The organism is Streptomyces antibioticus (assembly GCF_002019855.1).
GTDB lineage: Bacteria > Actinomycetota > Actinomycetes > Streptomycetales > Streptomycetaceae > Streptomyces > Streptomyces antibioticus_B.
This window is the reverse complement of sequence record NZ_CM007717.1, coordinates 1,350,579-1,408,249: the sequence shown is the minus strand read 5'-3', so window position 1 is coordinate 1,408,249 and position 57,671 is coordinate 1,350,579. Positions and strand designations below refer to the sequence as shown.

Annotated in this window: 26 protein-coding genes and 2 pseudogenes (2 of these 28 cut by a window edge); 25 read left to right on the top strand and 3 right to left on the bottom strand. The window is 74.1% G+C overall.

Features of this window, described 5'->3' with window-relative positions; translation table 11 throughout:
- The 14 genes and pseudogenes from AFM16_RS06140 to AFM16_RS06080 all read left to right on the top strand — a co-directional run.
- Nucleotides 1-15 carry the final stretch of a helix-turn-helix transcriptional regulator gene (locus AFM16_RS06140; protein WP_030786391.1) on the top strand. It extends 429 nt beyond the left edge of the window, so the window shows 15 of its 444 coding nt (coding positions 430-444); the start codon falls outside the window, past its left edge; the stop codon is at nucleotides 13-15.
- 10 nt (nucleotides 16-25) lie between these two features.
- Nucleotides 26-433, top strand: a complete 408-nt coding sequence (locus AFM16_RS06135; protein ID WP_030786396.1) for a VOC family protein — start codon at nucleotides 26-28, stop codon at nucleotides 431-433.
- A gap of 71 nt (nucleotides 434-504) precedes the next feature.
- Nucleotides 505-2,865 carry an ATP-binding cassette domain-containing protein gene (locus tag AFM16_RS06130; protein WP_078632696.1) on the top strand — a complete coding sequence of 787 codons (2,361 nt, stop codon included), beginning with the start codon at nucleotides 505-507 and terminating at the stop codon, nucleotides 2,863-2,865.
- 466 nt (nucleotides 2,866-3,331) lie between these two features.
- Complete coding sequence (locus tag AFM16_RS06125) at nucleotides 3,332-6,019, top strand: helix-turn-helix transcriptional regulator (RefSeq protein WP_030786402.1); 2,688 nt, start codon at nucleotides 3,332-3,334, stop codon at nucleotides 6,017-6,019.
- An 85-nt stretch (nucleotides 6,020-6,104) separates the two neighbouring features.
- On the top strand, nucleotides 6,105-15,455 hold the full coding sequence (locus AFM16_RS06120) for a type I polyketide synthase (RefSeq protein ID WP_078632694.1): 9,351 nt from the start codon (nucleotides 6,105-6,107) through the stop codon (nucleotides 15,453-15,455).
- 51 nt (nucleotides 15,456-15,506) lie between these two features.
- Nucleotides 15,507-28,262 (top strand): annotated as a pseudogene (locus AFM16_RS06115) (type I polyketide synthase); the annotation flags it as partial.
- Between the two features lie 383 nt (nucleotides 28,263-28,645).
- Nucleotides 28,646-34,708: pseudogene (locus tag AFM16_RS06110) on the top strand (SDR family NAD(P)-dependent oxidoreductase); the annotation flags it as partial.
- A 2-nt stretch (nucleotides 34,709-34,710) separates the two neighbouring features.
- Nucleotides 34,711-35,499, top strand: coding sequence for an SDR family NAD(P)-dependent oxidoreductase (locus AFM16_RS06105; protein ID WP_030786408.1), 789 nt, complete (start codon nucleotides 34,711-34,713; stop codon nucleotides 35,497-35,499).
- A 100-nt stretch (nucleotides 35,500-35,599) separates the two neighbouring features.
- A complete protein-coding gene (locus AFM16_RS06100; protein ID WP_030786410.1) occupies nucleotides 35,600-36,034 on the top strand; it encodes an ester cyclase in 435 nt (144 codons plus the stop codon).
- Between the two features lie 21 nt (nucleotides 36,035-36,055).
- On the top strand, nucleotides 36,056-36,472 hold the full coding sequence (locus tag AFM16_RS06095; RefSeq protein WP_078632691.1) for a nuclear transport factor 2 family protein: 417 nt from the start codon (nucleotides 36,056-36,058) through the stop codon (nucleotides 36,470-36,472).
- A gap of 117 nt (nucleotides 36,473-36,589) precedes the next feature.
- Nucleotides 36,590-38,236, top strand: a complete 1,647-nt coding sequence (locus AFM16_RS39680; RefSeq protein WP_030786416.1) for an ABC transporter substrate-binding protein — start codon at nucleotides 36,590-36,592, stop codon at nucleotides 38,234-38,236.
- The gene (locus tag AFM16_RS06090) at nucleotides 38,233-39,171 is read left to right on the top strand and encodes an ABC transporter permease (RefSeq protein WP_245177654.1); all 939 of its coding nucleotides are present in this window, start codon (nucleotides 38,233-38,235) and stop codon (nucleotides 39,169-39,171) included. Before AFM16_RS39680 ends, AFM16_RS06090 begins: the two co-directional genes overlap by 4 nt.
- 35 nt (nucleotides 39,172-39,206) lie before the next feature.
- Nucleotides 39,207-40,079, top strand: a complete 873-nt coding sequence (locus AFM16_RS06085; protein WP_030786423.1) for an ABC transporter permease — start codon at nucleotides 39,207-39,209, stop codon at nucleotides 40,077-40,079.
- Nucleotides 40,076-41,890 (top strand): dipeptide ABC transporter ATP-binding protein, encoded by a 1,815-nt coding sequence (locus AFM16_RS06080; protein WP_078632690.1) that lies wholly within the window; start codon nucleotides 40,076-40,078, stop codon nucleotides 41,888-41,890. Before AFM16_RS06085 ends, AFM16_RS06080 begins: the two co-directional genes overlap by 4 nt.
- 187 nt (nucleotides 41,891-42,077) lie before the next feature.
- Here AFM16_RS06080 and AFM16_RS06075 read toward each other — a convergent pair whose 3' ends face one another.
- Together AFM16_RS06075 and AFM16_RS06070 are read right to left on the bottom strand one after the other, a co-directional pair.
- The gene (locus tag AFM16_RS06075; RefSeq protein ID WP_078632689.1) at nucleotides 42,078-43,340 is read right to left on the bottom strand and encodes an MFS transporter; all 1,263 of its coding nucleotides are present in this window, start codon (nucleotides 43,338-43,340) and stop codon (nucleotides 42,078-42,080) included.
- 42 nt (nucleotides 43,341-43,382) lie between these two features.
- Nucleotides 43,383-44,333 carry a TIGR01777 family oxidoreductase gene (locus AFM16_RS06070; protein ID WP_078632688.1) on the bottom strand — a complete coding sequence of 317 codons (951 nt, stop codon included), beginning with the start codon at nucleotides 44,331-44,333 and terminating at the stop codon, nucleotides 43,383-43,385.
- Between the two features lie 220 nt (nucleotides 44,334-44,553).
- On the opposite strand from AFM16_RS06070, the gene AFM16_RS06065 reads away from it, so the two are divergent.
- The 9 genes from AFM16_RS06065 to AFM16_RS06025 all read left to right on the top strand — a co-directional run bounded on the left by AFM16_RS06065 (nucleotide 44,554) and on the right by AFM16_RS06025 (nucleotide 56,082).
- Nucleotides 44,554-46,620, top strand: coding sequence for a galactose-binding domain-containing protein (locus AFM16_RS06065; RefSeq protein WP_078632687.1), 2,067 nt, complete (start codon nucleotides 44,554-44,556; stop codon nucleotides 46,618-46,620).
- 28 nt (nucleotides 46,621-46,648) lie between these two features.
- Nucleotides 46,649-47,263, top strand: a complete 615-nt coding sequence (locus tag AFM16_RS06060; RefSeq protein WP_078632686.1) for a TetR/AcrR family transcriptional regulator — start codon at nucleotides 46,649-46,651, stop codon at nucleotides 47,261-47,263.
- 612 nt (nucleotides 47,264-47,875) lie between these two features.
- Nucleotides 47,876-48,580: a response regulator transcription factor gene (locus tag AFM16_RS06055; RefSeq protein WP_078632685.1), complete on the top strand. Its 705-nt coding sequence runs from the start codon at nucleotides 47,876-47,878 to the stop codon at nucleotides 48,578-48,580.
- Between the two features lie 298 nt (nucleotides 48,581-48,878).
- A complete protein-coding gene (locus AFM16_RS06050) occupies nucleotides 48,879-51,626 on the top strand; it encodes a non-ribosomal peptide synthetase (protein WP_078636855.1) in 2,748 nt (915 codons plus the stop codon).
- Between the two features lie 49 nt (nucleotides 51,627-51,675).
- Entirely contained in the window at nucleotides 51,676-52,596 is a 921-nt protein-coding gene (locus AFM16_RS06045) for an NAD-dependent epimerase/dehydratase family protein (RefSeq protein ID WP_037875138.1), read from the top strand.
- A 33-nt stretch (nucleotides 52,597-52,629) separates the two neighbouring features.
- Nucleotides 52,630-53,034 (top strand): nuclear transport factor 2 family protein, encoded by a 405-nt coding sequence (locus tag AFM16_RS06040; RefSeq protein ID WP_078632684.1) that lies wholly within the window; start codon nucleotides 52,630-52,632, stop codon nucleotides 53,032-53,034.
- Nucleotides 53,035-53,043: 9 nt separating this feature from the next.
- A complete protein-coding gene (pheA, locus tag AFM16_RS06035) occupies nucleotides 53,044-53,889 on the top strand; it encodes a prephenate dehydratase (protein ID WP_051780428.1) in 846 nt (281 codons plus the stop codon).
- Between the two features lie 50 nt (nucleotides 53,890-53,939).
- Nucleotides 53,940-54,620 (top strand): FMN-dependent NADH-azoreductase, encoded by a 681-nt coding sequence (locus tag AFM16_RS06030; RefSeq protein WP_030786453.1) that lies wholly within the window; start codon nucleotides 53,940-53,942, stop codon nucleotides 54,618-54,620.
- 49 nt (nucleotides 54,621-54,669) lie between these two features.
- A complete protein-coding gene (locus AFM16_RS06025; protein WP_078632683.1) occupies nucleotides 54,670-56,082 on the top strand; it encodes a class II 3-deoxy-7-phosphoheptulonate synthase in 1,413 nt (470 codons plus the stop codon).
- Nucleotides 56,083-56,160: 78 nt separating this feature from the next.
- Here the strand turns inward: AFM16_RS06025 and AFM16_RS06020 are convergent, their stop codons facing one another.
- Complete coding sequence (locus tag AFM16_RS06020; RefSeq protein WP_037875142.1) at nucleotides 56,161-56,526, bottom strand: winged helix-turn-helix transcriptional regulator; 366 nt, start codon at nucleotides 56,524-56,526, stop codon at nucleotides 56,161-56,163.
- A gap of 112 nt (nucleotides 56,527-56,638) precedes the next feature.
- Here AFM16_RS06020 and AFM16_RS06015 point away from each other — a divergent pair, with 112 nt between their 5' ends.
- Together AFM16_RS06015 and AFM16_RS06010 are read left to right on the top strand one after the other, a co-directional pair.
- Nucleotides 56,639-57,115, top strand: coding sequence for a luciferase domain-containing protein (locus tag AFM16_RS06015; RefSeq protein WP_030786459.1), 477 nt, complete (start codon nucleotides 56,639-56,641; stop codon nucleotides 57,113-57,115).
- 66 nt (nucleotides 57,116-57,181) lie between these two features.
- On the top strand, nucleotides 57,182-57,671 hold the 5' portion of the coding sequence (locus AFM16_RS06010; protein WP_078632682.1) for an NADP-dependent oxidoreductase. 440 nt of this gene lie beyond the right edge of the window; 490 of the gene's 930 nt are visible here — the first part of the coding sequence; the start codon lies at nucleotides 57,182-57,184; its stop codon lies off the right edge, out of view.

Sequence of the window (57,671 nt, the reverse complement as noted above, 5' to 3'; positions counted from 1 at the left end):
CCGGGCGGCCCCTAGCCTCACTCCCATGGACATCACGATTCACGCGAGCTTCCTCCCGCACGACGACCCGGACGCCTCCCTGGCCTTCTACCGCGACCTGCTCGGTTTCGAGGTCCGCAACGACGTCGGATTCGGCGGGAAGCGCTGGATCACCGTCGGCCCCGTCGGGCAGCCCGCCACCTCGATCGTCCTGACGCCGCCGGCCGCCGACCCCGGTGTCACCGAGGACGAGCGGCGCGTCATCGCCGAGATGATGGCCAAGGGCACGTACGGCGCCCTCCTGCTCGCCACCCCCGATCTCGACGACACCTTCGCCCGCCTGGAGGCCACCGCCGAGGTCGTCCAGGAGCCGACCGAGCAGCCGTACGGCATCCGTGACTGCGCCGTCCGCGACCCCTCCGGCAACCTGATCCGGATCCAGGAGCGGCGCTGAGCCATGCGGCACCACGACGGGACGCCCACGACGGACACGACGGACATGATGGACATGATGGAGACGACACGATGAGCACGGACCCGCACGTCGCCGACAGCCACGACCTGATCCGCGTGCACGGCGCGCGTGTGAACAACCTCAAGGACGTCAGCGTCGAACTGCCCAAACGCCGGCTGACGGTGTTCACCGGGGTCTCCGGCTCGGGCAAGAGCTCGCTGGTGTTCGGCACCATCGCGGCCGAGTCGCAGCGGCTGATCAACGAGACCTACAGCGCCTTCGTCCAGGGCTTCATGCCGACCACCGCCCGCCCCGAGGTCGACGTGCTCGAAGGGCTGACCACCGCGATCACCGTCGACCAGCAGCGGATGGGCGGCGACCCGCGCTCCACCGTCGGCACCGCCACCGACGCCAACGCCCTGCTGCGGATCCTCTTCAGCCGGCTCGGCACCCCCCACATCGGCCCGCCCAGCGCCTACGCCTTCAACGTGGCCTCGGTGAGCGCGAGCGGCGCGATCACCGTGGAGCGCGGCGCCAAGAAGGCCGTGAAGGCCACCTTCAACCGCACCGGCGGCATGTGCCCGCGCTGCGAGGGCCGCGGCTCGGTCACCGACCTCGACCTCACCCAGCTCTACGACGACTCCAAGTCCCTCAACGAGGGCGCGCTCACCATCCCCGGCTACAAGGCCGGCGGCTGGGGCTACCGCCTCTACAGCGAGTCCGGCTTCTACGACCCCGACAAGCCGATCCGCGACTACACCAAGCGCGAACTCCACGACTTCCTGCACCGCGAGCCCACCCGCATGAAGATCGCCGGGATCAACATGACCTACGAAGGTCTGGTCCCGCGCATCCAGAAGTCCATGCTCGCCAAGGACAAGGAGTCGATGCAGCCGCACATCCGCGAGTTCGTGGAGCGCGCGGTCACCTTCAGCACCTGTCCGGAGTGCGACGGCACCCGCCTCAGCGAGGGCGCCCGCGCCTCGAAGATCGACGGCGTCAGCATCGCCGACGCCTGCGCGATGCAGATCACCGACCTCGCCGCCTGGATCCGCGGCCTGGACGAGCCCTCGGTGCTGCCGCTGCTCACCACCCTCGGCCAGACCCTCGACTCGTTCGTGGAGATCGGCCTCGGCTATCTCTCCCTGGACCGCCCGGCCGGCACCCTGTCCGGCGGCGAGGCCCAGCGCACCAAGATGATCCGCCACCTCGGCTCCTCGCTCACCGACACCACCTACGTCTTCGACGAACCCACCACCGGGCTGCACCCGCACGACATCCAGCGCATGAACGACCTGCTGCTGCGGCTGCGCGACAAGGGCAACACGGTGCTCGTCGTGGAGCACAAGCCCGAGGTCATCGCCATCGCCGACCATGTCGTCGACCTCGGCCCGGGCGCCGGCGGCGCGGGCGGCACCGTCTGCTTCGAGGGCACCGTCGAGGAACTGCGCGCCGGGGACACCGTCACCGGACGCCACTTCGACGACCGCGCCACGCTCAAGGACACCGTCCGCGAGCCGTCCGGGGCGCTGGAGATCCGCGGCGCGAGCACCAACAACCTCCAGGACGTGGACGTCGACATCCCGCTCGGCGTCCTCACGGTCGTCACCGGCGTCGCGGGCTCGGGCAAGAGTTCGCTGCTGCACGGCTCGATCCCCGCCGACGCCGGGGTGGTGTCGGTCGACCAGAGCCCGATCCGGGGCTCGCGGCGCAGCAACCCGGCCACGTACACGGGGCTGCTCGACCCGATCCGCAAGGCGTTCGCCAAGGCCAACGACGTCAAGCCGGCGCTCTTCAGCGCCAACTCCGAGGGCGCCTGCCCCGCCTGCAACGGCGCCGGCGTGATCTACACCGACCTGGGGATGATGGCCGGCGTCGCCACCACCTGCGAGGACTGCGAGGGCAAGCGGTTCGACGCGTCGGTCCTCGAGTACCGGCTCGGCGGCCGGGACATCAGCGAGGTGCTGGCGATGTCGGTGACCGAGGCCGAGGAGTTCTTCGGCTCGGGCGAGGCCCACACCCCGGCCGCGCACCGCGTCCTTCAGCGCCTCGCGGACGTCGGCCTCGGCTATCTCACCATCGGCCAGCCGCTCACCACGCTGTCCGGCGGCGAGCGGCAGCGGCTGAAGCTCGCCACGCACATGGGCGACAAGGGCGGCGTCTACGTCCTGGACGAGCCGACCACCGGTCTGCACCTGGCCGACGTCGAGCAGTTGCTCGGCCTGCTCGACCGGCTGGTGGACTCGGGGAAGTCGGTCATCGTGGTCGAACACCACCAGGCGGTCATGGCCCACGCCGACTGGATCATCGACCTCGGCCCCGGCGCCGGCCACGACGGCGGCCGGATCGTCTTCGAGGGCACCCCGGCCGACCTGGTCGCCGACCGCTCCACCCTCACCGGCGAGCACCTCGCGGCGTACGTCGGCGCCTGAGCAGCCGCGGGAACGGCTCGGCCTGGACGTCCCGGCCGAGCCGTCGGACTCGAACGTCCGTATGGCGGGCGCTCGTTGACGGGTAAAACGGCCTGTTCCTACACTTTGACGTACGACACGTGTCGACCGAACGCCGGGTCGGCCGTGCGTTCCTCCCTGCCGGAGGAGTGCGTCCGGGTAGCTGGGCCTACGGAGGAGACGGTCATGCAGCGCGTGCACAGCGGTGCCGCACCGCTTCGACTTGTGGCCAGACTGGACGTCGACCTGCGTCGCCTCGCCAGCTCTCTCTGTCGCTGACACCCGGGATGTGACCCTGCCGGACCGACGCCGGCCGGTCGCCCACCCGTTCACGCGCCCCGGCCCGTGCCGGAGGCGCGTTTTCGCACCCGGCCCGCACCTTCACACGATGGGGACAGCCCGCGGCGCATCGCGATCATGTGCCCTCGCCCCAGGAGAGCGCTTGTCCATGTACTTGGCGCAGCAGCACCGCACCGCTTCATCCTTCACCGTCCGCGGACGTCCCTACGAGACCGGCCGGCTCCAGGCGGCCTGGGAACGCTGCCGCGACGGCCGGGGCTCGGTCCTGACCCTGCACGGTCCCGTCGGCAGCGGACGGACCGAACTCCTCGACGCCCTGGGCGAGTTCGTCGCCTCCCAGGGCGCCCACGTCCTGACCGCCGCCGGCTCGCCGCTGGAACGCGACTTCCCGCTCGGCGTGGTGCGCCAGCTCTTCCAGAGCCCGCTCCTGCCGGACGGCATCGCCGCGGAGGCCGCCCGCCTCATCGAGAACGGCCTCGCCCCCGCCCTGGCGCCGGCCTGGCCCGAACCGGACGGGACCGACGCCGACGTCCCGATGCGGCCCACCCCGCATCTGCTGCACCGGCTGAGCAGTCTGCTGCTGGAGTACGCCCGGCAGGCCCCGGTGCTGCTCGCCGTCGACGACCGGCAGGACGCCGACGTGCAGTCACTGGAGTTCCTGCTCTATCTGACCCGGCGCACCCGCGGCGCGCGCATCCTGACCGTGCTCTGCTCGCGCGAGAACATGACGCCCCGGGACCCGTTCTTCGAGGTGGAGCTGGCCAGCCGGCCCGACCACGAGCGCGTCAGACTACGGCTGTTCGGCCACGAGGCCATCGCGGACCTGCTGCGTGAACGGCTCGGCCCCGACGCCGCGCAGCGGTACGCGGGGGAGGTCCTCGACCTCACCGGGGGCAACCCGCTGCTCGTGCGCGCCGTCGTCGAGGACCAGCAGCCCGGCGATCCCGGCGGACGGCTCGTGATCGGCGAGAACTACCGGCGGGGCGTGATGAACTGCCTGCACCGCATCGACCCGCTCGCCCTGCGCCTGGCCCGGGGCGTGGCCGCCCTGGGCCGTCCGGCCGGCACCGCGCTCCTCGCCGAACTCCTGCTGCTCGCCAAGGACTCGCCGCCCCGCGCCCTGTATCTGCTGCACTCCGCGGGCCTGTTCAGGGACGGCGACTTCCGGCACCGCAGCGGCGGCGGAGACCTGCTGGCGGCGATGCGGCCCGCCGAACTCGCCGCACTCCACCGCCGGGCCGCCGAACTGCTGCGCGCCACCGGGGCGTCCGCCGAGCACGTCGCCGAGCAGTACCGCGCCGCCGAGGGCCAGATACGCGCCCCCTGGTCGGCCGAGACGGCACCCGTGGCCGCGCCGGTGGACCCGGCGACCGGACCGCGGGAGGCCCCGCGTCCGGCGCCCGCGCGGGAAGCGGGCAGGGACGACGTCGTCATCGAGTGCGTCCCCGTGCTGCCCGGCACCGAGCCCGACGAGCCGCCCACCCCCGGGCGGCAACGCTCCGCCGTACGCCATCTGTTCTGGGAGGGGCGCACGGAGGACGGCGTCGAGGCCCTGGCCCGGTACGAGGCCGACCACCCGCGCGACCAGGACGCCGCCGCCGGGCTGCGCACCTGGATCGGCTACTGGTACCCGACGCTCCTGCCCGGCACCGGACAGGGCCCCCGCCGGGGCGGCGCCGACGCGGGCGGGCCCTTCCTCGACGGCATGCGCGTCCTCACCGCCCTGCTGGCGGGACTGCCGCACCGGGAAGCGGTGTCGCGCGCCGAGCACATCCTGCGCGAGGGCCGCGTCGCCCACCTGCCCATCCGCTCCCTGACCGCGGCCCTGACCGTGCTCCTCTACGCCGACCAGCCCGGCCGGGCGGCGCGCTGGTGCGCCACCGTCGGCGACCGGACCGGCCGCGGGCCCGACAGCACGGAGGGCGCGCTGCTCGCCGCGCTGACGGCGGAGGCCGCACTGCGCCAGGGCGACATCCGGACCGCCGACGCGTACGCCCGCGCCGCGTTCCAGGAGATCACCCCCCGCCGGTGGGGCGTCGGCGCCGGATTCCCGCTGGCCACCATGGTGGGCGCGCGGACCGCCCTCGGCCGGCACGAGGACGCCGAACGCTATCTGGCCATGCCGGTGCCGGAGGCGATGTTCCGCACCCCGGCGGGACTGCACTACCTCGCCGCCCGCGCCGGACACCACCTGGCGACCGGGGACGCCACGGCCGCCCTCGCCGACTACCGCAGGTGCGGGGAGACGATGGCCCGCTGGGGCCTGGACCATCTGCCCGCCCTCGTCCCGTGGCGCATCGGCGCCGCCCGCGCCCAGCTCGCCCTCGGCCGCACCAGCGCCGCCCGCTCCCTGATCGAGCGGCAACTCGACGGCCTGGGCGGCGGACAGACACGCACCCGGGGGATGGCCCTGCGCACCGGCGCGGCGGCGACGGACCCCGCCGAGCGGACAGCCGTACTGGAAGAGGCCGTCCAGGCCCTGGAGGACTCCGGCGACCAGCTCGAACTGTCCGCCGCGCTCGCCGAACTCAGCGCCGCCCACGGCGCGTCGGGCGACCCCGAGCAGGCGCGCAGCGCGGACCGCAGGGCCCGTCATCTCTCCCGGGTCTCGGGCGCCGCCCCGGCACCGGACCGCGACGACGAACTCAGCGAGGCGGAACGGCGGGTGGCCGAACTCGCCGCGTCCGGCCTGACCAACCGCGAGATCGGAAAGAAGCTCTTCATCACCGTGAGCACGGTGGAACAGCACTTGACGAAGGTCTACCGCAAACTCGGGGTCCGCCGCAGAATGGATCTCGCCCGGCTGCTGGAGTACCGCCCAGGACTCGCAGGTTGACGGCACGTCAGGTAGAGGGGGCTAGGGGGGTGGCAGGGGGACAGTAGGGGTAGGCGGTGGCACTCGGTGCCCCAGGCTGAGACACATGCCTGCACCGGTGAACGAAGCCACAGCCGTCGTCGGGATCGCCTGCCGGCTCCCCGGCGCTCCCGACGCCGACGCCTTCTGGAAACTCCTCGACGACGGCAGGACCGCCGTCGGAGACGTGCCCCCCGGTCGTTTTCGGCACGCACCGGAGCACGCGGACGTCCGGCACGGCGGATTCCTCGACCACGTCGATCTCTTCGACCCGGAATTCTTCGGGATGTCCCCGGCCGAGGCCGCCGCGGCCGACCCGCAGCAGCGCCTCGTCCTCGAACTCGCCTGGGAGGCACTGGAGAACGCCGGCATCCTGCCGAGCGCGCTGAGCGCCACCCGCGCCGGGGTCTTCGTCGGGGCGATGGCGGCCGACTACAGCGCCCTGGTGCACCGGCACGGCGCCGACGCGGTCACCCGCCACACCCTGACCGGCCTCGCCCGCGGCGTCATCGCCAACCGGGTGTCGTACGCGCTCGATCTGCGCGGCCCCAGTCTCACCGTCGACGCGGCGCAGTCGTCCTCCCTGGTCGCCGTGCACGTGGCGCTGGAGTCCCTGCGCACCGGCGAGTCGGACGTCGCCCTGGCCGCCGGGGTGAACCTCAACCTCGCCCCCGACAGCACCCTCGTCGTGGACCGCTTCGGCGCGCTCTCGCCGGACCACGCCTGCTACACCTTCGACGCGCGCGCCAACGGCTACGCCCGCGGTGAGGGCGCCGTCGTCCTCGTCCTCAAGCCCCTCTCCCGCGCGCTCGCCGACGGCGACCCGGTGCACGCCCTGCTGCTGGGCAGCGCCGTCGGCAACGACGGGGCCACCGACGGGCTGACCGTGCCCGGCGCCGCCTCCCAGGCCGACGTGATCCGCCGGGCCCTCGACCGGTCCGCGGTACGCGCCGGAGACGTGCAGTACGTCGAACTGCACGGCACCGGCACCCGGGTCGGCGACCCGGTCGAGGCGGCCGCCCTCGGCGACGTCTTCGCCGCGGGCCGCACCGACGACACCCCGCTGCTCGTCGGCTCGGCGAAGACCAACGTCGGCCATCTGGAAGGCGCCTCCGGCATCGTCGGACTGCTCAAGACCGTGCTCGGCGTCCGCCACGGGCGGATCCCCGCCGGCCTCAACTTCGCCGAGCCGAACCCCGACATCCCCTTCGGCCGACTGCGCCTCGACGTCCCCACCCGGACCGGCGCCTGGCCGCGTCCCGACCGGCCGCTCACCGCCGGGGTCAGCTCCTTCGGCGTCGGCGGCACCAACGCCCATGTCCTGGTCGGCGAGGCACCGCACGCGAGGACCGCCGACCGGGCCGACGCGTCCGACCAGGCCGCCCCCGTGCCGGGCCCGCTCCTGTGGCCCCTGTCCGCACGCACCCCCCAGGCCCTGCGCGAGCAGGCCGCCAAGCTCCGCGCGCATCTCACCGAGCACCCCGAACTCGCCCCGCGCGACGTCGGGTTCGCCCTGGCCACCACCCGCACCGCCTTCCCGCACCGGGCCGTGGTCACCGGCGACGGCCGCGACGCGCTCCTCGCCGGACTCCACGCCCTGGAGACCGGCGCCCCGGCACCCGGGCTCAGCACCGGCCGCGCCGGCGACAGCGGCGGCACCGTGTTCGTCTTCCCCGGGCAGGGCTCCCAATGGCCCGCCATGGCCCGTGAACTCATCGCCGCCGACACCGACTTCGCCGCGAGCGTCGACGCCGTCGCCGCCGCCCTCGCCCCCCACGTCGACTGGTCCCTGCACGACCTGCTGCACGGCACCCGGAACGCCCCGCCGCTGGAACGCGCCGACGTCGTCCAGCCCGCCCTGTTCGCCGTGATGGTGTCCCTCGCCGCCGTCTGGCAGGCCCACGGGGTGACCCCCGACGCGGTGATCGGGCACTCCCAGGGCGAGATCGCCGCCGCGCACGTCGCCGGCGCGCTCAGCCTCGACGACGCCGCCGCACTGGTCGCCCTGCGCTCCCGCGCCATCACCGGCCTGGCCGCGACGGCACCCGGCGGCGGCATGGCCTCCGTGCCGCTCCCGGAGGACGAGGTGCGGGCCCGCCTCGACGCCTTCGGGGGCGCCCTGAACGTGGCCGCCGTCAACGGACCCGCCGCCACCGTCGTCTCCGGAGACCGCGACGCCGTCCAGGCCCTCGTCGCCGCCTACGACGCGGACGGCGTGCGCGCCAAGGCCATCCCGGTCGACTACGCCTCCCACTCCGCGCAGGTGGAACCCCTGCGCGACACCCTGCCCGCGCTGCTCGCGGCCGTCCGCCCGCGGGCCACCCGCGCCGACCTCTACTCCACCGTCACCGGCGGCCTCCTCGACGGCACCGCCCTCGGCCCCGCGTACTGGTACCGCAACCTGCGCTCGACCGTCCGCTTCCGGCAGGCCGTCGAGGCCGCCCACGCCGCGGGGCACCGCGCCTTCGTCGAGGTCAGCCCGCACCCCGTCCTCACCCCCGGCCTCGCCGACCTGCCCGGCGCCGCCGTCACCGGCACCCTGCGCCGCTCCGACGGCGGTCCGCGCCGCTTCCTCACCTCCCTCGCCGACCTGCACGCACGCGGCGGCCGCGTGGACTGGACGCGGCTGTACGGGGAGGGCGCGCGCCGGGTGCCGCTGCCGACGTACGCCTTCCAGCGCCGCCGGGTGTGGCCCGACGCCCTGCCCGGCCCCGAGGCGCCCCTGCGGACGGCGGCCGCAGCCCCGCCGCCGGTGAACGTCCCCGTGGCCGAGCAGGACACCGCTGTCGTGTCCGGCCTCCCGTCCGGTACCGATCCGCTGGGCCTGGTGCTCTCCAGCGCGGCCCTGGTCCTGGGGCAGTCGGCCCCGGACGCGGTCGACCCCGATCTGCCGTTCAGGGAACTCGGCTTCGACTCCGTGTCCGCCGTCGAGTTCCGCGACCGGCTCGCCGCCGCCACCGGCCTCGACCTGCCGTCCACCCTGACCTTCGACCGGCCCACCGCCCGCGCGGTCGCCGACCACGTCCGCGCCCGCCTCACCGGCGCCGAGACCCCGGCCGCCGTCGCGGTGTCCACCGGCGAAGGCCCCGGCCGGACGGACGACGACCCGATCGCGATCGTCTCGCTCGCCGGCCGCTGGCCCGGGGACACCCGCACTCCCGAACAGCTCTGGGAGCTGCTGCGCGAGGGCCGGGACGCCGTCGGGGACTTCCCCGACAACCGCGGCTGGGACCTCGACGCCCTCCACGACCCCGAGGGAACCCGCCCCGGCACGTCGTACACCCGTCACGGCGGCTTCCTCCACGACGCGGACCGCTTCGACGGGGCGTTCTTCGGACTGGCTCCCCGCGAGGCCGCCGCCATGGATCCGCAGCAGCGTCTGCTCCTGGAGTCCTCCTGGGAACTGCTGGAACGGGCCGGGATCGTGCCCGCCTCGCTGCGGGCCACCCGGACCGGCGTGTTCGTCGGCGTCATGCCGCAGGACTACGGCCCCCGGCTGCACGAGACCCCCGAGGGACATCAGGGGCACGCCCTCACGGGCACGCTCACCAGCGTCGCGTCCGGGCGGATCGCCTACACCCTGGGCCTGGAGGGCCCCGCCGTCACCGTCGACACCGCCTGCTCCTCCTCGCTGGTCGCCCTGCACCTGGCCGTCCAGTCGCTGCGGTCGGGCGAGTCCGACCTCGTCCTCGCCGGGGGCGCCACCGTCATGGCGGGGCCCGGCATGTTCACCGAGTTCAGCCGGCAGCGCGGACTGGCCCCCGACGGCCGGTGCAAGCCGTTCGCGGCGGCCGCCGACGGCACGGCCTGGTCCGAGGGCGTCGGACTGGTCCTGCTGGAGCGCCTGTCCGACGCCCGCCGCAACGGCCACCGCGTGCTCGCCCTGATCCGCGGCTCCGCCGTCAACCAGGACGGCGCCTCCAACGGCCTCACCGCGCCCAACGGCCCCGCCCAGGAACGGGTCATCCGCCAGGCCCTCGCCTCCGCCGGACTGCGCCCCGCCGACATCGACGCGGTCGAGGCGCACGGCACCGGCACCACCCTGGGCGACCCCATCGAGGCCCAGGCGCTGATCGCCGTCTACGGCGACGGCCGGGAGCCGGGACGCCCGCTGCTCGTCGGCTCGGCCAAGTCCAACCTGGGCCACACCCAGGCCGCGGCCGGTGTCACCGGCGTGATCAAACTCGTCCAGGCCCTGGCCCACGGGGAACTCCCCGGCACCCTGCACGTGGACGAACCCACGCCGCACGTCGACTGGTCGGCCGGGACGGTCGCGCTCCTCACCGGCACCACCGCCTGGCCGGAACCGGACGGGCGGCGCCCCCGCCGGGCCGCCGTGTCCTCCTTCGGCATCAGCGGCACCAACGCCCATCTGATCCTGGAGGCCGCCCCGGCCGCCGAGGACCCCGTCACGGACACACCGGCCCGGCCCTCCGGTGCGGTCCTGCCGTGGATCCTGTCCGCCCGCGACGACGAGGCGCTGCACGCCCAGGCCCGGCGCCTGCTCGACCGTACCGAGTCCGCGTTCGGCCCGGAGTACGACGCCTCCGTCGGCTGGTCGCTGGCCACCACCAGGGCCCTGCACGACCACCGGGCCGTGATCGCCGGTGACTCGCCCGCCGCCCGCCGTGCCGCCCTGCGCGCCCTCGCCGACGGCACCTCGGCCCCCGGTCTGACGCGCGGCACGGTCCCGGGCGGCCGTGCCCCGCGCGTCGCCGTCCAGTTCCCCGGACAGGGCAGCCAGCGCCCCGGCGCCGGACGCGCGCTGTACGCGGCCCACCCCGTCTTCGCGGCGGCGCTGGACGAGGTCACCGGCCTCTTCGGCACCGAACTCGGCACGCCCCTGCGCGAGGTGCTGTTCGCCGAGCCCGGCACCCCGGCCGCGGCCCTGCTCGACACCACCGCCTACACCCAGCCCGCCCTGTTCGCGCTGGGGGTCGCCCTGTACCGGCTCGCCGAGTCGTTCGGCCTCCGGGCCGACGCCCACCTCGGGCACTCGATCGGCGAACTGACCGCCGCCCACCTGTCGGGCGTGCTGTCCCTGCCCGACGCGGTACGGCTGGTCGCCGCCCGGGGTCGGGTGATGCAGGCCCTGCCCCCGGGCGGCGCCATGGCGGCACTCCAGGCCACCGAGGACGAGGCCGCCCCGCTGATCGCCTCGGCCGACGGCCGGGTGAGCGTCGCCGCCGTCAACGGGCCGGCCTCCGTGGTCGTCTCCGGGGACGCCGACGACGTCCGCCGTATCGCCGACGCCTGGCGGGAAACCGGCCGCAGGACCAAGTTCCTGACGGTCAGTCATGCCTTCCACTCCCCGCACATGGACGCCGCCCTGGCGGACTTCCGGGCGGTGGCCGAGACGGTCGCCTTCTCCGCGCCGCGCGTACCGGTGGTCTCCAACCTGACCGGACGGCTCGCCGCGCCGGGCGAGTTGACCGACCCCGAGTACTGGGTGCGCCACATCCGGGAGGCCGTGCGCTACCACGACGGGGTGCGCGCGCTGCGCGACCTGGGCGTGTCGGCCTTCCTGGGACTCGGCCCCGACGCCGTGCTCAGCGCGCTGACCACGACGAGCCTCGACACCGGCCCCGGGACCGAGGCGGAGGCCGTGCCGCGGACCGTCGTCTCCGTCCTGCGGCCCGGCCGCGACGAGCCGCACACCGTCGTCGAGGCCCTGGCCCGGCTGCACGTCCACGGCGTCCCCGTCGACTGGCGGGCCGCCTTCGACGGGCATCCGGTCCGCCGACTCGACCTGCCCACCTACCCCTTCCAGCGGCGCAGGCACTGGCTCGACGCCCCCGACGGCGGCGCCCCCGCCCGGTCCGGCCTCGACGCGGCAGGACACCCCCTGCTCGGCGCCGCGCTGGACCTCCCCGACGACGCGGGCACGGTGTTCACCGGACGCCTCACCCCGCGTGCCCGTCCCTGGCTGACCGACCACACCATCGCCGGCCGGGTCCTGCTGCCCGGGGCCGCCGTCGTGGACCTCGCGCTGCACACCGGCGGTCAGGTCGACGAACTGACCCTGGAAACACCGCTGGTGCTGCCCGCCGAGGGCGCGGTCCGGCTCCAGGTCGCCCTCGGCCGCCGGGACGACTCCGGGCGGCGCGCGCTGACGGTGCACTCCCGCCCGGACCACGCCGACGCGCCGTGGACCCGTCATGCCACCGGCCTCACCACGGACGCCGGCCCGGTGGCCGCCCCGGACGCCGCCGACGCCGTATGGCCTCCCGCCGGGGCCGAACCCGTCGATCTGACGGGGCTCTACGACCGTCTCGCCGAGGACGGTTACGCGTACGGCCCGGCGTTCCGGCTGCTGACCGCGGCCTGGCGGCTCGGCGACGAGATCCACGCCGAGGCCGGCCCGGTGGCCCGGGACCCGGCCGACGCCGGCCATGTCCTGCACCCCGCGCTGCTCGACGCCGCCCTGCACGCCGTCGTCGCCCTGGTGCCCGGCTCGGCGCGCCTCAGGCTGCCGTTCGCCTGGGAGGGCGTCACGGTCCACCGCGCGGGAGCGACCGCGCTGCGCGTGACCGTCCGGCCCACAGGATCGGACACCGTGGCCCTCCGTCTCGCCGACGCCACCGGCGCCCCGGTCGCCGACATCGCCGCGCTCACCCTGCGTGCCGCGCCCGCACCGGAGGCACCGGCGGCCCATGTGCTGGACTGGATCCCCGCCAACGCCCCTGAAGTGTCGGGTGATTCGGAGGCCGGCTGGACGTTCCTGGGTGATCCGGACGACCCCCTGCGGGACGCGCTGGCCGAAGCCATCGGACTGCCGGTCGGGACCGTCACCCTCGCCGGCCTCGCCCGCTCCGGATCGCACGGGCCGGTGGCCGCCGCCGCTCCCGACGCGGCCACGGCGCTCGGCCTGCTCCAGCGCTGGCTCGCCGAACCGGCCGTCGAGGAACGGCGGTTGGTGCTCGTCACCCGGGACGCGGTCGCCGCCCGTCCCGAGGAGGACGTGTCGGTCACCGCCGCCGCGGTGTGGGGCCTCGTTCGTGCCGCCCAGGCCGAACACCCCGGCCGTTTCGCCCTGTTGGACGTGAGGGACGACGTCGGCAGCGACGTGCTGCGCACCGCCCTCCTCGCCGCGGGCGAGGACCAGATCGCCGTACGAGACGGCGAGGCACTGGTGGCGCGGCTGCGGCCGGTCGCCGGGGCCGGGGCCCTGGCCCCGCCGTCCGGCACCGGTGCCTGGCGGCTGGACGCCGAACCGCGCGGCAGCCTCGACGGTCTCGCCCTGCTGCCCGCACCCGAGGCCGAGGCCCCGCTCGGCCCCGGACAGGTCCGCCTCGCACTGCGGGCCACCGGCCTCAACTTCCGTGACGTGCTGATCGCGTTGGGCATGTACCCGGGCCCGGCCCGGATCGGTGCCGAGGGCGCGGGCGTCGTCCTGGAGACGGGTCCCGGAGTCACCGGTCTCGCTCCCGGCGACCGCGTCACCGGTCTGGTCCAGGGCACCCTGGGACCGGTCGCCGTGACCGACCACCGGCTCCTCGCCCGCATCCCCGACGACTGGACCTTCGCCCGCGCCGCCGGTGTGCCCGTGGTGTTCCTCACCGCCTACCACGGCCTCGTCGACCTCGCCGAACTCCGGCCCGGGGAACGGGTTCTGATCCACTCCGCGGCCGGTGGCGTCGGTCAGGCGGCCGTGCAGCTCGCCCGGCATCTGGGCGCCGAGGTGTACGCCACCGCGCACCCGGACAAGTGGGACACCCTGCGCGGGCTCGGCCTGCCCGACGAGCGCATCGCCTCCAGCCGGACCCTCGACTTCGAGACGGCGTTCCGCGCGGCCACCCCCGGCGGGCGCGGTGTCGACGTCGTACTCAACTCCCTGGCACGGGAGTTCACCGACGCCTCGCTGCGTCTGCTGGCCCCCGACAGCCGGTTCGTGGAGATGGGCAAGACCGATCTGCGCGACGCGGCCGCGGTCGCCGCCGAGTACGACGGCGCCGCCTATCTCGACTTCGACCTCTTCGACGTCGACCTGGGCCGGATCGGCGAGATCCTCGGCCATCTGTTCCGGCTGTTCGGCGAAGGAGCCCTGCGGCCACTGCCGTTCACCGCCGAGGACGTGCGGCACGCCCCGCGGGCCCTGCGCCGCCTCGGCCAGGCCCGGCACACCGGCAAACTCGTCCTCACCTCACCGCCGCCCCCGCTCCGCCCGGACGGCACGGTCCTGATCACCGGCGGCACCGGCGCCCTCGGCCGGCTCGTCGCCCACCGCCTGGTCACCCGCCATGGCGTACGGCACCTGCTGCTCACCGGGCGGCGAGGTCCCGACGCGCCGGGGGCGGAGGCGCTGACCGCCGAACTGGGCGCGCTGGGCGCCGAGGTGACCCTCGCCGCGCTCGACACCGGCGACGCGGACGCGGTGGCCGCGCTGATCGCCGCCGTCCCCGGGGACCGGCCGCTGACCGCGGTCGTGCACGCGGCCGGCGTCCTGGACGACACCGTGCTGACCTCGCTCACCCCCGAGCGGCTGGCCGGTGTCGCCCGGCCGAAGGCGGAGGGCGCCTGGCACCTGCACCGCGCCACCGAGCACCTCGACCTGTCGGCGTTCGTCCTCTTCTCCTCGGCCGTCGGCGTCCTCGGCAACCCCGGACAGGGCAACTACGCGGCCGCCAACGCCCAGTTGGACGCGCTCGCCCGGTACCGGAGGGTGCGCGGGCTGCCCGCCGTCTCCCTGGCGTGGGGGCACTGGGCCGAGGCCGGGGGCATGGCGGCGGGGCTGGACGCGGCCCAGGCGGACCGGCTCGCCCGGACCGGTCTCGCGCCGATGACGAACGAGACGGCCCTCGCCCTCTTCGACACCGCCCTCGACTCGCCCGAAGCGGCCCTGGTGGCCGCCGAGTTCGACACCGGCCGGGCAGACCCGGAAATCCTGTCGCCGGTGCTGCGCGACCTCGCGGCGGCCCGTCCCCGCACCACCGCCCGCGCGGCGGCCGCCTCCCGTGCCGCCGACCCCGCCGACACCCTGCGCCGCGACCTCGCCGCCGCCTCGGAGCCCGACCGGACACGGCTGCTGCTCGCCCTCGTCCGCGAGACCGCGGCCGGGGTGCTCGGCCACCCCGACGCCACGGCGATCCGGCCCGGCAACGGGTTCATGGAGAGCGGCTTCGACTCCCTGGGCGTCATCGAGCTGCGCAACCGGCTGGGCACCGCCACCGGACTGCGCCTGCCGACCACCGTCGTCCTCGACCATCCCACCCCGGCCGCGCTCGCCGGCCATCTGCACGACCTCCTCGTCCCGTCCGCACCGGAGCCCGACGGCGCCATCACCCCGGCCCGGGAACAGGAACCCGACGCCACCGCCGCCGCGGCGCACGAAGCGCCCGCCGACCTCGCGGCCCTGATCTCGGCCGCCGACGACGACGAGATCTTCGACCTCATCGACCAGCAGCTCGGCATTTCGTAGGAGAGGTGTCCCCACATGACCACCCATGAGGCGAAGCTGCGCGACTACCTCAAGCGCGTCGCCACCGAACTCCAGCAGACCCGGCAGCGCCTGGAGGAGGCCGAGGCCAAGGCCGCGGACGGCCCCGACGAGCCGATCGCCCTGATCGGCATGGCCTGCCGCTTCCCCGGCGGCGCCGACACCCCGGACGCCCTGTGGAAGCTGGTCAGCGAGGAACGCGACGTCATCGGCGCCTTCCCCGCCGACCGCGGCTGGGACCTGGAGCACCTCTACGACCCCGACCCCGACGCGGCCGGCCGCACCTACGCCCGCGAGGGCGGATTCCTCTACGACGCCGGGGAGTTCGACGCCCCGTTCTTCGGAATCTCCCCGCGCGAGGCCCTGGCCGCCGACCCCCAGCAGCGCCTGCTCCTGGAGACGTCCTGGGAGGCCCTGGAGAACGCGGCCATCGACCCCACCACCCTGCGCGGCAGCCGCACCGGCGTGTTCGCGGGCGTCATCGCGCAGGAGTACGGGCCCAGCCTGCACCACCGGCCCGCCGAGCAGACCGACGGCTACGTCCTGACCGGCAACACCACCAGCGTCGCGTCCGGCCGGATCGCCTTCACCCTCGGCCTGGAGGGGCCCGCGGTCACCGTCGACACCGCCTGCTCCTCCTCCCTGGTCGCGCTGCATCTGGCCGCCCAGTCGCTGCGGCGCGGCGAATGCGACCTCGCGCTGGCCGGCGGGGCCACCGTGATGGCCGCCCCCGGCATGTTCATCGAGTTCAGCCGGCAGCGCGGGCTCGCGCCCGACGGCCGCTGCAAGCCGTTCGCCGCCGCCGCGGACGGCACCGGCTGGGGCGAGGGCGTCGGCGTGCTCGCCCTGGCCCGGCTCTCCGACGCCCGGCGTCTGGGCCGGCCGGTGCTGGCCGTGCTGCGCGGCTCCGCCGTCAACCAGGACGGCCGCAGCAGCCAGCTCACCGCCCCCAACGGCCCGTCCCAGCAGCGGGTCATCCGCGAGGCCCTCGCGGCCGCCGGCCTCGAAGCCGCCGACGTGGACGCCGTCGAGGCGCACGGCACCGGCACGCGGCTCGGCGACCCCATCGAGGCCCAGGCCCTCATCGCCACCTACGGCAGCGGCCGTCCGTCCGACCGGCCGCTGCTGCTGGGCTCGCTGAAGTCCAACATCGGACACACCCAGGCCGCCGCGGGCGTCGCCGGGGTCATCAAGATGGTGCAGGCCATGCGGCACGGTGTGCTGCCCAGGTCCCTGCACGTGGACGAGCCGTCGCCGCACGTCGACTGGTCCGAGGGCACCGTGCGGCTGCTGACCGCCGCCCACCCCTGGCCCGCCACGGACCAGGACCGTCCGCGCCGGGCGGCGGTGTCGGCGTTCGGGGTGAGCGGCACCAACGCGCACGTCATCCTGGAAGCCCCGCCCGCGCCCGTCACACCCCCGGCCCCGGAGAGCGCCGACGAGGCGGCTCTGGTCACCACCGTCCTGCCCTGGGTGATCTACGCCCGTACCCACGACGCCCTGCGCGCCCAGGCGTCCCGGCTCGCCGACCACCTCGGCACCACCGCCCGGGCAGCCTCGGCGGACATGGCGCACGCGCTGACCGCCACCCGTACCGCCTTCGACGAGCGGGCCGTGGTGGTCGCCGCCGACCCGGCCGCCGCGCTGCGCGCCCTGGCCCGCGGCGAGGACCCCGCCGACGTGGTGCGCGGCACCGCCCGCCCGGACGCCACCGACGGCAAGACCGTCTTCGTCTTCCCGGGACAGGGCTCCCAGTGGCACGGCATGGCCGCCGAACTCCTCGACACCGCACCGGTGTTCGCCGCCGCGATCGAGGAGTGCGAGGCCGCCTTCGCCCCCTACGTCGACTGGTCGCTGACCGACGTGCTGCGCGGTGCCGAGGGCGCTCCCGACCCCGACCGCACCGACGTCCTCCAGACCGCCCTGTTCGCCGTGATGGCCGGTCTCGCCGCCCTGTGGCGCTCCTACGGCGTCACCCCGGACGCCGTCGTCGGGCACAGCCAGGGAGAGGTGGCCGCCGCGTACGTCGCGGGCGGGCTCGGCCTGGCGGACGCCGCCCGGATCGTGGCCCTGCGCGCCCGCGCCCTGGAGAGCCTGTCCGGCCGCGGCGGCATGGTGGCCGTCGCCCTGCCCGAGGCCGAGGTCGCCGCCCGGCTCGCCGAGCGCTGGCCCGGACGGCTGTCCATCGGTGTCGTCAACGGCCCCTCCGCCGTGGCCGTCTCCGGCGATCTGGACGCCCTGGACGAACTGCGTCTCGCCTACGCGGCCGAGGGCGTGCGCACCAGCGTCATCCCGATCGACTACGCCTCCCACTCCCCGCAGACCGACGCCCTGCGCGCCCCGCTGCTCGACACCCTCGACGGCCTCGCCCCGCGCACCGGCACGATCCCGATGCTCTCCACCGTCACCGCCGACTGGCAGGACACCGCGGGACTCGACGCCGGGTACTGGGCGGACAACCTGCGCCGCACCGTGCGCTTCGAGGAGGCCACCCGCAGGCTCGCCGACACCGGGCACACCGTCTTCATCGAGGTCAGCGCCCACCCCGTGCTGACCGGCGCGATCCAGGAGACGCTGGAGCACCACCGCGCCCCGGCCCGCCCGGTCGTCACCGGCTCCCTGCGCCGCGGGCAGGGCGGACTCGACCGCTGGCTGCGCTCGGTCGCCGACCTGCACACCCAGGGCGTGCGCGTCGACTGGTCCGCCGCCTTCGGACCCGCCCCGCGCCGAGCCGAACCGGCCCCCCTGCCCACCTACGCCTTCCAGCGCGAGCGTTACTGGCTCGACGCCACCCGGTCGCCCGAACTCGCCGCGCCCACCGGCGGCGACGACGGCTTCTGGGACCTCCTCGACGGACAGGATCCCGAGCGCCTCGCCACGGCCCTCGGTCTGTCGGCCCCCGAACTCGCCCCGCTGCTGCCCGCGTTGACGTCCTGGCGGGAACGCCGACTGGCCGACGGCGCCCTCGACCGCTGGCGCCACCGCGTGGTGTGGCGGCCGGTCCGCGCGAACCGCCGCCCGGCGGGGGACTGGCTCCTCGTCGTCCCCGGCACCCACACCGACCACCCGGACGTACAGGCACTGGCCGCCGCGCTGGAGGCCGCGGGCGCCCGCCCGGTGACCGTCCCGGTCCCGGCGGACGCCGACCGCGCCGCGCTCGCCGCACTCCTGCCCGCCGAGGCCACCGCCGACGCCACCGCCGTGGTCTCCCTGCTCGGCCTCGCCGAGGGCCCCCTCGACGGCCACACCGCCCTGCCGCGCTCCTACGCCGCCCAGGTCGCCCTCACCCAGGCCCTGGACGACGCCGGTACGGCGGCACCGCTGTGGTACCTGACCCGGGGCGCCGTCTCCACCGGCCCGGGGGACCCGGTGACCGACCCCGAACAGGCCCTGGTGTGGGGCTTCGGGGCGATCCTCGCCGCCGAGAACCCCGCCCGCGCCGGCGGCCTCGTCGACCTGCCCGAGCGGCCCGACGCCCGTGCCTGGGAGCGGACCGTCGCCCTCCTCGCCGACCGGCGCCCCGGCCACGAACGCGAGATCGCCGTCCGGGACTCGGGCCTCCTGGCCCGCCGTCTGGTGCCCGCCGGTCCCTTCCCGCCCGCGCCCGGCACCGGCGGCTGGACGCCGACCGGCACCACACTGATCACCGGCGGGTCCGGCGCCCTCGGCGGGCATCTCGCCCGCTGGCTCGCCGCCCGCGGCGCCGAACACCTGCTGCTGGTCAGCCGACGCGGCCTCGACGCACCCGGCGCCGCCGAACTCGCCGCCGAACTGGAGGAGTCGGGCACCCGCGTCACCATCGCCGCCGCCGATGTCGCCGACCGTGAGCAACTCGCCGCCGTGCTCGCGCTGGTCCCACCGGACCTGCCCCTCACCTCCGTCGTGCACACCGCCGCCGCCCTCCACGACGCCCTCATCGGCGAGCTGACCCCCGACCACCTCGACCGTGCCCTGCGCGCCAAGGTGACGGGCGCCCGCAACCTGCACGACCTCACCCGGGACACCGAGCTGTCGGCGTTCGTCCTCTTCTCGTCCGTCGCCGGACTGTGCGGCATCCCCGGCCAGGCCAACTACGCGCCCGGCAACGCCTATCTGGACGCGCTCGCCGACCAGCGGCGCGCGGCCGGGCTGCGCGCGACCTCGGTCGCCTGGGGGCACTGGGCGGGCGACGGCATCGCCGCCGACGGCGCCGAGGAGACCCTGCTCCGGCACGGACTGGTCTCCCTCCCGCCGACGGACGCCCTCACCGTCCTCGGCCGCGTCCTCGACCACGACGAACCGCACCTCGTGGTCGCCGACGCCGACTGGCCCGCGCTCTTCCGCCGCCACCCCAACCCGCTCGCCGCCGAACTCCCCGGCGTCCGGGGCCGGTCGGCGGACACCGCGGAGACCGACGTCCGCCCCGACCGCTGGGCCGGACTCGGCCCGGCCGAACTGCGCCGCGAACTCCTCACCGTCGTAAGGGCGCAGGCCGCCGCCGTCCAGGGGCACGCCGGCCCCGACGCCATCGACCCGGCCCGGGCCTTCCGCGCCCACGGCTTCGACTCCCTGATGTCGGTGGAACTGCGCAACCGGGTCTCCGGGGCCGTGGGCCGCCAGCTCCCCGCCACCCTCGTCTACGACCACCCCACCCCCGCCGCCCTGGCCGACTGGCTGGCGACCGAACTCTCGGGCCGCACGGCCGAGTCGGACACCCCGGCCACGGCGGCGCGCACGGCGGTGGACGACGATCCGGTGGTGATCGTCGGCATGGCCTGCCGCTTCCCCGGCGGTGTGTCCTCCCCCGAGGACCTGTGGCGCCTGGTCACGGACGGCACCGACGCCCTCACCGAGTTCCCCGCCGACCGCGGCTGGGACCTCGACCGCCTCTACAGCGCCGACCCGGACCAGCCCGGCACCTCCTACGCCCGGCACGGCGGATTCCTCGACTCGGTCGCCGACTTCGACCCGGAGTTCTTCGGCGTCTCCCCGCGCGAGGTCCCGGCGATCGACCCCCAGCAGCGCCTGCTCCTGGAGACCACCTGGGAGCTGTTCGAGCGGGCGGGCATCGACCCGACCGGCCTGCGCGGCAGCCGCACCGGCGTCTTCGCCGGGATCTCCGGCCGCGACTACGCGGGCCGCACCCAGGACGTGCCCGCCGAACTGGAGGGCTACCTCGGTATCGGCACGGCGGGCAGTGTGGCGTCCGGGCGGATCTCGTACACCTTCGGCTTCGAGGGGCCGGCGGTGACCGTGGACACGGCCTGCTCGTCGTCGCTGGTCGCGCTGCATCTGGCCGCGCAGTCGCTGCGGGCGGGGGAGGCCGATCTCGCGGTCGCCGGCGGAGTGCTGGTGATGTCCACCCCGACCGTCTTCGTCGAGTTCAGCCGCCAGCGGGCGATGTCTCCCGACGGCCGGTGCAAGGCGTACGCGGCGGGTGCGGACGGGACCGGCTGGGCCGAGGGTGTGGGCCTGTTGCTGGTGGAGCGGTTGTCGGACGCGCGGCGGCTGGGGCACGAGGTGCTTGCGGTGGTGCGGAGTTCGGCCGTGAACCAGGACGGTGCCTCCAACGGGCTTACGGCGCCCAGTGGTCCGTCGCAGCAGCGGGTGATCCGGCAGGCGCTGGCGGCGGGCGGGCTGGGCCCGGCCGATGTCGACGCCGTCGAGGGACACGGCACCGGCACCACCCTCGGCGACCCCATCGAGGCGCACGCGCTCATCGAGACGTACGGCAAGGACCGCCCCGCCGAACGGCCGCTGTGGCTCGGCTCGGTGAAGTCCAACATCGGGCACACCCAGGCCGCCGCCGGTGCCGCCGGGGTGATCAAGATGATCCAGGCGATCCGGTACGGGGTCCTGCCCAGGACTCTGCACGTGGACGAGCCGTCCCCGCACGTCGACTGGTCGGCCGGTGCGGTGGAACTGCTCACCGAGGCCCGCGACTGGCCCTCGGTCGACCGGCCGCGCCGCGCGGCGGTGTCGGCGTTCGGGGTGAGCGGGACCAACGCGCACGTCATCCTCGAAGCACCGCCCTCCGGGCCCGCGGCAGTTGAGCCCGTGACACCCGAGCGGGGCACCGCGCCCGCCGTACTGCCGTGGGTCCTCTCCGCCCGCACCCGCGAGGCGCTGCGGGCCCAGGCCGAACGGCTCACCGCCCACCTCCACGACTCCCGACCCGATCCCCTGGACGTGGCCTTCTCCCTCGCCACCACCCGGGCCGCGCTGGAGGAACGGGCCGTGGTGGTCGGCGATCCTGAAGGTCTGCGCGCCCTGACCGACGGCACCTCCGCGCCGACCGTGATCACCGGCTCGGCCTCCCAAGGGGGTGGCCTGGCCTTCCTGTTCACGGGACAGGGCAGCCAACGCGCCTCGATGGGGCGCGAGTTGTACGACACGTATCCCGCGTTCGCCGCCGCCTTCGACGAGGTCGCCGCCGCCCTCGATCCGCTCCTGGACCGCCCGCTCGCCGAGGTGATCGCCTCCGGGGACGGTCTCGACGACACCGTGTACACCCAGCCGGCCCTGTTCGCCGTCGAGGTCGCCCTGTTCCGGCTGTACGCGTCCTGGGGCGTCCGCCCCGACTTCGTGGCCGGGCACTCCGTGGGCGAGATCACCGCGGCCCATGTCGCCGGTGTGCTGTCGCTGCCGGACGCGGCCACGCTGGTCGCCGCGCGGGCCCGGCTGATCGGCGCGCTCCCGTCCCGGGGCGCCATGGCCGCCGTCCAGGCCACCGAGGAGGAGGTCAGGGCCGAGCTGCCCGACGGCGTGGACGTCGCCGCCGTGAACGGACCCCGCTCGGTCGTCGTCTCCGGCGACACCGAGGCCGTCCACGCCCTCGCTGCCGCCTTCGCTGAGCGCGGCCGGCGCACCCGGCACCTGACCGTCAGCCACGCCTTCCACTCCGCCCACATGGACGCCGCGCTCGACGACTTCCGGACGGTCGTCGCCGCCCTGGCCTACGAGCCTGCGCGGATCCCCGCGGTGTCCGCGCTCACCGGGCGGATCGCCGCCGAAGGGGACCTGACCACCGCCGAGTTCTGGGTACGGCATGTGCGGGACGCCGTCCGCTGGGCCGACGCGGTCCGCGCGCTCGACGCCGCGGGCGTGTCGACCTACCTCGAACTCGGCCCCGACGGCACCCTCAGCGCCCTGGTGCGGCAGACCCTCGGCGACACCGACGGCGCATCCGGTACGACGGCCGACGTCGTCGCCGTACCCGCGCTGCGCCGGGACCGGTCCGAGCCGTCGACCGCGCTCACCGCGCTCGCGCACGCCCACGTCCGCGGCCACGCCGTGGACTGGGCCGCCTGCTTCGCGGGCAGCGGGGCCCGGCGCGTCGACCTGCCGACGTACGCCTTCCAGCGCCGCCGGTTCTGGCTGGAGCCCGGTACGGCCGCCCACGCGGACGCGCTCGGCCTCGGCAGCGTCGACCATCCCGTGCTCGCGGCCGCCGTGCCGCTGCCCGGCACCGACGGGCTGGTCCTCAGCGGCTCGCTGTCGCTGCGCACCCACCCCTGGCTCGCCGACCACGTCGTCCTCGGCACCCCCGTGCTGCCCGGCGCCGCCCTGGTCGAACTGGCCTTCCTGGCCGCCGAGTCGGCCGGCGCCGGGCGACTCGGGGAACTCGTGGTCGAGACACCGCTGACCCTGCCCCGGCAGGGCGCCGTGAAGATCCAGGTGGCCGTCGACGCCCCCGACGCCGCCGGGGACCGGCCGGTCACCGTCCGCTCCCAGGCGCCCGGCGCCGACTGGGTCCGGCACGCCACCGGCATCCTCGAAGCGGGGCCGGGAGCCGCCGCCGACCGCATCGACGTCTGGCCGCCCGCCGACGCCGAACCCGTCCCCGTGGACGCGGTCTACACGGCGCTGGCCGCGACCGGCCTGGAGTACGGTCCGGCGTTCCGCGGCGTCCGCCAGGCGTGGCGGGACGGCGACACCTACTACGCCGACGTCGTCCTCCCCGAGGAGCGGCGCGCGGAGACCACCGGGTTCGGCATCCACCCGGCGCTGCTCGACGCGGCCCTCCAACTGCCGGGCCTGCACGCCGAGTCCGAGGGGCCCACCCGGCTTCCGTTCGCCTACCGGGGTGTCGCCCTGCACGCCACCGGCGCCACCGCGCTGCGGGTCCGGCTGACCGCGACCGCGGCGGACACCTTCAGCCTGCTCGCCGCCGATCCGAGCGGCACGCCCGTGGTCTCGGTGGACTCCCTCACCACCCGGCCGGTGCGGGCGGCCGCCGACGGCCTGTACGCCCTCACCTGGCCGTCCCTGGCGGACAGTGCGGCGGACGCCGAGCCCTTCGACTGGACCGAGGTGCGGCTCGGCGAGGTCCCGGACGGCGCGAGCACCCTCCAGCGGGTCCGTGCCGCGCTGGACCAGGCCCTCACCACCGTGCAGGACTGGCTCGACGGCACGACCTCCGAGCGGCTCGTCGCCGTCACCCGCGCAGCCGTCGCCGTACACCCCGGCGAGGCACCGGATCCGGTCGCCGCCGCGGTGTGGGGACTGCTGCGCTCCGCGCAGACCGAGAACCCCGACCGCATCGTCCTCGCCGACACCGACGGCAGCCCCGAGGCGGGCGCCGCGCTGGCCGCCGCCGTGGCCACCGGGGAACCCCAACTCGCCCTGCGCGGCGGCGACATCCACGTACCGCGCCTGGCACCCGCCGACTCCGCGCAGGCCCCGGTCGAGCGGTGGAACCCGGACGGCACGGTCCTGATCACCGGTGGCACCGGCACCCTCGGCGCCCTGATCGCCCGGCACCTGGTCGCCCGAAGGGGAGTACGCCACCTGCTGCTGGCCTCCCGCAGCGGCGCGGACGCGCCGGGCGCCGCCGAACTCCGGGCCGAACTCATCGCAGGGGGAGCCGAGGAGGTCGTTCTCGCGGCCGTCGACACCGCCGACCGCGACGCGTTGGCCGAGACGCTCGCCGCGATCCCCGAGGCGAACCCGCTGACCGCCGTGGTCCACACGGCCGGTGTCGTGGACGACGGGATCACCACCGCGCTCACCACCGACCGCCTGGACACCGTGCTGCGTCCCAAGGCGGACGGCGCCTGGCATCTGCACGAACTCACCGCCCACCTGCCGCTGGACGCGTTCGTCCTGTACTCCTCGGTGGCCGGCGTCCTCGGCTCGCCCGGTCAGGGCTCCTACGCCGCCGCCAACACCTTCCTCGACGCCCTCGCCGCGCACCGGCGGGCCCGGGGGCTGCCCGCCCAGTCCCTGGCCTGGGGCCAGTGGGAGCAGGCCAGCGGCATCACCGGCCACCTCACCGCCGCCGACCTCGCCCGGCTCGCCCGGCTCGGCGTGCGGCCCCTGCGGGACACGGAGGGCACCGCCCTGTTCGACGCGGCCGAGGCGACGGGCGCCGCCCTGCTGGTGCCCTCGCCGTTCGACCTCACCGCCCTGCGCTCCTCCGGCGCCCTCGCGCCGCCGCTGCGCGGCCTGCTGCCGCGCGAGCACCGCCCGGCGCGCCGCGGCGCGGCCGCGCACGGCGGGGGAGAGCCGGCCGGCCTCGCGCAGCGGCTCGCCGCACTGCCGGACACCGTGGCACGCGAGGCGGCGCTGCTGGACCTGGTCCGGGCCGAGACCGCGACCGTCCTCGCCACCGCGCCCGCCGCCGTGGGCGTCCGCAAGCCGTTCACCGGGCTCGGCGTGGACTCCCTGACCGCGGTCGAGCTGCGCAACCGCCTCTCCGCCGTCACCGGCGTCACCCTCTCCGCCGCGCTCGTCTTCGACCACCCCACCCCGGCGGACGTCGCCGCGCATCTGCGCGACCGGCTCCTCGGTGCCGACGCGCCCGCACCGGCGGTGCCCGCCGCTCCGGAGCGGGCCGCCGCACGGGACGACGACGATCCGGTGGTCGTCGTCGGCATGGCCTGCCGGCTGCCCGGCGGTGTCACCTCCCCGGACGAGCTGTGGGAACTGGTGCGCGACGGCGTGGACGCGGTGAGCGAGTTCCCCGCCGACCGCGGCTGGGACCTCGACGCGCTCTACTCCGAGGACCCCGACCGCCCCGGCACCTCCTACACCCGGCACGGCGGATTCCTGGAGCGGGCGGCCGACTTCGACGCCGCGTTCTTCGGGATCTCCCCGCGCGAGGCCCTCGCCACCGACCCCCAGCAGCGCCTGCTCCTGGAGACCGCGTGGGAGGCGCTGGAGAACGCGGGCGTGGACCCGCAGGCCCTGCGCGGCAGCCGTACCGGTGTGTTCGCCGGGGTGATGTACCACGACTACGCGCCCCGGGTCCGCGAGGTGCCTGCCGAACTGGAGGGCTGGCTCAGCAACGGCACGGCCGGAAGCGTGGCCTCCGGGCGGATCTCGTACACCTTCGGCTTCGAGGGGCCCGCGGTCACGGTGGACACGGCCTGCTCGTCGTCGCTGGTCGCGCTGCATCTGGCCGCGCAGTCGCTGCGGGCGGGGGAGTGCGATCTCGCCCTGGCCGGCGGGGTCGCCGTGATGTCGACCCCGACGACCTTCGTGGAGTTCAGCAGGCAGCGCGCCCTGTCCGCCGACGGCCGGTGCAAGGCGTACGCGGCCGGTGCGGACGGGACCGGGTGGGCCGAGGGCGTGGGCCTGTTGCTGGTGGAGCGGTTGTCGGACGCGCGGCGGCTCGGGCATGAAGTCCTCGCGGTGGTGCGGAGTTCGGCCGTGAACCAGGACGGTGCCTCCAACGGGCTCACGGCGCCCAGTGGTCCGTCGCAGCAGCGGGTGATCCGGCAGGCGCTGGCGGCGGGCGGGCTGGGCCCGGCCGATGTCGACGCCGTCGAGGGACACGGCACCGGCACCACCCTCGGCGACCCCATCGAGGCCGAGGCCCTGATCGCCGTCTACGGACAACGGCCCGACCCCGCACGGCCGTTGTGGCTGGGCTCGCTCAAGTCCAACATCGGGCACACACAGGCCGCCGCCGGTGCCGCCGGGGTGATCAAGATGATCCAGGCGATCCGGCACGGGGTGCTGCCCAGGACCCTGCACGTGGACGAGCCGTCGCCGCACGTCGACTGGTCGGCCGGTGCGGTGGAACTGCTCACCGAGGCCCGCGACTGGCCGTCCGTGGACCGGCCGCGCCGGGCCGCCGTCTCCTCCTTCGGGGTGAGCGGGACCAACGCGCACGTCATCCTCGAAGCCCCGCCCGCCGGGCCCCCGGCCCGCGAGCGGGGCACCGCGCCCGCCGTACTGCCCTGGGTGCTCTCCGCCCGGAACCCCGGCGCGCTGCGCGGCCAGGCCGCCCGGCTCGCCGAGCACCTCGACGGCTCGGACCACGACCCGGCCGACGTCGCGCACTCCCTGGCCGTCACCCGCGCGGCCCTGGAGGAGCGCGCCGTCGTCCTCGGCGACCCCCGCCGGGCCCTCGCGGCGCTCGCGGCCGGGGAGTCGGCGCCGGGCCTGGTCCGGGGCCGCGCCGACACCGACGGCAGGACCGTCTTCGTCTTCCCCGGCCAGGGCTCCCAGTGGGCCGGCATGGCCGTCGAACTCCTCGACACCGCACCGGTGTTCGCCCGCCGTATCGAGGAGTGCGCCCAGGCCCTGGCCCCGTACACCGACTGGTCCCTGACCGACGTCCTGCGCGGCGCGGACGGCGCTCCCGGCCTCGACCGGGTCGACGTGGTCCAGCCCGTGCTGTGGGCGGTGATGGTGTCCCTGGCCGAACTGTGGGCGTCGCTCGGTGTGCGGCCCGACGCCGTGGTCGGCCACAGCCAGGGCGAGATCGCCGCCGCCACGGTGGCGGGCGGGCTCACCCTGGACGACGGCGCCCGCGTCGTGGCCCTGCGCAGCCGCGCCCTGACGGCGCTGTCCGGACGCGGCGGCATGGCCTCCGTCGCCCTCACCGCCGCCGAGGTCGCCGAGCGCATCGAACAGCGCTGGCCCGAGCGGCTGTCCGTCGCCGTCGTCAACGGACCCGGATCGGTGGTCGTCTCCGGCGACACCGACGCCCTGGACGAACTCGTCGCCGCCTACGGGGAGGAGGACGTACGGGCCCGGCGGATCCGCGTCGACTACGCCTCGCACTGCGCCCATGTCGACCAACTGCGCGACGAACTCCTCGGTCTGCTCGCGCCCGTCCGCCCGCGCACCGGCACCGTGCCCCTGCTGTCGACCGTGACGGGCACCTGGCAGGACACCGCCGGACTCGACGCCGCCTACTGGGTGGCCAACCTGCGCCGCACGGTCCGCTTCGAGGAGGCCACCCGTGCCCTCGCCGACGCCGGGCACTCGGCGTTCGTCGAGATCAGCCCGCACCCGGTGCTCACCGTCCCGCTCCAGGAGACCCTGGAGGCCGTCGGCGCCGCGGGGAGCACCGTGACCGCCGGCACCCTCCGCCGCGACGAGGGCGGCCTCGGCCGGTTCCTCACCTCGGCCGCCGAACTCTACGTGCGCGGTGCGGCCGTCGACTGGGCGGCGGCGCTCGCGCCCGCCGTGCCGCGCCGGGTCCCGCTGCCCACCTACGCCTTCCAGCGGCGCCGGTACTGGCTGGACGCGGAGATCACCAACACGACGGTCGTCACCGCGGGCGCCCCGGCCGAGCCGTTCTCCGACGAGGCGCGGGAACCCGCGTGGACCGGACGGCTCGCCGGACTCGGGGCCGAGGAGCGGATCGCGGCCCTCACGGGACTGATCCGCGCGGAGGCGGCCCTCGTCCTGGGCCACACCGAGGGCGCCGCGGGCGTGGAGGCCGACCGGGCCTTCCGGGACCTCGGGTTCAGCTCGCTGACCGCGGTCGAACTGCGCAACCGGATCGGCGCGGCGGTCGGCCTGGACATCCCCGCCACCCTGGTCTTCGACTATCCGACCCCCGCCGAGATCGCCGCCCACCTCGCCGAGCGCCTCCCGCTCGACGCCGCTCCGGCCCCGACCGTCGACGCCTCCCTCGCCGTCCTGGAGGAGGCGCTGACCACGGGGGAGGACACCGAGGGCGTCCTGTCCCGGCTGCTCGCCCTGATCGGCCGCCACGACCGCGGAGTCCCGGCGGGCGGCACCGGCGCGGGCGCGGACATCGACCTCGACACGGCCAGCGACGAGGAGCTGTTCCGCCTCGTCGACGACAACGCCGGGTCGCGCTGAGCGGGGCACGCCGGCGCCGCTTCCACCCCGGGCACCGAGATCCACGCCACCGCTGCTTCCACCCCGGACCACCGAGATCCACCAGACGGGAAGAGGTACGAACTCCCATGGCCACCGAGCAGCAGCTCCGCGACTATCTGAAGCGCGCGCTCACCGACGTCAGGCAGGCCAACCAGCGCCTGAAGGAGGTCGAGGAGAGCCGGCGCGAACCGATCGCCGTCATCGGCATGGCCTGCCGGCTGCCCGGCGGCATCGCCTCCCCCGACGACCTGTGGGACCTCGTCCGCGACGGCGGGGACGCCATCAGCGAGTTCCCCGCCGACCGGGGCTGGGACGTCGACGCCGTCTACGATCCCGACCCGGAGCGCACCGGTACCTCCTACACCCGGCACGGCGGATTCCTCGACACCGTCGCCGACTTCGACGCCGAGTTCTTCGGCATCTCCCCGCGCGAGGCCCTCGCCACCGACCCCCAGCACCGGCTGCTCCTGGAGTCCGCCTGGGAGGCGTTCGAGCGCGCCGGGATCGACCCGCGCTCCCTGAAGGGCAGCCGGACGGCGGTCTTCGCGGGCATCGCGGGCGGCGACTACACACCACGCCTCCCGGACGCGCCCGCCGAACTGGAGGGCTATCTCGGCATCGGCGGCCTGGACAGCGTCGCGTCGGGACGGATCTCCTACACCTTCGGCTTCGAGGGCCCCGCCGTCACCGTCGACACCGCCTGCTCCTCCTCCCTGGTCGCCCTGCACCTGGCGGCCCAGTCCCTGCGCTCCGGCGAGTCCGACCTGGCCCTCGCCGGCGGCGTGAGCGTGATGTCCACGCCGCAGGGCTTCGTCGAGTTCGCCCGTCAGCGCGGACTGTCCGCCGACGGCCGCTGCAAGGCGTTCGGCGCGGGCGCCGACGGCACCGGCTGGGCGGAGGGCGTGGCCCTGCTGCTCGTGGAGCGGCTGTCCGACGCCCGGCGGCTGGGCCATCCGGTGCTCGCCGTGCTGCGCGGCTCCGCCGTCAACCAGGACGGTGCCTCCAACGGGCTCACCGCGCCCAACGGCCCCTCCCAGCAACGCGTCATCCGGCAGGCGCTGGACGCGGCCGGGCTCGGCCCCTCGGACGTCGACGCGGTCGAGGCGCACGGCACCGGGACCTCCCTCGGCGACCCGATCGAGGCCCAGGCGATCCTGGCCGCCTACGGCCGGCAGCGCGACGCGGAACGGCCGCTCTGGCTGGGCTCGTTGAAGTCCAACATCGGGCACACCCAGGCGGCGGCCGGGGCCGCCGGTGTCATCAAGGTGATCCAGTCGATCCGGCACGGGCTGCTGCCGCGCACCCTGCACGCCGACGAGCCCACCCCGCACGTCGACTGGAGCGCGGGCGCCGTCCGGCTGCTGACCGAACCGCGCCCCTGGCCCGGGACCGGGGCGAACCGTCCCCGCCGCGCCGGGGTCTCCGCCTTCGGCGCGAGCGGCACCAACGCCCACGTCATCATCGAGGAGGCGCCCCCGGCCGAGGAGCCCGGCACAGAGGAGGCCCCGGCCGCACACGCGCCCGCCGCCCCCCTCCCGTTCGTCCTCACCGCGCACACCCCCGACGCCCTGCGCGCCCAGGCCGCCCGCCTCGCCGAGCACCTCACCCGCGCCCCCGCCCGCCCCGCCGACACCGCCTTCTCCCTGCTCACCACCCGCGCCCCGCTCAAGGAACGCACGGTCGTCGTCGCCTCGGAACCCGGCGAACTGCTCGGCGCGCTCAAGGACATCGCCGAGGGCGGACAGCTCGACACCCTCACCGCGACCGGCGGCTCCCTGGCCGTCCTCTTCGCCGGCCAGGGCAGCCAACGCCAGGGCATGGGACGGCAGTTGTACGACACCCACCCCGCGTTCGCCGCGGCCTACGACGCCGTCACGGCCGAGCTGGACCCGCTGCTCGACCGTCCGGTCGCCGAAGTGACCGTCTCCGGCGACCGGTTGGACGACACCCGGTACACCCAGCCCGCCCTGTTCGCCCTCGAAGTCGCCCTGTACCGGCTCTACGAGTCCTGGGGCGTCCGCCCCGGCCATGTCGCGGGCCACTCCATCGGCGAACTGGCCGCCGCCCATGTCGCCGGAGTCCTCGACCTGCCCGACGCGGCCGCCCTGGTCGCCGCGCGCGCCCGGCTGATGCAGCAACTCCCCGGCGGCGGGGTCATGGTGGCCGTGGAGGCCGCCGAGGACGAGGTGCGCGCCGAACTCGCGCACCTCACCGGGCAGGTGGACATCGCCGCCGTCAACGGGCCCACGTCCGTGGTCATCTCGGGGGACGCCGCGGCGGCGCTCGACGTCGCGGCCCGCTTCGCCAACCGCGGCCGGCGCACCCGGCGCCTCACGGTGAGCCACGCCTTCCACTCCCCGCACATGGACGACATGCTCACCGACTTCGCCCGGGTGGCGAAGGGCCTCACCTACCACCCGCCGCGCATCCCGGTCGTCTCCGACGTGACCGGCCGTGTCGCCACCACCGAGGACATCACCAGCCCCGAGTACTGGGTCCGCCACGTCCGCGAGGCCGTCCGCTTCGCCGACGTCGTCCGCACCCTGGACACGGCGGGCACCGGCACCTACCTCGAACTCGGCCCCGACGGCACGCTCACCGCCCTCGTGCGCGGCACGCTCCCGGACGCCTTCGCCGTCCCCGCCCTGCGGCGGGGCCGCGCCGAACCGGAGACCGCCGTCGCCGCACTGGGCCGGCTGCACGCCCGCGGCACCGCCGTGGACTGGCCCGCCTTCTTCGCCGACCGCGACGCCCGCCGCACCGACCTGCCCACCTACGCCTTCCAGCACCGCCGCTACTGGCTGGAACCCGGCACCGGCGGCCGCCCCACCGGCCTCGGCCTGGAACCCGTCGGGCATCCCCTGCTCGCGGCGGCCGTGCCGCTGCCCGACACCGACGGCGTCGTCCTCACCGGCGGCCTCTCGCTGCGCACCCACCCCTGGCTGGCCGGGCACGCCGTCCAGGGCACGGTGATCGTCCCCGGCACCGCCCTGCTCGAACTCGCCCGCCGGGCCGGGGAGGAGACCGGCACCGACGTCGTCGCCGAACTCGTCGTCCAGGCACCGCTGGTGCTGCCGCCGAGCGGCTCGGTGCGGGTGCAGGTCGAGGTCGGCGGCCCGGGACCGGACGGCGGCCGGGACGCCGTGATCCGCTCCCGGGCCCCCGGCGCCGACTGGACCCGGCACGCCACCGCCACCCTCGTCGCCCGCACCGGCGCCGCGCCCGCCGAGGGCACCGCGCTCACCGCCTGGCCGCCACCCGGCGCCACCGTGCTCCCGCTGGACGAGGTGTACGCCGAACTCACCGCCTCCGGCCTGGAGTACGGCCCCGCCTTCCGCGGACTGCGCGCCGCCTGGCGGGACGGGGACACCTTCTACGCCGAGGTCGCGCTGCCCGAGCCGCAGCACGCCGACGCCGCCCGCTTCGGACTGCACCCCGCGCTGCTGGACGCGGCCGTGCACATCACCGCGCACGACGACCTGACCGCCGTACCGGACGGCTCCAGCCGGCTGCCGTTCGCCTACACGGACGTCCGGCTGCACGCCGACGGCGCCACCGCCCTGCGCGTCCGGCTCACCCGCACCGGACCCGACAGCCTGGCGATCGACCTGGCCGACCCGTCCGGCGCGCCCGTCGCCACCGTCGGCGCGCTGCACGCCCGCCTGGTGTCCGCGCGGCAGCTCGCCGCCGCGCAAGGCGCCGACCCGGACGCGCTGTTCCACGAGGTGTGGCGCGAACTGCCCGTGGCCACCCGGCCGGTGTCCGTCCCGGACGTCGTCGACCTCTCCGTGGCGGCGGACGACGGCGAGGTGCCGGACCGGGTGCGGGCCGCCCTGACCCGGACACTGGACGTGCTGCGCGAACGGTCGTCCGACGGCGGCCCGTTGACCGTCGTGGTCCGGGGCGCCCGCGCCGTGCGCGACACGGACCGGCCCGACCCGGTCGCCGCCGCCGTCTGGGGCCTGCTGCGCTCCGCCCAGGCCGAACAGCCGGACCGGCTGCTGCTGATCGACACGGACGCCGACGCGGACCCCGTCCTGCCGGCCGCCGTCGCCGCCGCCCGCGCCGCGGGCGAACCCCAACTCGCCCTCCGCGACGGGACGGCCTACGTCCCCCGTCTCGACCGGCTTCACCAGGCGCCCGGGGACGGCACCGCCTGGAACCCCGACGGCACGGTCCTCGTCACCGGCGGCACCGGCACCCTCGGCGCGGCGCTCGCCCGCCACCTCGTCACCCGGCACGGCGTGCGCCATCTCCTCCTGCTCTCCCGCTCCGGACAACAGGCCGCAGGTGCGGGGGAGTTGACCGAATCCCTCACCGAGGCGGGCGCCGACGTCACCGTGGCCGCCGTCGACACCGCGGACCGCGAGGCGCTCGCGGCGGTGATCGCCGGTATCGACCCCGCCCACCCCCTCACCGCGGTCGTGCACACCGCCGGGGTCGTCGACGACGGCCTCGTCGGCGACCTCACCGCCGACCGGCTGGACACCGTGCTGCGCCCCAAGGCGGACGGCGCCTGGCATCTGCACGACCTCACCGCGCACCTGCCGCTGGACGCCTTCGTGCTGTACTCGTCCGTCGCGGCCCTGTTCGGCGGCCCGGGACAGGGGTCCTACGCCGCCGCCAACACCTTCCTCGACGCCCTCGCCGCCCACCGCCGCGCCCTCGGACTGCCCGCCCACTCCCTCGCCTGGGGCCAGTGGGAGCAGCCCAGCGGCATCACCGGCCACCTCTCCGACGCCGACCTCGCCCGCGCCCGGCGGGCCGGTCTGCGGCTCATCGCCACCGACCGGGGCACCGCGCTGTTCGACCGTGCCCTCGCCGCCACGGCCGCCCACGCCGTACCCGCACCCCTCGACCTGGCGGCGCTCGGGGACCTCCAGCCGGTTCCCGCCCTGCTGCGCGATCTGGTGCGGCCCTCCCGCCGTACGGCCCGTGCGGCCGCCGACGGGCCGGCGCTGTCCGCCCGGCTCGCCGGACGCGACGGCGGGGAACGGCGGGAGATCCTGGTGACCCTCGTCCGGGAGGAGGCCGCCGCCGTCCTCGCCGCCCGGCCCGAAGCGGTGGGCGCCCAGGCCCCGTTCAACGATCTGGGCCTCGACTCCCTGGCCGCCGTCGAACTGCGCAACCGCCTCACCGCGGCCTCCGGGGTCCGGCTGTCCGCCACGGTCACCTTCGACCACCCCACCCCCGCCGAACTGGCCGCCCACCTCGACGGTCTGCTCGCCGCGGCGCCCCGCGAGGAGCCGGCCGTCGTCCACACCCCCCGGCAGGGCGCCGACGACCCGCTGTCGACGCTCTACCGGCGGCTGGCCGCCGAGGGGAAGTTCACCGACGCCTCCGCGCTCATCGGCGTGGCCTCCGCGCTCCGCACCCGGTTCACCGCTGAGGACCGCCACCGGCACCGCCCGGCGCCTCTGCACCTGGCGCGGGGCGAGGCGGAGACGGCCGTCGTCTGCTTCCCCGCGCTCAGCGCCATCTCCGGACCGCACGAGTACGCCCGCTTCGGCCATGAATTCCAGGGCGAACGCGATCTGTTCGTGCTGCCCTCACCCGGCTGGGCCCCCGACGACCCGCTGCCCGACAGCCTCGACACCTTCCTCGCCCTGCACGCCGAGACGGTCCGCGAGACCGTCGGCGAGGACCGGCCGTACGTGATCCTCGGCCGGTCCATGGGCGGCTGCCTCGCGAGCGCCGTCGCCGCCCGCCTGGAGGCGGAGGGCCGCGGCCCCGCCGGGCTCGTCCTGGTCGACACCTACCCCATCGACAGCGCCGTCCGCGAGGGCATGGGGGAGTGGTGGATGACGGCCATGCTCACCGGCATGGTCGACCGCATCGAGACCTACGACATGGTCTGGAGCGACGCCAGCCTCACCGCGATGGGCGGCTACAACAACCTGTTCGCCGACTGGCGGCCCGAGACGCTGGCCGCGCCGGTCTTCTCGGTGCGCGCCGACACACCGCTGCGGCACACGGTCGTGGATCCGACGGGGCGTCACGACTGGCGCGCCTACTGGCCCGTACCCCATGAGAGCGAGGACGTCCCCGGCGACCACTTCACGCTCCTGGAGGAGCACACCCCGACGACCGCGGCCGCCGTACGGCGCAGGCTCCACGCGCTGGAGAACCACGACCGCGACAAGCACACCGCACTGAAAGGGAGTTGACGATGACGTCCGACACCGCACCCGAACCCCGGGTCGCCCTGGTCACCGGCGCCGCCTCCGGCATCGGAGCCGCCACCGCCCGGCTGTTCGTCGAACGGGGGCACCGGGTGGTCGCCGTGGACGTGGACAAGGAGGGGCTCGTCGCGCTGGAGGAGCTGGACGGCGTGGCCACCCTGGTCGGCGACGTCGCCGAGGAGGCCACGAACACCGCCGCCGTACGGCTCGCCGTGGACCGCTTCGGACGGCTCGACGCGGCCGTGCTCAACGCCGGCATCGGAGGCGCCGGACCCCTGGAGTCACCCGGCGCGATCGAGCGCTTCGACCGTCTCTTCGCCGTCAACGTCCGCTCCGTCGCCCTCGGCATCCGGGCGGCGGTGCCCGCGCTGCGGGCGGCCGGCGGGGGAGCGATCGTGGCCACCTCGTCCGTCTCCGGCCTGCGCGGCGACCCGGGCACCTGGGGGTACAACGCCACCAAGGCCGCCGTCATCAACCTCGTGCGCGGCACGGCGGTCGACTACGCGGCCGAGGGCATCCGGATCAACGCCGTCGCGCCCGGCGGCACCGAGACCGCGCTGACCGCCGCCCAGGTCGCCGACCCGCACTTCTCCGCGCTGATCACCGGCCGGATCCCCGCGCACCGCTGGGCGTCCCCCCGCGAGCAGGCCGAGGTCATCTGGTTCCTGACCTCGCCGGCCGCCTCGTACGTCACCGGCGTGACCGTCCCGGTCGACGGCGGGCTGAGCGCCAACGGAGGCATCCTGCCGCCGCCGCCCGGCCCCGCCGACAGGTGAGCCGCGTCCACCGCGCCGACAGCCCGGTCCACCCGCACTCGTACCCGTACCCGTACCCGCACCGCACCCGCATCCGCACCCGCACAGAACAGGAATCGCGATGAGCAGCAACGAGCACGACATCGAGGCCAACAAGGCCGTCGCCCGGCGCTACTTCGAGGAGTTCGTCAACGACCGCAGGCTCGACGTCCTGGAGGAGATCGTCGCCACGGACGCCGCCGACGAGACCCGGGTCGGCCCCGGCGGCACCGGCACCCGTGAGGACTTCCGGCAGCACGCCCAGTGGGTGTGGGAGAACGTCAAGGACCTCCGGATCTCCGTGACCGACCTGGTCGCCGAGGGCGACCGGGTGATCGTCTTCTGGACGATCGAGGGCGTCCACGCCGGCAACATCTTCGGCGTCCCGGCGTCCGGCAGGCCCTTCACCGGCCGCAGCATCAGCACCCTGACCGTCCGTGACGGCCAGGTCGTGCGCTACACGGTGCTGCCCGACCGGCTGGGCATCATCCAGCAGTTGGTCGACACCCACCTGTAACTCCCGACCCCTGGAGCCCCCTTGTCCCTGCCCTCCGCCCTCACCCCGGCCGACTTCGAGGAACTGCGGCAGCTCCTCGCGCGGTTCGCGCACGTCTTCGACAACGGCGACACCGAGGCCCTGGAGGAGGTGTTCACCGACGACGGTGTGATCGTCCTCGCCGGCCCCGGCCGCGAGTTCCACGGACTCGCCGCCATCCGGGAGTTCAACACCTCCCTCGGGGAGCTGTCCCCCGACCACCACACCCTGGACACGGTCTTCGACGTCGACCCCGAGGACCCGTACGGCACGGTCCGCGCCCGCAGCCGCTATCTGGCCGTGCTCCCCGACGGCAGCGTCCACAACGGCGACTACGTCGACGTCCTGGTCCGCACCCCCAAGGGCTGGCGGATCGCGCACCGCCGCTCGGTGCCCCGCCACCCCGTACGGGTCGGCTAGGGGTTCGGTAGGGGCGTGCGGACCGGACCCCGCGATTACGTTCGTCGTCATTCCCCCACGTCGTCCGCCAGTCGGCAGTCCGCCGCGCGCCCTTCCGAGACCCACCGGAGTTCCCTCATGCCCCTCGACCGCTCCAGAGCACTCGTCCTCACCGCCGTCGGCTCGCTGTTCCTCGCCGCCTGCTCCGGCGCCTCCGGCACGGGGAAGGGGAACGCGGCCGGCAAGCCGGTCAGCGGCGGCTCGCTGACCTACGCCGTGGACACGGAACCGGTGTCGTTCGACATCCACGCCAGCCCGCAGGACATCACCGGCGCCATCCAGCGCAACGTCTTCGACTCCCTCGTCCACCAGGACGCCGAGGGCGAGTTCCACCCCTGGCTGGCCACGAAGTGGACCGTGTCCGACGACCTGAAGACCTTCACCTTCCATCTGCGCGAGGGCGTGAAGTTCACCGACGGCACCCCCTTCGACGCCCAGGCCGTCAAGGTCAACTTCGACCGGATCGTCGACCCCGCCACCAAGTCCCAGTACGCCTCCAGCCTGCTGGGCCCCTACACCGGCACCACCGTCGTCGACGACCACACCGTCACGGTGCGGTTCTCCTCGCCGGTCGCCTCCTTCCTCCAGGCGGCCAGCACCCCCTACCTCGGCTTCTACTCCCCGGCCGCGATCAAGAAGTACGGCGGCAAGCTCAGCGCCGGCGGAGCGGCCGACGTGGGCACCGGCCCGTTCAAGTTCACCGGCTACACCAAGGGCCAGAGCGTCACCCTGACCCGTAACCCCGACTACGACTGGGCGCCCGCCACCGCCTCCCACAAGGGCCCGGCCTACCTGGAGAAGCTGACCATCCGCTTCCTCTCCCAGGACGCCACCCGCGTCGGCGCCCTCACCAGCGGCCAGGTGCAGATCGCCGACCCGATCCCGCCCGCCGACGTCAAGACCGTCAAGGCGAACCAGCAGCTCGAGACCCTCACCACCCAGGCGCCCGGCGCCAATTACGCCCTGGTCCTGAACACCACGCAGAAGCCGCTGGACGACATCCGCGTCCGCCGCGCCGTGCAGCGCGGCATCGACATCGACACCGCCGTCAAGAGCGTCTACTTCGGCGTGTACAAGCGGGCCTGGAGCCCCATCAGCCCCACCACCCCGTACTACGACAAGTCCCTGGAGAACACCTGGGGTTACGACCCCGCCCTCGCGAACAGGAACCTCGACGAGGCCGGCTGGACCAAGCGCGACGCGGACGGGTACCGCACCAAGGGCGGCAAGCGCCTCAGCATCGAATGGCCGCTGATGCCGCAGGAGTACATCCGCGAACAGCGCGACACCCTCGGCCAGGCCATCCAGGCCGACCTCAAGAAGCTCGGCATCGAGATCAAGCGCCCCCGCCTCGACATCGGCACCTACATCGAGAAGGTCTACGCCGGCAAGGAGGGCATCGCCGACTACAGTTGGGCCCGCTTCGACCCGGACGTGCTGCGCCTGTACTTCAACAGCGCCAGCGACCCCCGCAAGGGCGGCCAGAACGCGACCTTCTACAAGGACGCCGACCTCGACAAGTGGACGGACGACGCGCAGGCCACGCTCGACAAGGACACCCGGCGCAAGCTGTACGGGGACACCCAGAAGAAGGTCGTCGACCTCGCCACCGAGATCCCGCTGTACGTCCGTACGGCCGTCGCCGGCGTCTCCACCTCGGTGCACGGTCTGAAGACCGACCCCAACACCTGGATCAACTTCTACGACGCGTGGATCGGCAAGTGAGGGCGACCGCCCTCCTGAGGCCCGTCGCCGGGCGCCTGGCAGCCGCGCTGGCCGTGCTGCTGGGCGCCGCGACCCTGGCGTTCCTGACGCTCCAGCTCATCCCCGGCGACCCGGTGTCGGTCATGCTCGGCCCCGGCACCGCGGCCTCGCCCGAGGTGCGGGCCGAGATCACCCGCACCTACGGGCTGGACCGGCCGGTGGCCGTGCAGTACCTGCACTACCTCGGCCATCTGTTCACCGGCGACCTCGGCGAGTCCTACCAGCTCCAGCGGCCGGTGGCCGGACTGATCGGCGAACAGCTCTGGCCCACCGTCCAACTCGCCCTGTTCGCCCTGCTGCTGGCCGTCACCGCCGCCCTCGTCCTGGCCGTGGCGACGGCCGGACGGAACCGCGCCCTGCGCGGCCTGGCCTCCTTCGCCGAACTGCTGGCGGTGTCCACCCCGTCGTACTGGACCGGCATCCTGCTGCTGACGGCGTTCTCCTTCCGGCTGCAGATCTTCCCCGTGGCGGGAGCCCAGGACTTCGCGTCCCTGGTGCTCCCGGCCGTGACCCTCGCCCTGTCCCTCGCCGGGGTCCTGGCGCAGGTCCTGCGCGAGGGGCTGGAGACGGCGCTCGGCCAGCCGTTCGCCGTGACCGCCCGGGCCCGGGGGCTCAGTGCCACCGCCGTACGGCTGCGGCACGCCCTGCGGCACGCGGCGATCCCGCTGGTCACCCTCACCGGCTGGCTCACCGGATCGCTCCTGGGCGGCGCGGTCCTCGTCGAGACGGTGTTCGGCCGCCCCGGCATCGGCGCCCTCACCCTCCAGGCCGCCACCAACAAGGACATCCCGCTCGTCATCGGACTGGTGCTGCTGTCCGCGTTCGTGTTCGTCCTGCTGTCCACGCTGATCGACCTGCTCTACCTCGTGATCGACCCCCGGCTCAGGACCCGGTGACCCCCACCGCGTCGGCGAGAAAGGCCGCTGCCCCCATGACCGTCGCCACCACCAGCGCCGCCCCGCCCCGGCGGGCGCCGCGCGGCCGACCGTGGCCGGGCCTGCCCCGGCCGGCGCCCCTGGCCGCCGCGGTCGCCCTGACCCTGATCGGCCTCGCGGCGGCCCACCCCGCGCTGTTCACCTCCGCCTCACCCGTCGAGACCGACCCCGCCCACGCGCTCACCGCCCCCGGCGCCGCCCACTGGTTCGGCACCGACCAGCTCGGCCGCGACCTCTTCACCCGGGTCCTGTACGGCACCCGCACCTCCGTCCTGCTCGGCCTCGGCTCCACCCTGCTCGCCATCGCCGGGGGAGCGGCCCTGGGCCTGGCCGCCGCCCTCGGCGGGCGCTGGGCCGACCGCACCCTGATGCGGCTGGCGGACGTCCTGCTCGCCCTGCCGCCGATCCTGCTCGCCCTGCTCACCGTGACCGTCCTCGGCCCGGGCTCCGTCAACGTCACGATCGCCATCGCCGTCGCCTTCGCACCCGGCTACGCCCGTATCGTGCGCGCCGAGACGCTGGTCGTGCGCACCTCCGGATACGTCGAGTCCGCCACCGTGCTCGGCCTGCGTCGCCCCCTGCTGATCCTGCGGCACATCGTGCCCAACGCCCTCGGGCCGATGCTGGTCCTCGCCACCGTCGGCTTCGGCGCGTCCCTGATCGCGGCCTCCGGGCTCAGCTTCCTCGGCCTCGGCCCGCAGCCGCCCTCACCCGAATGGGGGACCATGCTCTCCGAAGGGCGCAACTTCCTCTCCACGGCCTGGTGGATCGGGGTGTTCCCGGGCGCGGCCATCACCTGCACCGCCCTCGCCGTCAACGTCGTAGGACGGCGGGCGCAGGTCCGCTTCACCCGGAGGACCGACCGATGAGCCTCCTCGACGTCCAAGGACTGCACGTCTCCTTCGGCGCCCTGCACGCCGTCCGTGACGTCTCCCTCACCCTCGACCCCGGCGAATGCCTCGCCCTGGTCGGCGAGTCGGGCTCCGGCAAGAGCGTCACCGCCCGCGCCCTCGCCGGACTGGCCGGGCGCGGCGCGCGGGTCACCGCCGACTCCCTCGCCTTCGACGGCACCGACCTGCGCACCCTCGGGGAACCGGCGTGGCGGTCCCTGCGCGGGCGGCGCATCGGGCTCGTCCTCCAGGACGCCCTGGGCTCCCTGGACCCGCTGCGCCGCGTCGGCGACGAGATCGCCGAACCCCTGCGCACCCACCGTCTGCTGCCCCGCGCCGACATCCCGGGCCGCGCCCTGTCCCTCCTGGCGGACGTCGGCGTCCCCGAGCCCGGACGGCGGGCCCGGCAGTACCCGCACGAACTCTCCGGCGGGCTGCGGCAACGCGCCCTCATCGCCTCGGCCGTCGCCGCCGAACCCGATCTGCTGATCGCCGACGAACCGACCACCGCCCTCGACGTCACCGTCCAGGCCCAGGTCCTCGCACTCCTCGACACGCTCCGCGGCCGCGGCACCGCCCTGCTGCTGATCAGCCACGACCTGTCGGTGGTGGCCGGCCTCGCCGACCGGGTGGCCGTCATGTACGGCGGACGCGTCGTCGAACAGGGCCCCACCGGCCGGGTCCTGGGCACCCCGCGCCACCCCTACACCCGCGCTCTGCTGGACGCCGTACCCGCCACCCACACCAAGGGCACCCGGCTCTCCTCGCCCCGGCCGCCCGGCACCCCGGCGGGACCGGAGGGCTGCGCCTACGCCGCCCGCTGCCCCTGGGCGGACGACGACTGCCGCACCACGCTGCCCGAGCGCGACGCGTACGGCAGCGTCTGCCACCACCCGCGGACGTCCCCCGCCGGACCCGCCCCCGCGACCGCCGCCCCGGCCGCCTCCGGCACCGAACGGGCCGTCGGAGCACCCCTGTTGGTGGCCGAACACCTCACCAAGCGCTACCGGGCCCCCGACGGCACCGCCTACGACGCCGTGCGCGACGTGTCCCTGACCCTCCACGGCGGCGAGACGCTCGGCATCGTCGGGGAGTCCGGCTCCGGCAAGACCACGGTCGCCCGCATTCTGCTCGGCCTGACCGAACCGGACACGGGAACCGTCCGCTTCCACGGCACGCCGTGGACCGGGGTGCCCGAGAGGCGGCGCCGGCCGCTGCGCCCGCGCGTCCAGGCCGTGCAGCAGGACCCGCTCGGCTCCTTCGATCCCCGTTACGACGTCGAACGCGTCCTGGGGGAGGCGATCGCGCTCACCGCGGTACGGGGGCGGCGCGAGCGGCGTGCCAGGGCGGCGGCCCTGCTCGACCAGGTCGGGCTGCCGGCCTCGGTGCTGCGCCGGCGCCCACGGGAACTCTCGGGCGGACAGCGCCAGCGCGTGGCCATCGCCCGCGCGCTGGCACCGGCCCCCGATGTCGTGGTGTGCGACGAACCGGTGTCCGCGCTGGACGTCTCGGTGCAGGCGCAGATCCTCGACCTGCTCGACGACCTGCGCCGCGAGACGGGCGTGACGCTGCTGTTCATCTCCCACGACCTGGGGGTGGTCCACCACATCAGCGACCGCGTCCTGGTGATGAAGGACGGCTCCGTGATCGAGTCCGGCGACGTCCGCACGGTCTTCGAACACCCCACCGAGCCCTACACCCGACGCCTCCTGGCGGCGGTCCCGGGCGCCCCGTTCACCCCGGCACCGACCCCGGTCATCCTGTCGTCCTCGGCCCCGCCGCCGCCGTGACGCCTGGGCGGGGCGGGGGCGCAGCGGCGAGGGCCGCCGGTCTACGGCGTCGCGGTCACCTTGGTGTCCTCGTCTCCGTGTCCGCGGTGCCGTCGGGGCGGGGCCCGATCCGTGCGCCCCGGCGGGCGAGGGGGCAGGCCGCGGCGCGCCGGCGCCGTGAAGGCCGCCGTCGGTTGCCGGGCCGCGGTCAACTCGTCGTCCTCGCCTCCGCTTCCGTGGTGACATCGGGCCCGGGCCGGGTCCGGGCTCCCCAGCGGGCCAGGGGTGGGCCCGCCGTGCCCAAGGCCGCGAAGAACACCGCCAGCAGCAGCCAGCCCGCCGTGCCGAGGCCGAGGACGACCGTGGTGAGGATGACCGGGGCCAGGGCCTGGCCCGCGGAGAAGCCGAGGCCGAGGACGCCCTGGTACTGGCCCTGGGCGTGGTCGGGGGCGAGGCCGAAGCCGAGGGCGAAGCCCGCCGAGGACTCCCAGACCTCGCCCAGGCTGTGCACGAAGACCGCCGCGACGACCAGCCCGACCGCCGCCCAGACCGGGGTGTGGGCCGCCAGGGCCATCATCGGGCAGCTCAGCAGGAAGAGCAGGCCCGCGGCGCGGAAGGCGCCGCCGCCGTCGCGGAGGGTCTCGACCCGGGAGCCGATCCTGGTCTGGAGGAGCACGCAGAAGGCGGAGTTGACGGCGAACAGCGCCGCCACCGTCCAGCGCGGCGCCTCCGTGTGCTCGGAGATCCAGATCGGCAGCAGCAGGGACACCACCGGGTACTGGAGCCCCATCGCCCCGTAGAGGGCGGTGAACGTCAGGAACGGCCGGTCGGAGAAGGCGAGCCAGCGGCGCCTCCGCTCCGGGGCCGGGAGCACCGGGTAGCGGGGCAGCAGCAGGAGGAGTGCCGCGCACAGGGCGAAGCTCGCCGCGTTGCCGAGGATCAGCGCGACATAGGCGGCCCGGGTGTCCAGGGCCACCGCCGTCCCGGCACCGGCCGTGCCGAGGATCACGCCCAGGTTGACGAAGGTGCGCAGCTTCGCCCGGAACCGTGCCGGGCGTTCGCCGCCGACCCGGGCCACCAGGGCGCCCCAGGCCGCCCCGCCGGCCGCCGCGGCGATCTGGTCGGCCGTCGCGACGACGGTGAGCGCCGCCCAGCTCTCCACGAGGACGAGCGCCGCCATCGACAGTGCCTGGACGGTCAGGGCCGCCGTCATGATCAGGCGCGCCCCGTGCCGGTCGGCGAGCTGTCCGCCGGGGATGCCCGCGAGCAGGCCGGTCAGCCCGGCGATGGTGAGGGCGGCGCCGACGTGCGCGGCGGGCAGGCCCACGACCAGGGTGAAGTAGAGCGCCGACGCGGCGTTGAACAGGCCGTTGCCGACCCGGTTGACGAAACTGGCGGCGATCAGCACGCGCTCCGGCCCGCTGTCCCCCGCCAGGCCGGATATCCGGCCTGGCGCGCTCCCCTTGATCATGGGCGGCAGGCTAACAGCGGCCCGGGAGGCCGGAACCGCAGGTCAGGAGCGGCGCTCCCGCCGTGCCCGGCGCACGAGGTCGCCGGCCGCCTCCGGCCACTCGGGGTGCTCGAAGGAGAAGCCCTCGGCGAGCAGCCGGCCGGGGACGACCCGGCGGCTCTTGAGGAGCAGTTCGGTGTCCGAGCGCAGCGCGAACGCGCCGACCTCGGCCATCCATCGGGTGGCGGGCAGCCCCACCGGCACGCCCCACGCGGAGCGCAGCGCGCGCATGAACCCGCGCTGCGGCAGCGGGGCCGGGGCGGCCAGGTTCACCGGGCCCGTCAGGTCCTCGCGGGCGATCAGGAACTCAACGGCGCGCACGAAGTCGTGGTCGTGGATCCAGGACACGTACTGCGCGCCGCCCGCGACCGGACCGCCGAGCCCGAGCCGGGCCAGCCGGGACAGCACGTCGAACACACCGCCCGGGTCGGGGCTCATCACCATGGCGGAGCGCAGCGCCACCGTGCGGGTGCGCGGGGTGTCCGCCTTCTCCACCTCCCGCTCCCAGGCGGTGGCGATGTCGACGCTGTAGCTCCAGTAGCCGGGGACGCCGGGCTCGGAGCCGCCGATCTCGCCGGTCGCCTCGTCGTTGGGGGCGTCGAAGCGGTGGGTGTAGACGGTGGCCGTGCTCATCTGGAGCCAGAGCGCCGGGGGCCGCGCGGCGGCGGCGATCGCCTCGCCCACCACCCGGGCCGACTCCACCCGGGAGTCCATCATCGCCTTGAGGTTGGCGGGGGTGTAGCGGCAACTGACGCTGCGGCCCGCCAGGTTGACGACGACGTCGCTGCCGTCGATCTCCGCCGTCCAGGCGCCCGGCGTGCGGCCGTCCCAGGCCCGTTCGCCCGGTCCCGAGGGCCGTCTGCTCAGGACCACGACCTCGTGGCCCGCCGCGGTCAGGGCGCGCCGCAGCACCGTGCCCACCTGTCCGGTCCCGCCCGGTATGACGATCTTCATCGTCCGCTCCCCTCGTCGATGCGAGGAGCGTACCCTCTATTTGAACGCGTTCAAAACTCTCTCGAGGCTCATCAGGTCAAGCGTCCCGGACTCTTGACTCGTCAACCGTCAGTCGGGATCCTCGTCACACATATTGCGCGGTCATGACAATCCGGTGAAGCCCTGTCGGATGCTCGCCGGAAGCCCGTCGGCGACCGCGCGATCCCCCCACCACCGAGGGATGTGGCCCGTGACCTGGACCCGCCGCCCGAACCGCAGACGCAGGGACGTCACCGTCGCCGCGCTGCTCCTCCTCGTCCTGGCCACGATCCTCGGCCCCACACCCAGCTCGGCGGCCACCGACTGGTGGAACCCGACCGCCCGGCCCGCCCCCGACTCGCAGATCAACGTGACGGGGGAGCCCTTCAAGGGGACCGACGCGGCGGGCGAGGTACGGGGATTCGTCGACGCCCACAACCACCTGTTCTCCAACGAGGCGTTCGGCGGACGGCTGATCTGCGGCAAGGTGTTCTCCGAGGCCGGGATCGCGGACGCGCTCAAGGACTGTCCCGAGCACTACCCCGACGGCACCCTCGCGATCTTCGACTACATCACCCACGGCGGCGACGGACGGCACGACCCCGTCGGCTGGCCCACCTTCGCCGACTGGCCGGCCTACGACTCGATGACCCACCAGGCCGACTACTACGCCTGGGTGGAGCGCGCCTGGCGCGGCGGCCAGCGGGTGCTCGTCAACGACCTCGTCACCAACGGCGTGATCTGCTCGGTCTACTTCTTCAAGGACCGGAGCTGCGACGAGATGACCTCGATCCGGCTCCAGGCCCAACTGACCTACGACCTCCAGGCGTTCATCGACAAGCAGTACGGCGGCACCGGCAAGGGCTGGTTCCGGATCGTCACCGACAGCGCCCAGGCCCGCTCCGTCATCGAGCAGGGCAAACTCGCCGTCATCCTGGGTGTGGAGACCTCCGAGCCGTTCGGCTGCAAGCAGATCCTCGACATCGCCCAGTGCAGCAAGGCGGACATCGACAAGGGCCTCGACGAGCTGTACGACCTCGGCGTGCGCAGCATGTTCCTGTGCCACAAGTTCGACAACGCGCTGTGCGGCGTCCGCTTCGACTCCGGCGGCCTCGGCACCGCCATCAACGTCGGCCAGTTCCTGTCCAGCGGCACCTTCTGGAAGACCGAGACGTGCACGGGCCCGCAGCACGACAACCCCATCGGCGACGCCGCCTCCACGGCCGAGGCCCAACTGCCCGCCGGTACCGAGGTACCGGACTACGCCGCCGGCGCGCAGTGCAACGTGCGCGGTCTCACCGACCTCGGCGAGTACGCCGTCCGCGGCATGATGAAGCGCAAGATGATGCTCGAGATCGACCATATGAGCGTCAAGGCCACCGGCCAGGTCCTCGACCTCTTCGAGTCCGCCTCCTACCCGGGTGTGATCTCCTCGCACAGTTGGATGGACATCGACTGGACCGAGCGCGTCTACGCTCTCGGCGGCTTCGTCGCCCAGTACATGCACGGCTCCGAGGGCTTCGGCCAGGAGGCCGCCCGCACCAAGGCCCTGCGCGACAAGTACGGCGTCGGCTACGGCTACGGCACCGACTTCAACGGCGTCGGCGACCACCCGGCCCCGCGCGGCGCCACCACCTCGAACCCGGTGAAATACCCCTTCAGGAGCGTCGACGGCGGTTCCGTCATCGACCGGCAGATCACCGGCTCGCGCACCTGGGACGTCAACACCGACGGCGCCGCGCACGCCGGTCTGATCCCCGACTGGATCGAGGACATCCGGCTCGTGGCGGGACAGGGCGTGGTGGACGACCTCTTCAAGGGCGCCGAGTCCTACCTCGGCACCTGGGGCGCCTCCGAGCGGCACCAGGCCGGGGTGAACCTCGCCAAGGGCCGTACGGCGTCGGCGAGTTCCTCGGAGTGGAGCCTGTTCACCAGCTACCAGCCGGGGCGGGCCGCCGACGGCGACGGCGGCACCCGCTGGGCCAGCGACTGGAGCGACGACCAGTGGTGGCAGGTCGACCTCGGCTCCACCCACCTGGTCTCCCGTGTCACCCTCGACTGGGAGCGCGCCTACGCCAGGTCGTACCGCGTGGAGCTGTCCACCGACGGCACCACCTGGCAGACCGCCTGGTCCACCACGGCCGGTGACGGCGGCCTGGACACGGCCCGCTTCACCGGCACCCCGGCCCGCTACGTCCGGGTGCACGGACTCGGCCGCGGCACCGAGTGGGGATACTCGCTGTACGAAGTGGGCGTGCACAGCGCCTGACCGCCCGCGAGGAGCAGCGAGGACCCCCATGGCACGGATGCCGTCGGCCGAACGGCGCCGGCAGCTCACCGAAGCCGCGATCAGGGCGATGGCCCGGGACGGCGTCGCGAGGACGACGACCCGGTCCATCGCCGCCGAGGCCGAGGTGTCCCTGAGCGTCTTCCACTACTGCTTCGACTCCAAGCAGGCGTTGATCGAGTCCGTCATCACCACCCTCACCGACCACTCGGTGACGGTGGTGAAGGACGCCCTGCGCCCCACGGGCGCCCCCACCTCCAGGGCGACCCTGGAGGAGACCGTCGCGGCCGGGTTCCGCGCCTACTGGGACCATGTCCGGGCCCATCCCGACGAGCACATGCTGACGTACGAACTCACCCAGTACGCCCTGCGCCAGCCCGGTTTCGAGCATCTGGCCCGGCGTCAGTACGCGCTCTACGCCGAGGCCTACGCCGACCTCATAGAGCAGCTCCGGCGTGACATGGACCTCCGCCTCCAGGTACCTGTGTCCGTCCTGGCCCGCTATCTGGCCGCCATGACCGACGGGCTGACCCTGAACTACCTCGTCCTCGGTGACGAGGAGGCGTGGACGGACATCCTGGAGACGGTGACGGCACATATCGCGGGGCTGGTGCGGGCCGGCTGACGCGCGTGTTCCCGACCGGCGGCAAAAGGCTCGTAATTTTCTTCTCTCCGGTGAAACGGCGGGTTCCGTGAAATTGCAGACGCCCCGAGTGATTCCCGCGCACGAGGGAACGTGCGGGTTCGCTGGGAACACGCGTGTTCGTGCCTCTTTTCGGCCTTCCTGCGCTCGGAACGCGACTCTTCCGGACGGCCGGGCACGGGATGACGAGGGCATTGCGGGCGGGTGAGCGGGAGGGGCGCATACGCCGTTGACCACCTGGTTCCGGCCAGCGGCGGGCGTCAGGCGCACTCCGTTCGATCGTGTACATGTAGAAGACGTGCGGCGCTCCCCCGGGTATCCGTCACATCGTCCCGGACGGCTGTCCGAGAGGGGACGAATCGCTGGTTGCGGGCATCGGGAATGGCTTGATCCACACAAGACCGGCGTTCCCCTTCGTCCGTTATTTTCCAAGGGTCCCCAATCGGAGCACGGAACTCCCTTTGACTCGTTCGACATAGCTCGTTTACGCCATGGATCTTTGACAGTCCGAAGAACGGGTTTTTAGACTCGCCGCGTGCGGTGGCCCTGCCCGGGCGGGGTTCTTCGAGAGCTAGACGAGTCTTGGGGGAGACGATGAGTCAGCGTGCTCCGGAACTGCCGGTTCTGGCGAATGCCGGGAAGTCGTGGCGGGTTCTCGTGGTGGAAAACGATGTCCAATACGCGGAGTCCTTGATCCATGGATTGCGCCGCCACGGCCATGAGGTGACCGCGGTCGAACGGGGCGGCACGGCCCTCCAGGTCTACGGGGACGCCGACCTCGTCCTCATCGACCTGGAACTGCCCGACCTGGACGGGCTGGAGGTCTGCCGGGCCATCAGGACCGTCTCCGACATCCCGATCATCGCCCTCACCGCCCGCGGCACCGAACTGGACCGCGTCCTGGGCCTCCAGGCCGGGGCGGACGACTACATGGTCAAGCCGTACGGCTTCCGGGAACTGATGGCGCGGATGCAGGCGGTGATGCGACGGGCCCGGCCCGTACCGCGGACCGCCGACGTCATTTCGCACGGGCCCCTCACCATCGACGCCGGCTCCCGCGAGGTGAGCCTCTACGGAAGGCCCGTGGTCGTCACCCGGAAGGAATTCGATCTCCTGCATCTCCTCGCCTCCCACCCGGGAAGTGTCATTCCGCGAAATCGGCTCATGCAGCAGGTATGGGGCGATTCCTGGTCGCGGCGGACCGTCGACACACATGTCAGCAGTCTGCGCAGCAAACTGGGTGCGAGTGACTGGATCATCACCATCAGGGGAGTCGGGTTCAGGCTCGGCAACGGATGAATTCACCTGGGCATTTGACGTTCCTCTGACATGGATCTGCACCGCAGCCCACACACCCGCGCGGATTTGTGAAACCTGACGAAGCCCTGAAACCAGGTCTGTTGAAACCGGATGCCCGACCCGCAGAGGCTAGTTGTCAAGGCCCTGTGCGCCGACTTTCTCACCGACGGATCCTCCCGACCACCGGCGCGCGGCCGCCCGGTCACCGCGGCCGCCGGCGTCATCCGGTGACGCCCCGACCACCGCCCCGTGGGGGCGCGTCTCCTCGCGAACGAGAAGAGAGGGCATCGACATGACCATGGCCATTTCATCGACCCGGACCATCGCGGACCTCCTGCTGCGGGCCGCCGAGAACCACCCCGGATCCGGCCTCCTCTACGCCCGGGGCGACGCCGGACCGGACGGCTCATGGCTCCAGCCGTATCCCGAACTCGTCGACGAGGCCCGCCGGGTCCTCACCGGCCTGCGCGCCCGCGGCCTCGCCCCGCGCGACAACGTCGTCCTGCTCCTGGAGCGCCCGCAGGAGTTCCTGCCCGCGTTCTGGGCCTGTCTCCTCGGCGGCTTCGTGCCCGTCCCGATGGCACCCCTCGGCGGCGACCCCGAGCGCTGGGCCGCCCAGCTCGGCCATGTGAACACCCTCCTGGACCGGCCGCTGATCGTCACCACCGAGACCCTCGCCGCCGAACTCCCGCAGGTGGAGGGCCTCGGCGTCACCCCGCTGTCCGGCCTGTACGCCACCGAGCCCGCCGCCGCCCCGTACGAGGCCGACCCCGAGGACACCGCCCTGCTGGTGCTGACCTCGGGCTCCACCGGCAACTCCAAGGCCGTCCGCCTCACCCACGCCAACCTGCTCGCCTCCATGGCCGGCAAGAACGGCCACCACCGGCTCGGCCCCGACGACGTCTCCCTCAACTGGGTCTCCTTCGACCATGTGGCCGCCCTCCTCGAATGCCATCTGCTGCCCCTGTACGCGGGCGCCACCCAACTGCACGTCGAGGCCGCCGTCGTCCTCGGCGAGCCCCTGGAGTTCCTGCGGCTGATCTCCCGGCACGGCGTCACCATGACCTTCACCCCCAACTTCCTGCTGGGGCTGCTGAACGCCGCCGCCGACCGGCTGGAGGAGACCGGCCCCGTCGACCTGTCCCGGCTGCGCCACATCATCAGCGGCGGTGAGGCCGTCGTCCGCACCACCGGCGAGACCTTCCTGCACCGCTTCGCCGCCCACGGACTGCGCCCCGACGCCCTGTGGCCCGCCTTCGGCATGACCGAGACCTGCGCCGGCTCCATCTACTCCCGGACGTTCCCCGCCTTCGACCAGGGCCAGGAGTTCGCCAACCTCGGCACCCCGGTGGAGGGCCTGCGGCTGCGGATCGTCGACGAGCACGACCGCGAACTGGGCCCGGGCGAGACCGGTGAACTCCAGCTCACCGGGCCCATGATCACCCCGGGCTACCACAACAACGAGCAGGCCACCCGGGACGCCTTCACCGCCGACGGCTGGTTCCGCAGCGGCGACCTCGGCCGTCTCGACGACGGCCGCCTCACCCTCGTCGGGCGCAGCAAGGACAGCGTCATCGTCAATGGCGTCAACTACTTCAGCCACGACATCGAGAGCGTCCTCGAGCAGCTCGACGGCGTCGCCCGCTCCTACGTCGCCGCCTTCCCCACCCGCGCCCCCGGCAGCGACACCGAGCAACTCGTCGTCGCCTTCCACCCGGAGACCGCCGACGGCGACGAACTCGCCCTGTACCGGGTGCTGTCGGCGGTGCGCTCCGGGGTCGTCATGCACTGGGGCTTCCGCCCCGCGCTGATCCTGCCGCTGCCCAAGGACGCCTTCCCCAAGACCAGCCTCGGCAAGATCCAGCGCGCCCTGATGCGCAAACGCCTGGAGGCCGGCGCCTACCGGGAGACCACCGACGCGGTCGCCGACCTCGTCCTGCGCCGCCTCGGCGGATACACCGCCCCCGAGGGCGACACCGAGCGGATCCTCGCCCGGATCTACGCCGAGATGTTCGACACCGACCCGGAGAAGCTGAGCGCCACCGCCAACTTCTTCGACCTGGGCGGCACTTCCCTGGACATCCTGCGGCTGCGCAGCCTGGTCGCCCAGCGGCTCGGCGCGCACGACCTCCAGATCATCACCGTGCTCACCGCCCCCACCGTCCGCGAACTCGCCGCCCGGCTCGGCGAGGACGTCGGCGCCGAACGGCCCTACGACCCGATCGTCCCCATGCAGGTCGTGGGCGACAAGACCCCGCTGTTCTGCGTCCACCCGGGCGTCGGCGAGGTCCTCGTCTTCGTCAACCTCGCCAAGTACTTCGTGGGCGACCGGCCGTTCTACGCGCTGCGGGCCCGCGGCTTCAACCCGGGGGAGAAGCCCTTCGAGAGCTTCGAGGAGATGGTCTCCACCTACGTCGACGCGATCCGCGCCAAGCAACCGCACGGCCCCTACGCCGTCGCCGGATACTCCTACGGCGGAGCCGTCGCCTTCGAGATCGCCAAGGTCCTGGAGGCGCAGGGCGAGCGCGTCGACTTCGTCGGCAGCTTCAACCTGCCCCCGCACATCAAGTACCGCATGAACGAACTGGACTTCGTCGAGACCGCCGCCAACCTCGCCTTCTTCCTCGCCCTCATCGACAAGAAGCAGTCCCTCGACCTGCCCGGACAACTGCGCCACCTCACCCGCGAGGAGCAGCTCGCGCGCTTCATCGACCTCGCGCCGCCGGCCCGGCTCGCCGAACTCGACCTCACCCTGGAGAAGTTCACGGCCTGGGCCACCCTCGCCGACGGGCTCACCGACCTGGGCCGCACCTACGCGCCCAGTGGCTCGGTGCGCACCATGTCCGTCTTCTACGCGATCCCGCTGCGCGGCACCAAGGAGGACTGGCTGAACAACGAGCTGAGCCGCTGGGACGAGCACTGCCCCGACGTCCGCTACCTCGACGTCCCCGGCGAGCACTACACGCTGATGGGCCCGCACCACGTCGCCGTCTTCCAGTCGGTCCTGCGCAGGGAACTCGACCGCGCGCTCGGCGACGCCGGCTGAACCCGCGCCCCTGGCTCACCATCCCACCCCACCACGGCAGGAGAGCATGATGCACGGCAAGAAGATCCTCGTCACCGGGGGCACCGGACAGGTGGCGGGACCCGTCGCCAAGGCCCTCGCGGGGGACAACGAGGTCTGGGCGCTCGGCCGGTTCGGCACCCCCGGCTCCGAGGAGGCCCTCACCGAGCACGGTGTCACCACGTTCCGCTGGGACATGGACGACACCGGCGACGACACCCTCAAGGGCCTGCCCGAGGACTTCACCCATGTCATCCACTCCGCCGTACGGCGCGGCGAGGACGGCGACTTCAACACCGCGATCGAGGTCAACACGGTCGCCACCGGGCGGCTGATGACCCACTGCCGCACCGCCGAGGCGTTCCTGTACGTCTCCACCGGCGCCCTGTACGCCCGCCAGACCCTCGACCACGCCTACACCGAGGACGACCCGGTCGACGGCGTCGCCGACTGGCTGCCCGTCTACCCCGTCGCCAAGATCGCCACCGAGGGCACGGTCCGCGCCTTCGCCCGCACCCTGCGCCTGCCCACCGTGATCGCCCGCCTCAACATCGCCTACGGGCCCGGCGGTTACGGCGGTGTCCCGATGCTCTACTTCAAGCGGATGCTGGCCGGCGAGCCCATCCCGGTGCCCGTCGAGGGCCAGAACTGGTGCTCCCTCCTCCACACCGACGACCTGATCGACCAGGTGCCCAAGCTGTGGGAGGCCGCGTCGGTGCCGGCCGTCCTCACCAACTGGGGCGGCGACGAGGCGGTCGGCATCACCGACTGCGTCCGCTATCTGGAGGAGCTGACCGGCGTCGAGGCGAAGCTCGTGCCGAGTGAAGTCACCCGGGAGACCTACCAGTTCGACCCGGCGCTGCGCAGGCGGCTGACGGGCCCGTGCAAGGTCGGCTGGCGCGAGGGCATCCGCCGCACGGTCGAGTCCATGTACCCCGAGTACGCGAAGTGACGACGTGACGAACCGACGAGGAGACCGAGTCCGGTGAAGACGCAGGAGACCAACCTCCATCTGATCCACGCGGCCTACCAGGCGTTCCACACCCGGGACGTGGACGCGCTGCTCGCCGTCCTGTCCGAGGACGTGGAGTGGATCCACCCCGAGGGCATGAGCGAGTACGGCCTCGGCGGCACCAAGGTGGGCCACGCCGGAGTGAAGGGGTTCCTCGCCCATGTGCCCACCGTGCTGGGCGGCATGAAACTGCACCCCATGGAGTTCGTCCGCTCCGGCGACCGGATCGTGGTCTTCGGCACCCGGGACGTCACCTCGCACTCCGGGCACACCGAGACCCTGGACTTCGTGCACTCCTGGACCTTCCGGGACGGCAAGGCTGTCCGGATGGAGGACATCTTCGACACCGTGCTCTTCCACCGGCTGATAGAGAGCTGACGGACCGTCATGACGTACGCTTATCTGGGCCCGGAGGGCACGTTCACCCAGGCGGCGCTGCGCCGGGTCGTGCCCGCCGGTCCCGGCCGTCCCTTCCCCACGGTGCCCGCGGCGCTGGACGCGGTGCGCCGCGGGGAGTGCGCGGCGGCCGTCGTCCCGCTGGAGAACTCGGTGAAGGGCGTGGTGCCCGTCACCATGGACCAACTGGTCTCTGCGGAGCTGCACATCACCGCGGAGGTGGAGGTGCCGGTGACGTTCGCGCTGATGGCGCGGGAAGGCACCGACCTCTCCTCCGTCACCGAGGTGTCGAGCCATCCGCACGCGCTCGCCCAGTGCGCGCGCTGGCTGGCGGAGCATCTGCCCGGGGCGCGGACCCGGCCGGCCGACTCCACGGCGGCCGCGGCGCGCGAGGTGGCCGGGACGGCGTCGGCGGCGGGGGCCGCCGCGGTCGCGGCACCGCTGGCGGCGGACCTGTACGGGCTCTCCACCCTGGCCACCGGCATCGGCCGGCGGGCCGGCGCGGTCACCCGGTTCGTGGTGGTCGCCCCGGCGTGGTTCCCGGCGGCGCGGACCCGACTGGACCGCACCTCCCTGATGGTGAACCCGGGCGACGGACCCGGCCGGCTGCTCGACATCCTCGCCGAGTTCTCCTCCCGGGACATCGAGGTCAGCCGGCTGCACTCCTGGCCCACCGGCGACCGCCTGGGCAGCTACCGCTACTTCATCGACGTCGACGGCCACATCGAGAACCCGCCCGTCCGCGAGGCGATGTCCGCGATCGCCGGACTGGGCGCGGGCGCCCGCTTCCTGGGCAGCTATCCGCGCTGGGGACAGCGGAGCGAGCAGCCTGCCTGAACGGCACCGCGCAGACCCCTCGGCCCACCACCCACCCAGGAGCGTGACCCGTGCCCACCCTGCTGCACCTCGACACCAGCCCCCGCATCGAGTCGGCGACCCGGCGGATCACCGCCGAGTTCGCCGCCGCCTGGCGGGCCGCCAACCCCGACGGCACCCATGTCCACCGGGACCTGGCCGCCCGGCCCGTGGCCCATGTCGACGCCGCGCAGATCGCCGTCATGCACCGGCTGGAGAGCGGCGAGGTGCGCGACCTCGACGCGGCCCGCGACGCCGCCCTCACCCCCGAGGAGCAGGCGAGCTGGGCGCTCACCTGGGACCTCGTCGAGGAGGTGCGGGCCGCCGACACGCTCGTCCTCGGGCTGCCCATGCACAACTTCTCCCTGCCGGCCACCTTCAAGGCGTGGTTCGACCGCCTGGTCATCCCGCCGCTGGTGGTCGACCCGGCCACCGGCACCGGACCGCTCTCCGGCAAGCAGGTCGTGGTGATCACGGCCCGCGGCGGCGCCTACGGCCCCGGCACGCCCCGCTACGCCTACGACTTCCAGGAGCCCTACCTCAAGGCCGCGTTCGGCATGGTCGCCCTCGCCGACGACCTCACCTTCCTGCACGCCGAGATGACCAAGTCGGGACATGTGCCCCGGCTCGCCGGGTTCCAGGGCCTGGCCGCCACCTCGCTCAAGCAGGCCCTCGAAGGGGCCCGCCTCCAGGCCCAGCGCGTCCGCGTCTGACGGCCCCGCACGCCACCCCCTTCCCTCCCCGGAATTCTGAGGTTCTGCCATGAACACAGCAGGCACAGCAGGCACAGCAGGCACAGCAGGCACAGCAGGCACAGCAGGCACCGCGGCCACCGCCGACAGCGCGCTCCCGGCCGGCCAGCAGCCCGTCTACCCCGATCCGGCCGCCCTGCGCCGCGTCACCGAGGAACTGTCCGGCGCGCCGCCGCTCGTCTTACCCGGCGAGTGCGACCGGCTGAAGGACCGGCTGGCCGCCGTCGCCCGCGGAGAGGCCCTGCTGCTCCAGGGCGGCGACTGCGCCGAGACCTTCGACGGGGTCTCCGAGCACGCGGTGCACAGCAAACTCACGACCCTCATGCAGATGTCCGCCGTCCTCACCTACGCGGTGGCGATACCCGTGGTGAAGGTCGGCCGGCTCGCGGGCCAGTACGCCAAACCGCGCTCGCTGCCCACCGAGACCCGGGAGGGCGTCACCCTGCCGGTCTACCGGGGCGACGCGGTCAACGGCCCCGCGTTCACCCCGCAGGCCCGGATCCCGGACCCGGAGCGGCTGCTGCGGGCGTACCGGGCCTCCTCCCACACCCTGAACCTCGTCCGGGCGTTCACCGCGAGCGGCCGGGCCGGGCTCGGCCAGGTCCACGAGTGGAACCGCGACTTCATCGCCGGCTCCCCGCTGCGCGCCCGCTACGAGACCATCGCCGCCGGCATCGACCGCGCCCTGCACTTCATGCGGGCCACCGGTGCCCGCCCGCGCGACTTCGACGACTCCGAGTTCTTCGTCTCCCACGAGGGGCTCCTGCTCGACTACGAGGGTCCGCTCACCCGCCACGACGACCGCACCGGGCGCTCCTACGCCGCCTCCGGGCACATGCTCTGGATCGGGGAGCGTACCCGGGACGCCGACGGCGCCCATGTCGCGTACTTCTCCCGGATCGCCAACCCGATCGGGGTGAAGCTGGGCCCGGCCACCACCGCCGACGCCGCGCTGCGGCTGATCGACCGGCTCGACCCGGACCGCGAACCGGGGCGGCTCACCTTCGTCGTCCGGCTCGGCGTCGACCGGGTGCGCGAGGTGCTGCCCCCGCTGGTGGAGAAGGTCACCGCGTCCGGCGCCCGGGTCGTCTGGGCCTGCGACCCGATGCACGGCAACACCCTGGTGGCGCCCTCCGGCCACAAGACCCGCCGCTTCGACGACATCCTCGGCGAGGTCCGCGGCTTCTTCGAGGTGCACCGCGCGCTGGGCACCCACGCGGGCGGCCTCCATGTGGAACTCACCGGCGACGACGTCACCGAGTGCCTCGGCGGCGGGCACGACCTGGGCTTCCCCGATCTGTTCCACCGCTACGAGTCGGCGTGCGACCCGCGGCTCAACCGCGGTCAGTCGCTCGACCTCGCCTTCCGGGTCGCCGGGTTCCTGGAGGACGCCCGGCCCGCCCTCGACGGCCTCGCGGGCTGAGGACCCATCAGAAAGTGAGTACCCATCAGAAAGGTCGACACGGCCGCGCGCGCCGAACCGGACCTGCTACCGGACCCGCTACCGGGCGTCGTAACTGCGGCGGGACATGCCGATGTACTCCCGGTGGCGCTCGGACCACTCGATGAGCGAACTCACCTCCCTGGACAGCGTGTGCCCGACCGGCGTCAGCTCGTAGTCCACCCGGGGCGGGGTGGTCGGGGTGACGGTCCGGATGACCAGGCCGTCACGCTCCAGGCTGCGCAGGGTCAGGGTGAGCATGCGCTGCGAGATGCCGTCGATGGAGCGCCGCAGATCCGAGTAGCGCCGGGGGCCGCCGCCGAGCAGCGCCATGATCAGAACGCTCCACTTGTCACCCACCCGGTCCAGCACGTCCCGCAGCCGACAGGTGGCCAGACCCTCGCTGACCTGGTCAGGAACATCCATGTGCGTAGCGCTTTTTGAGGTGCCGTCTTCTGCCACCCCAGCAGGATCGCCCAAAATTTCCATGAGAACAAGAAGTGACCAGCGCACTGTTCGTGCGTGAGTGAGGAGAGTCATGGCCGTCGAACCGAGCGCCCTGAGCGCTCTGCCGCCCCGCAAGGGACCCCGGCCCGCCACGACCGGCCGGGAGATCCCGCACGACCAGTTGGAGGACTTCTCCCCGCCGGAGATCCGCGCCGAGCTGATCGCCCGCGCCCAGGCCCTGCCCGGCGTCTTCATGACGCAGAGCCAGGTCTCGGAGCCATCGTCGCTGGCGCTGCGCCTGGACAAGCAGGACCGCGACTTCGACGCCTTCCTGCACCCCTCGGTCGACGAGTTCGGGCACATCCACCGCTCCGGGTTCATGCACCTCACCGTGCCGCTGGAGTCGCTCGACACACTGACCGAGCTGGGCTGGGTCGAACCGCACCCGATCTCCCGGCGGCCCGAGTTCCCCAGCGGCATCGTCATGCTCTACGCCCCGCGGGACGCCGACGAGCTGGAGGTCGCCACCGCCGTCATGAAGGCGTCGTACGAACTGGCCGTGCGCTAGACCCGCGCCCGGAACCGGTACTCCGAGAACCGATCTGACTGTTCATCAGGAAAGCGAGAACACTCCATGCGCGCAGTAACCATCGACGACTTCGGCGCCACCCCCGCGGTGACCGAGGTGGCCAGGCCGGAGCCGGGCCCGGGCGAGGTCCTGGTCAAGGTGCACGCCTCGTCGCTCAACGGCTTCGACGGCGCGGTGATCTACGGCGTGTTCAAGGACATGCTGGAGCACAAGTTCCCCGTCACCCTCGGCAAGGACTTCGCGGGCACGGTCGAGGCGGTCGGCGAGGGCGTGACCCGGGCCGTGGGCGACCGGGTGTTCGGCGTGGTCATGAAGCCCGTGGTCTCCGACGGCGCCTTCGCCGAGTACGCCGTGGTCGCCGAGGGCTACGGCATCGCCGCCGTGCCCGCCGGCCTGGACCTGGAGCGCGCCGGGGCGCTGGGCCTGGCGGGCTCGGCCGCCGTCGGCGCCGTCGACGCGATCGCCCCGGGGGCCGGGGACACCGTCCTGGTCGTGGGCGCGACCGGCGGCGTGGGCGCGTACGCCGTCCAGCTCG

Coding starts and splice junctions, on each gene's coding strand:
- AFM16_RS06135 (WP_030786396.1), top strand. CDS start 26: ATGGACATCACGATTCACGCGAGCTTCCTCCCGCACGACGACCCGGAC.
- AFM16_RS06130 (WP_078632696.1), top strand. CDS start 505: ATGAGCACGGACCCGCACGTCGCCGACAGCCACGACCTGATCCGCGTG.
- AFM16_RS06125 (WP_030786402.1), top strand. CDS start 3,332: ATGTACTTGGCGCAGCAGCACCGCACCGCTTCATCCTTCACCGTCCGC.
- AFM16_RS06120 (WP_078632694.1), top strand. CDS start 6,105: ATGCCTGCACCGGTGAACGAAGCCACAGCCGTCGTCGGGATCGCCTGC.
- AFM16_RS06105 (WP_030786408.1), top strand. CDS start 34,711: ATGACGTCCGACACCGCACCCGAACCCCGGGTCGCCCTGGTCACCGGC.
- AFM16_RS06100 (WP_030786410.1), top strand. CDS start 35,600: ATGAGCAGCAACGAGCACGACATCGAGGCCAACAAGGCCGTCGCCCGG.
- AFM16_RS39680 (WP_030786416.1), top strand. CDS start 36,590: ATGCCCCTCGACCGCTCCAGAGCACTCGTCCTCACCGCCGTCGGCTCG.
- AFM16_RS06085 (WP_030786423.1), top strand. CDS start 39,207: ATGACCGTCGCCACCACCAGCGCCGCCCCGCCCCGGCGGGCGCCGCGC.
- AFM16_RS06080 (WP_078632690.1), top strand. CDS start 40,076: ATGAGCCTCCTCGACGTCCAAGGACTGCACGTCTCCTTCGGCGCCCTG.
- AFM16_RS06075 (WP_078632689.1), bottom strand. CDS start 43,340: ATGATCAAGGGGAGCGCGCCAGGCCGGATATCCGGCCTGGCGGGGGAC.
- AFM16_RS06070 (WP_078632688.1), bottom strand. CDS start 44,333: ATGAAGATCGTCATACCGGGCGGGACCGGACAGGTGGGCACGGTGCTG.
- AFM16_RS06065 (WP_078632687.1), top strand. CDS start 44,554: ATGTGGCCCGTGACCTGGACCCGCCGCCCGAACCGCAGACGCAGGGAC.
- AFM16_RS06060 (WP_078632686.1), top strand. CDS start 46,649: ATGGCACGGATGCCGTCGGCCGAACGGCGCCGGCAGCTCACCGAAGCC.
- AFM16_RS06055 (WP_078632685.1), top strand. CDS start 47,876: ATGAGTCAGCGTGCTCCGGAACTGCCGGTTCTGGCGAATGCCGGGAAG.
- AFM16_RS06050 (WP_078636855.1), top strand. CDS start 48,879: ATGGCCATTTCATCGACCCGGACCATCGCGGACCTCCTGCTGCGGGCC.
- AFM16_RS06045 (WP_037875138.1), top strand. CDS start 51,676: ATGCACGGCAAGAAGATCCTCGTCACCGGGGGCACCGGACAGGTGGCG.
- pheA (WP_051780428.1), top strand. CDS start 53,044: ATGACGTACGCTTATCTGGGCCCGGAGGGCACGTTCACCCAGGCGGCG.
- AFM16_RS06025 (WP_078632683.1), top strand. CDS start 54,670: ATGAACACAGCAGGCACAGCAGGCACAGCAGGCACAGCAGGCACAGCA.
- AFM16_RS06020 (WP_037875142.1), bottom strand. CDS start 56,526: ATGGATGTTCCTGACCAGGTCAGCGAGGGTCTGGCCACCTGTCGGCTG.
- AFM16_RS06015 (WP_030786459.1), top strand. CDS start 56,639: ATGGCCGTCGAACCGAGCGCCCTGAGCGCTCTGCCGCCCCGCAAGGGA.